At 35.3% G+C, this 43,095-nt stretch carries 47 protein-coding genes and 1 pseudogene; 9 read left to right on the top strand and 39 right to left on the bottom strand.

The window, feature by feature from the left end; genetic code table 11:
* Positions 1-79: 79 nt before the first annotated feature.
* The 4 genes and pseudogenes from SPD89_RS15120 to SPD89_RS15135 all read right to left on the bottom strand — a co-directional run bounded on the left by SPD89_RS15120 (position 80) and on the right by SPD89_RS15135 (position 2,923).
* On the bottom strand, positions 80-1,096 hold the full coding sequence (locus SPD89_RS15120; RefSeq protein WP_336262785.1) for a DUF3231 family protein: 1,017 nt from the start codon (positions 1,094-1,096) through the stop codon (positions 80-82).
* A 262-nt stretch (positions 1,097-1,358) separates the two neighbouring features.
* A pseudogene (locus tag SPD89_RS15125) lies at positions 1,359-1,865 on the bottom strand (SRPBCC family protein).
* Between the two features lie 183 nt (positions 1,866-2,048).
* On the bottom strand, positions 2,049-2,354 hold the full coding sequence (locus SPD89_RS15130; protein WP_336262786.1) for an acyl-CoA dehydrogenase family protein: 306 nt from the start codon (positions 2,352-2,354) through the stop codon (positions 2,049-2,051).
* A 149-nt stretch (positions 2,355-2,503) separates the two neighbouring features.
* Positions 2,504-2,923, bottom strand: coding sequence for a hypothetical protein (locus tag SPD89_RS15135; RefSeq protein ID WP_336262787.1), 420 nt, complete (start codon positions 2,921-2,923; stop codon positions 2,504-2,506).
* Between the two features lie 190 nt (positions 2,924-3,113).
* Between SPD89_RS15135 and SPD89_RS15140 the strand changes: the two genes are divergently transcribed.
* Complete coding sequence (locus tag SPD89_RS15140; RefSeq protein WP_336262788.1) at positions 3,114-3,977, top strand: LysR family transcriptional regulator; 864 nt, start codon at positions 3,114-3,116, stop codon at positions 3,975-3,977.
* Between the two features lie 547 nt (positions 3,978-4,524).
* On the opposite strand, the gene mbcS is transcribed toward SPD89_RS15140, so the two are convergent.
* From mbcS to SPD89_RS15255, 23 genes are all read right to left on the bottom strand, one after another.
* Complete coding sequence (gene mbcS / locus SPD89_RS15145) at positions 4,525-6,099, bottom strand: acyl-CoA synthetase MbcS (RefSeq protein WP_336262832.1); 1,575 nt, start codon at positions 6,097-6,099, stop codon at positions 4,525-4,527.
* An 80-nt stretch (positions 6,100-6,179) separates the two neighbouring features.
* Entirely contained in the window at positions 6,180-7,637 is a 1,458-nt protein-coding gene (locus SPD89_RS15150) for a CoA-acylating methylmalonate-semialdehyde dehydrogenase (protein ID WP_336262789.1), read from the bottom strand.
* 3 nt (positions 7,638-7,640) lie between these two features.
* A complete protein-coding gene (locus SPD89_RS15155; protein ID WP_336262790.1) occupies positions 7,641-8,531 on the bottom strand; it encodes an NAD(P)-dependent oxidoreductase in 891 nt (296 codons plus the stop codon).
* A gap of 17 nt (positions 8,532-8,548) precedes the next feature.
* A complete protein-coding gene (locus SPD89_RS15160) occupies positions 8,549-10,231 on the bottom strand; it encodes an acyl-CoA dehydrogenase family protein (protein WP_336262791.1) in 1,683 nt (560 codons plus the stop codon).
* 166 nt (positions 10,232-10,397) lie between these two features.
* Positions 10,398-12,170, bottom strand: coding sequence for a sigma 54-interacting transcriptional regulator (locus SPD89_RS15165; protein ID WP_336262792.1), 1,773 nt, complete (start codon positions 12,168-12,170; stop codon positions 10,398-10,400).
* 260 nt (positions 12,171-12,430) lie between these two features.
* On the bottom strand, positions 12,431-13,474 hold the full coding sequence (locus SPD89_RS15170; protein WP_336262793.1) for an enoyl-CoA hydratase/isomerase family protein: 1,044 nt from the start codon (positions 13,472-13,474) through the stop codon (positions 12,431-12,433).
* Positions 13,475-13,490: 16 nt separating this feature from the next.
* Positions 13,491-14,273, bottom strand: a complete 783-nt coding sequence (locus SPD89_RS15175) for an enoyl-CoA hydratase-related protein (protein ID WP_336262794.1) — start codon at positions 14,271-14,273, stop codon at positions 13,491-13,493.
* Between the two features lie 524 nt (positions 14,274-14,797).
* Positions 14,798-15,337, bottom strand: a complete 540-nt coding sequence (locus tag SPD89_RS15180) for a DUF2247 family protein (RefSeq protein WP_336262795.1) — start codon at positions 15,335-15,337, stop codon at positions 14,798-14,800.
* 16 nt (positions 15,338-15,353) lie between these two features.
* The gene (locus tag SPD89_RS15185; protein WP_336262796.1) at positions 15,354-16,094 is read right to left on the bottom strand and encodes a hypothetical protein; all 741 of its coding nucleotides are present in this window, start codon (positions 16,092-16,094) and stop codon (positions 15,354-15,356) included.
* A 66-nt stretch (positions 16,095-16,160) separates the two neighbouring features.
* Entirely contained in the window at positions 16,161-16,511 is a 351-nt protein-coding gene (locus tag SPD89_RS15190; RefSeq protein WP_336262797.1) for a hypothetical protein, read from the bottom strand.
* Between the two features lie 59 nt (positions 16,512-16,570).
* Positions 16,571-16,789 (bottom strand): hypothetical protein, encoded by a 219-nt coding sequence (locus SPD89_RS15195; RefSeq protein WP_336262798.1) that lies wholly within the window; start codon positions 16,787-16,789, stop codon positions 16,571-16,573.
* A 656-nt stretch (positions 16,790-17,445) separates the two neighbouring features.
* Positions 17,446-17,892, bottom strand: a complete 447-nt coding sequence (locus tag SPD89_RS15200) for a contact-dependent growth inhibition system immunity protein (protein ID WP_336262799.1) — start codon at positions 17,890-17,892, stop codon at positions 17,446-17,448.
* Positions 17,893-17,913: 21 nt separating this feature from the next.
* Positions 17,914-18,594, bottom strand: a complete 681-nt coding sequence (locus SPD89_RS15205; protein ID WP_336262800.1) for a polymorphic toxin type 28 domain-containing protein — start codon at positions 18,592-18,594, stop codon at positions 17,914-17,916.
* A gap of 401 nt (positions 18,595-18,995) precedes the next feature.
* Positions 18,996-19,154, bottom strand: coding sequence for a hypothetical protein (locus SPD89_RS15210; protein WP_336262801.1), 159 nt, complete (start codon positions 19,152-19,154; stop codon positions 18,996-18,998).
* Between the two features lie 282 nt (positions 19,155-19,436).
* Positions 19,437-20,063: a pentapeptide repeat-containing protein gene (locus SPD89_RS15215; protein WP_336262802.1), complete on the bottom strand. Its 627-nt coding sequence runs from the start codon at positions 20,061-20,063 to the stop codon at positions 19,437-19,439.
* Positions 20,064-20,162: 99 nt separating this feature from the next.
* The gene (locus SPD89_RS15220; protein ID WP_336262803.1) at positions 20,163-20,468 is read right to left on the bottom strand and encodes a hypothetical protein; all 306 of its coding nucleotides are present in this window, start codon (positions 20,466-20,468) and stop codon (positions 20,163-20,165) included.
* A 549-nt stretch (positions 20,469-21,017) separates the two neighbouring features.
* On the bottom strand, positions 21,018-21,173 hold the full coding sequence (locus SPD89_RS15225; protein ID WP_336262804.1) for a hypothetical protein: 156 nt from the start codon (positions 21,171-21,173) through the stop codon (positions 21,018-21,020).
* Positions 21,174-21,329: 156 nt separating this feature from the next.
* Entirely contained in the window at positions 21,330-21,662 is a 333-nt protein-coding gene (locus SPD89_RS15230; protein WP_336262805.1) for a hypothetical protein, read from the bottom strand.
* A 121-nt stretch (positions 21,663-21,783) separates the two neighbouring features.
* The gene (locus tag SPD89_RS15235) at positions 21,784-22,089 is read right to left on the bottom strand and encodes a polymorphic toxin type 30 domain-containing protein (RefSeq protein WP_336262806.1); all 306 of its coding nucleotides are present in this window, start codon (positions 22,087-22,089) and stop codon (positions 21,784-21,786) included.
* Between the two features lie 140 nt (positions 22,090-22,229).
* On the bottom strand, positions 22,230-22,622 hold the full coding sequence (locus SPD89_RS15240) for a hypothetical protein (RefSeq protein ID WP_336262807.1): 393 nt from the start codon (positions 22,620-22,622) through the stop codon (positions 22,230-22,232).
* A gap of 303 nt (positions 22,623-22,925) precedes the next feature.
* Entirely contained in the window at positions 22,926-23,423 is a 498-nt protein-coding gene (locus SPD89_RS15245) for an SMI1/KNR4 family protein (RefSeq protein ID WP_336262808.1), read from the bottom strand.
* A gap of 5 nt (positions 23,424-23,428) precedes the next feature.
* Positions 23,429-23,692, bottom strand: a complete 264-nt coding sequence (locus SPD89_RS23140; RefSeq protein WP_442961179.1) for a hypothetical protein — start codon at positions 23,690-23,692, stop codon at positions 23,429-23,431.
* Positions 23,689-23,967 (bottom strand): type II toxin-antitoxin system Phd/YefM family antitoxin, encoded by a 279-nt coding sequence (locus tag SPD89_RS15255; protein ID WP_336262810.1) that lies wholly within the window; start codon positions 23,965-23,967, stop codon positions 23,689-23,691. The genes SPD89_RS23140 and SPD89_RS15255 overlap by 4 nt, the downstream gene beginning before the upstream one ends.
* Before the next feature lie 583 nt (positions 23,968-24,550).
* Here SPD89_RS15255 and SPD89_RS15260 point away from each other — a divergent pair.
* The 7 genes from SPD89_RS15260 (at position 24,551) to SPD89_RS15290 (ending at position 28,289) form a co-directional block, all read left to right on the top strand.
* On the top strand, positions 24,551-25,171 hold the full coding sequence (locus SPD89_RS15260) for a transposase (protein ID WP_336262811.1): 621 nt from the start codon (positions 24,551-24,553) through the stop codon (positions 25,169-25,171).
* 483 nt (positions 25,172-25,654) lie between these two features.
* Positions 25,655-25,918, top strand: coding sequence for an IS66 family insertion sequence element accessory protein TnpB (tnpB, locus tag SPD89_RS15265; RefSeq protein WP_336262812.1), 264 nt, complete (start codon positions 25,655-25,657; stop codon positions 25,916-25,918).
* Positions 25,919-26,072: 154 nt separating this feature from the next.
* Positions 26,073-26,216: a hypothetical protein gene (locus SPD89_RS15270; protein WP_336262813.1), complete on the top strand. Its 144-nt coding sequence runs from the start codon at positions 26,073-26,075 to the stop codon at positions 26,214-26,216.
* Positions 26,217-26,321: 105 nt separating this feature from the next.
* The gene (locus SPD89_RS15275; protein ID WP_336262833.1) at positions 26,322-26,798 is read left to right on the top strand and encodes an IS66 family transposase; all 477 of its coding nucleotides are present in this window, start codon (positions 26,322-26,324) and stop codon (positions 26,796-26,798) included.
* Positions 26,771-27,079 (top strand): class I SAM-dependent methyltransferase, encoded by a 309-nt coding sequence (locus SPD89_RS15280; protein ID WP_336262814.1) that lies wholly within the window; start codon positions 26,771-26,773, stop codon positions 27,077-27,079. The genes SPD89_RS15275 and SPD89_RS15280 overlap by 28 nt, the downstream gene beginning before the upstream one ends.
* 213 nt (positions 27,080-27,292) lie before the next feature.
* On the top strand, positions 27,293-27,943 hold the full coding sequence (locus SPD89_RS15285) for an OmpA family protein (protein WP_336262815.1): 651 nt from the start codon (positions 27,293-27,295) through the stop codon (positions 27,941-27,943).
* Between the two features lie 130 nt (positions 27,944-28,073).
* Positions 28,074-28,289, top strand: a complete 216-nt coding sequence (locus SPD89_RS15290) for a hypothetical protein (RefSeq protein WP_336262816.1) — start codon at positions 28,074-28,076, stop codon at positions 28,287-28,289.
* Between the two features lie 862 nt (positions 28,290-29,151).
* On the opposite strand, the gene SPD89_RS15295 is transcribed toward SPD89_RS15290, so the two are convergent.
* On the bottom strand, positions 29,152-30,345 hold the full coding sequence (locus SPD89_RS15295) for a YhgE/Pip domain-containing protein (RefSeq protein ID WP_336262817.1): 1,194 nt from the start codon (positions 30,343-30,345) through the stop codon (positions 29,152-29,154).
* A 260-nt stretch (positions 30,346-30,605) separates the two neighbouring features.
* Positions 30,606-31,184: a TetR/AcrR family transcriptional regulator gene (locus tag SPD89_RS15300; RefSeq protein ID WP_336262818.1), complete on the bottom strand. Its 579-nt coding sequence runs from the start codon at positions 31,182-31,184 to the stop codon at positions 30,606-30,608.
* 208 nt (positions 31,185-31,392) lie between these two features.
* Between SPD89_RS15300 and SPD89_RS15305 the strand changes: the two genes are divergently transcribed.
* Entirely contained in the window at positions 31,393-31,635 is a 243-nt protein-coding gene (locus tag SPD89_RS15305) for a hypothetical protein (protein ID WP_336262819.1), read from the top strand.
* 11 nt (positions 31,636-31,646) lie between these two features.
* Here SPD89_RS15305 and SPD89_RS15310 read toward each other — a convergent pair whose 3' ends face one another.
* The 10 genes from SPD89_RS15310 to SPD89_RS15355 form a co-directional block, all read right to left on the bottom strand.
* Positions 31,647-32,549, bottom strand: coding sequence for an acyl-CoA thioester hydrolase/BAAT C-terminal domain-containing protein (locus tag SPD89_RS15310; protein WP_336262820.1), 903 nt, complete (start codon positions 32,547-32,549; stop codon positions 31,647-31,649).
* A 631-nt stretch (positions 32,550-33,180) separates the two neighbouring features.
* Positions 33,181-33,567, bottom strand: a complete 387-nt coding sequence (locus tag SPD89_RS15315) for a DNA cytosine methyltransferase (RefSeq protein WP_336262821.1) — start codon at positions 33,565-33,567, stop codon at positions 33,181-33,183.
* A gap of 281 nt (positions 33,568-33,848) precedes the next feature.
* Positions 33,849-35,231 (bottom strand): 23S rRNA (uracil(1939)-C(5))-methyltransferase RlmD, encoded by a 1,383-nt coding sequence (rlmD, locus tag SPD89_RS15320; protein WP_336262822.1) that lies wholly within the window; start codon positions 35,229-35,231, stop codon positions 33,849-33,851.
* A gap of 346 nt (positions 35,232-35,577) precedes the next feature.
* Entirely contained in the window at positions 35,578-36,996 is a 1,419-nt protein-coding gene (locus SPD89_RS15325; protein ID WP_336262823.1) for an APC family permease, read from the bottom strand.
* A gap of 450 nt (positions 36,997-37,446) precedes the next feature.
* Positions 37,447-37,884 (bottom strand): hypothetical protein, encoded by a 438-nt coding sequence (locus SPD89_RS15330; RefSeq protein ID WP_336262824.1) that lies wholly within the window; start codon positions 37,882-37,884, stop codon positions 37,447-37,449.
* 2 nt (positions 37,885-37,886) lie between these two features.
* Positions 37,887-38,711: a DUF3100 domain-containing protein gene (locus tag SPD89_RS15335; RefSeq protein WP_336262825.1), complete on the bottom strand. Its 825-nt coding sequence runs from the start codon at positions 38,709-38,711 to the stop codon at positions 37,887-37,889.
* Positions 38,712-38,778: 67 nt separating this feature from the next.
* Positions 38,779-39,660: an NAD(P)-dependent oxidoreductase gene (locus tag SPD89_RS15340; RefSeq protein ID WP_336262826.1), complete on the bottom strand. Its 882-nt coding sequence runs from the start codon at positions 39,658-39,660 to the stop codon at positions 38,779-38,781.
* Between the two features lie 70 nt (positions 39,661-39,730).
* Entirely contained in the window at positions 39,731-41,182 is a 1,452-nt protein-coding gene (locus tag SPD89_RS15345) for an aldehyde dehydrogenase family protein (protein WP_336262828.1), read from the bottom strand.
* A gap of 91 nt (positions 41,183-41,273) precedes the next feature.
* Positions 41,274-42,890 carry a helix-turn-helix domain-containing protein gene (locus tag SPD89_RS15350; RefSeq protein ID WP_336262829.1) on the bottom strand — a complete coding sequence of 539 codons (1,617 nt, stop codon included), beginning with the start codon at positions 42,888-42,890 and terminating at the stop codon, positions 41,274-41,276.
* On the bottom strand, positions 42,883-43,095 hold a 213-nt coding region (locus SPD89_RS15355; RefSeq protein WP_336262831.1), incomplete at its 5' end, for a hypothetical protein. The genes SPD89_RS15355 and SPD89_RS15350, both read right to left, overlap by 8 nt.

A 43,095-nucleotide genomic window follows, 5' to 3' on the forward strand; every position in this document is an offset into this window, starting at 1 on the left:
GTCCAAATGATTCTTTTGGTCATAACTTTTTTACGGCAAAAGATGGGCAACGTAATTCAGCATTGCCCAATCTTTGTCTTTATTTACTCTGTCCTTTTGATAATTGGGTTCTATCCTCCATTTGAGGTGGTTCTTCCAATAACCCATGTTCAATCATGAGGTTTCCTCCATCATGTGAATAGTCCAAAATATCTTTAGCAATTGGTATCATTTTTAGAGTCAAGTCATTCCTTAGATTGAAAGTCGTACCTATAGCACCGCTTCCAAAACCAAAGCTGGTCAGTAAGGACGTATTATACATCATAAGCTTATCTGAAAAAGGCGATATTGTTGAATCTGTAACCCTTCCTGCTGGTGTGGACGGAGGATTAATATCACTGTCTAATAATATTTCGCTGGATTTTGTAATGATTGTTTTAGACAACTCTTTACCTCGGAAGAAGTGTTTCCGAATATCTTTTTTCTTAGCTACTTGAGCAAAGCCTGTCATTAATTTCATTCCGTCTACATTCGATTCAATCGCTTGGTATACATAAGCCACTTCAACTGTATTTAATGATCTCCTGTGACCCGTCATTTTAAGTCCTGTTCGATAACTCTTTGACTCAGCAAATTTAACCTGGTTGGGCAAGGTGACAGCTGGGGATTTTGGAAGTACACCCTTGCTTAGCAAAAACTGTGTCGTTTTTTCACAGATATCCTCCGCAAATGCTGAGCACCTTTTGTATAAATCCATGATGTCTTTCCGGTAACTCATCGACATATGTAATGCATGTAAACCTGTAGCAACTTTCATCATCGTACGTAAATACATGACCTCAAAAATATCGTCAAACAATTGTGGTGCATTAAGGTTTACATCGTTTTCTGTAAACCCAATTGGAACTACTGCCCCTTCTTGTGTAAAAATATTCCTTAGTTCATTAACAAAATTACTTTCACCTTCGTAAAATGTTTGCAATATTTCGATAGCCTCTGCATCTTGATTATTTGATAAAAAAAATTCAATCACTCTTACCATCATGGTCTTTTTTTGATAAATAGTCCAAAGGGTTGCAAGCTCGGATGACGTTATCGGTATATGTCCTGTTGTCATTTGATCACTCCTCAAGCTTTATATTTATATTTACCTGTATGTTTTACCACCTTCTGATAAATATTCATTTTTTAGGATTACATAGTTGTAACCAGAAATTAAAAAATCCCAATTCCCCTATACTTTAAAGGGAAACTGAGCTTTTTATATTCCTTATTCCGTTTCTCTCTCATGTGAAGTGCTACTCACTATTAGTAAGGAAAGATTATTGATATGAGATGATGTAATGGCGGAAATAAAAAAAGGGCGATCGCCCCTCTATTTAGCTTTTACATTCCTCTGCTAACCTTTTAATAACATCTAAAGTTTCTTCCCAGTTTTTATCCGAATGCTCATACATCGTTGGAGTAGAAAAGTTGCTATGTTTTAATCTCAGTATTGTCTGTTCACCGTTGTTAATAAGGGTAAACTCTATGGTTGAGTAGTTTTCTGGACTGTCAGGTGTGCCTGAAAAGCCACTCCAGTAATCATATGAGAACACGCTCTGTGATTCATAATCAAGGACGTGACCTTTGTCTTCATATTATTTACCGTCCCATGTGAATGAGAAAGTAATTGGACTACCTACACTCCAATCCGTTTTAACTGTTACCCCTAACCATTGTTTGATGAATTCAGGATTAGTAAGTACGTTCCATACTGTCTCGGTTGTTGCCGAAATTTCCCTTTGCTTTTCAATGGATAAGTTGCTCACATTTTTTCCTCCCTCTATATAATTAAAATATCTCCCAAATGCTCTCGTTTTTTTATTAAATTGCTCAAACAACATTTAAGGAGTTCTTTATCAAATAATTCATAGCTAATATTGCATCATCATGGTGAAATAACATTTGTAAATTACCATCGATTATAGCATAAAATTGGAGATAGTAAGACCATTCATATATTTATTCTTAGTAGCGGTGCATAAAAAAATCCCTAGCTTTTTGATGACTAAGGGCTGCTATACCCATTAGAAAAGCAGTTCAAGTTGCCAAGATGACCAGTAAAAACCAGTAGGTTCAGTCAAACCTGCTCCGATTAGAATCTCACCCTTCATGAGTGGTGGAAGATACTTTTCTTTTTGTTCTTTAGTTCCATAGTTCGCAATTAGTCTGCCATGCCCCGCACCAAAAAGTTCTCTTGTATTTAATCCAAATCGTCCACACACTTCGTAAATATGTCCCATAGTTAAATCAGATACCCCGTGTCCACCATCTTCTTTCGGTACATCTAGTCCTATTAGGTTTTCCTGTCCAGCAAGTTGCGAATATGCCATGGCAAACGTTCAGATTCACTTTTAATTGCGTTTTCCAGATCATTTTTTTACAAGGAATTGTTGAATTCGCATAATCCAATCATTTTATTCTGAGTTTGGTTCGAAATCCATTAGACTCCTCCAACGTGTTAATATTGTTATTTCTCTGTTCATTGGTCTGGAGTGGAATTTAGCAACAATTGAAGCCTATCCATGCTTTGTATAAAATCTTCTATTTCCTGCCACAACAATGCTCGCTTTGTTAAACCCAATAATCTATTGCCCCTTTTTTGCCTAATAATCCAAGGAACTATTTGGTGATTCTCAATATTTAATTGCCCAATTAGCTTTTTCAAATGAATCCACATATCAACTATTTCGCTAAATTTCCTGTACTCTTCTTCAATCATCGTCAACTTACCTTTCATTTCTTGCCAATCATTAAGGATCGAAATTTGTATTGATTCGTTGTTTCCACTTGAATCAGAATCCATTGGTGTGTCACTTAACTGCATCTCTAAATTATCTAAGGCCATTTTCCACAAAAAAGATTGGCCACTTGTAAATAAATCACTTTCTTCCTCAGACAACCTCGCTCGCAAACGACGAAAATCTTTCAGATTGATTCACTCCTTTTCTTTGATATAGATACTTTCCTAAAAGTTTTTAAGAAGAAAAAAATATCTTCTATTTACTATTCATCATAATACCTTTAGACTTATATTAAAAATGATTAAATAAGATTGAATCGATCATTTTAAATGATAAGGAGAGAGTAGGATGGACATAAAGGATTTGGTTATCTTTAAAACTTTAGCTTATGAAGGAAACGTCACAAAGACTGCTGAACAATTAAATTATGTTCAATCGAATGTTACAGGGAGAGTAAAAAAATTAGAATCAGAACTGCAAACTGTACTGTTTTACAGACATCCGCGGGGCGTCTCGTTAACCTCAAAGGGAAAACTGCTTTTATCGTATACAGACAAAATTTTAAACTTAATGGAAGAAACCAAAAAAGCCATCCAAGATTCTGAAACCCCTCGTGGTCCACTATCTATAGGTGCAAATGAGACAACAGCATCCGTTAGATTACCTGCTGTTTTGGTTTCTTACAATGAACTCTATCCCGATGTAGAATTGTCCCTAAACATTGGTGAAACAGAAGACCTTATCAGTGACGTTCTTGATTACAAACTGGATGGAGCGTTTGTGGTAGGGCCTGTTAAACATCCTGACATTATTCAAACACCAATACTAAAGGAGGAACTCGTTGTTATAACAGACAGTCTGCAAGCTCCATTCACTTTCTTAACGGATTTAAAAAAACGGACATTGCTAACACGCCCCCATTGCATTCACAGAAAACGTCTGGAACAATGGCTTCATGATGAGGGCATTGTTCCCTTAAAAATTATGGAGTTCGGAACATTAGAAGCAATTATCGGGTGTGTAAAAGCCGGACTAGGGGTTTCTATAACTACAAAGTCACTTGTCAGCCACCATAAAATGGATAACCAGCTATATTATCATGAGATCCCAGAGAAATACTCAACCGTTAAAACAGTGTTTATACGAAGAAAAGATGCCTTTATAACTAGTGCCTATAGTAAATTTTTAGAAATGGTAATTCAAAGTTTCTGAGAACAATACTCAAAAAAGAAATTTTTGTTAACAATCATTAATAGGTAAATAAAGAACAAAACCTTGTAACGAGGTCCTTGATCTGTGGATAATGAAAAAGTCTCTTGCCATCACAATTAGCGGTCAACTTTCAGCCACACAGGTCATCAACCCTCGTCAATCCTGACCTTTCCTGATTTCCATTGCACATACAAACATAAACATAATTACTCTGATTTCATGAAAAACTACGTGCGTTATTTATTAAATGTGTTTTCATTTGTATTATAAAAACCAATAAAGACAGTGTGAATGAACCATTGACTTCGGAATTCACATTGTTTTTATCGATCATCTAATTTATCGTTGGAAAAAATTTCAATTCCCACTAAATTCCACTAATGTTCGTAAACATCATAAAAACCTCCTTAGGGCTCAACCTAAGGAGGTGAGTCCACTGAATAAACAGTGGGTAAGGGAATTCATCCTTTCCATTACTAAAGTATATGGACGTAGATACCCTTTTTTGAAAAGCAATGAAGTTATTAACAAAGATTTGAACAAAATATTAATTGCTAGGTTCTTTTTGACGTAATTCGATTCGCCTAATTTTCCCGGAAATTGTTTTAGGTAATTCCTCCACGAATTTGATTTTTCGCGGATATTTATACGGTGCTGTAATTCTCTTTACATGTTCTTGCAACTCCGTAACTAACTCTTCATTCTTTTGTTTTACATTATCTTTCAAAATTACATATGCCTTCACAATGTTTCCTCTTACTTCGTCTGGACTTGCTACAACCGCACATTCCTTTACGGAAGGATGTTTCACTAAAGCATCTTCGACTTCAAACGGACCTATTGTATATCCAGAACTAATAATAATATCATCGGATCTGCCTTCGAACCAGAAATATCCATCCTCATCTTTTTTCGCCTTATCTCCAGTTACATAGAAATCGCCTCTAAATTGCGCCTTCGTTCGCTCAGGTTCTTTATAATATTCTTTAAATAAAGAAGGCATGTCTTTATGAATGGCAATATCCCCTACTTCGCCGGCATCTGCTATCTTTCCCTCTTCATCAATAATTTCAATTAAACCAGGTAACATTGGTTTTCCCATAGAACCCGGGCGGATTTTCATTTCTTTTTTTACACCTACGATAAGACTATTTTCTGTTTGCCCATATCCATCTCTTACTGTAACATCAAAATGGTTTAAAAATATGTCAATTACTTCTCGATTTAATGGTTCTCCTGCTGACACAGCACTATGTAAATAACTTAAATCGTATTGATCAAGGTTATCCACTTTTGCCATTAAGCGGTATTCAGTTGGTGTACAACATAAAACATTGATCTTATATTTCTCTAGTTTTTCTAAATAACGATTTGGTTCGAATTTTCCATGATAAGCAAAACCTGTTGCACCTAAGCCTAAGGTTGCTAAAAACGGACTCCAGATCCATTTTTGCCAGCCTGGACCTGCAGTTGCCCAAACACGGTCATTTTCCTCAATGGACAACCATTGCTTTGCAGCTAAACGTAAATGTGTATAGGCCCAACCGTGCGTATGGACTACCCCTTTTGGATTTCCGGTCGTACCAGATGTATACGATAAAAAGGCCAGATCATTTTTATTCGTTGTAGTAAATTCTAATTCATCCGATTGTTCTGACATTAGTGCGGATAAAGAATGCCACCCTTCCGCTTCTCCTCCTACGATAAATTTCGTAAGTTGATCATACCCTTTGACTCCATCAAATTGTTCTCTATAAGGGAAATAAGAAACAACCGCCTTCATATCTCCATGTTCTAACCGATATTCTATATCATTCTTCCGTAATAATTCTGAACTTGGTGAAACAACTAATCCATTTTTTAAAGCCGCAATATATACAGCATACGCTTCAATTAAACGCGGAACCATGATTAAAATGGCATCCCCTTTTTTCAAACCACAATTTTTAAATGCGTTACCAATTCTGTTGGCATTTTTTATTAAACGTTGATACGTCATTTCTTTTATTTCTCCGGCTTCATTTTCCCAAATAATTGCTAGTTTGTTTGGATCTGAAGTAAATTGCTCCACTTCCTGAATCATATTATACTGTTCAGGCGCCAATAATTCATCGCGTTTCATATTCATTCATCCTCCTCGTACTTTTTAAGATTTATATAAAACAAACGAAGGAGAAATCCCCTTCGTTTATTTAATTGTCCCTATTTAAACCAGCGTTCTGTTACAACTTTCTTTCTCGTGTAAAATTGCACACCGTCTTTTCCGTTCGTTCCCAAATCCCCATAAAAAGATGCTTTATTCCCCGCAAAAGCGAAGAATGCCATAGGTGCTGGAACATTTACATTCACCCCTACCATGCCAGCATCAATTTCATTACGGAACTTCTGGGCATTTTTTCCGCTTTCTGTGTAAATTACTGCCCCGTTTGCAAATTTAGATTGATTGGTTACTTTAATTCCTTCCTCTAAATCTTTCACTCGAACAATACTAAGTACAGGGGCAAAAATTTCGTCTTGCCAAATCTTCATTTCTGTATCTACGTGATCAAAAATTGTCGCCCCAACATAATAACCTGATGGTACATCTTCCTTCAGTTCGCGTCCATCGACTAGTAATTTTGCTCCCTCTGAAACACCACTTTCTATATAGCCAAGAACACGTTCTTTATGAGATTTTCGAATTAACGGGCCAACAAAATTATTTTCGTCCATCCCGTCTCCAACGGTTAGTTTTTTCGTTTCTGCAACTAATTTCTCCATAAATTCATCCGCCACTGATTCCACAACAGCAACAACGGAACATGCCATACAACGCTCTCCACTACTACCAAATGCAGCTCCAATTACTCCTTCAACTGTTTTATCGATTTGACAGTCCGGCATCACGACTGCATGGTTTTTCGCTCCCGCTAATGCTTGCACTCTTTTTCCGTTTGCAGTACCCGTTTGATAGACATGTCTTGCCACTGGTTCTGAACCAACAAATGAAATTGCTTCTACATCTTTATGTTCCAATAAGCCATTAACAACATCTTTTCCACCGTGGACAAGATTCAGTACGCCTTTAGGGAACCCAGATTCATAAAATAAATCTACTAACTTTTGCGCTAATACTGGTGTCCGTTCAGAAGTTTTTAACACAAAGGTATTCCCACATGCAATGGCTAATGGGTACATCCATAATGGAACCATCATTGGGAAGTTAAATGGAGTAATACCTCCAACTACTCCCAAAGGATAACGCCATATAGAACCATCAATACCCGTGGCTATTTCAGGTAGTGCATCTCCCATCATTAAGTTTGGAGTCGAAGTGGCGAGTTCAACAACTTCGACTCCACGTTGCACCTCACCACGAGCATCATTTAATGATTTTCCATTTTCTAATGTAATAATCTTTGCCAATTCTTCCTTATTATCTTTTAACAACTGTAAATACGTAAATAAATATCTTGTTCGATTGGGAACAGATACTTTTGACCATTCTGTAAATGCTTCTTTCGCTGCCTGCACTGCTCGGTCAAGATCTTCTTTAGCCGAAATCGGCACTTGCGCAATTATTTCACCTGTTGCTGGATTGGGAATTTCCTCCATCGTGTCTGTACTTGCATCCACCCACCGGTCACCGATAAAATTTTTCATTACTTGAACTTTTGTCATTTTTTATACCTCACTTTTTTTATTTGAATGATCCTTTACTCGCTCATACAATACTGCCATATCTTTTTCTCCATACCCATCTTTTGAAGCCTCTTCGTATAATGCTAGTAAATTTTTGCTAATAGGTAAGGCCAACTGATGTTTATTAGCTAAATCTAAAGCAAAATTTAAATCTTTTAACAGTAAATTCAATGTGAACCCAGGCTCATAATTTCCCTTTGCAATAAATGTATTATAATTCCGGTCATAGATTCGACTTTGCCCGTAACTAACATTTAACATATCAAACAGACGATCTAAATCGATATTTTGTTTATTAGCAATGTGTAAAGATTCGGCTACCGCAGCTGTATAGAACCCGATAAATAAGTTATTTATCAGTTTCACAGTCGTTCCACTATCGATTTGTTCTCCAACATGGAAAATATTTTCTCCTAGTCTCTTTAAGAGCGGTGTAACTTTATTGGTTAGAGCTTTTGAACCTCCGATCATAAATGTCAACGTTCTTTTTTCAGCTCCAATCACACCACCGCTAACTGGTGCCGCTAAATAACCTATGTTTAATGTATCGGCAGTTTTTTTTAATTTTTGGTTTAATTCCGGTGAAACAGTACTTGTATCAATTAAAATAGTCTGCGTCTTTTCACAAAATAATCCGCCCTTACCAAAATAAATCTCTTCAACTGCCTTTTCAGACGGTAAACTTGTAAATAAAACATCACTTTCCTGCGCAACCTCTTTTGGCTTGGAAGCCCTTTTTCCGCCTATGTTTGCAAAGGTTTTCATAGATTTTTCATTAATATCAAATCCGGTTACGACATACCCATCCTGTAATAAATTTTTTACCATCGGCATGCCCATATTCCCCAAACCAATAAAGCCAATTCGTTCCATTTTTCTCCCTCCAATTCTTAAATTTGATACCCATCTTGGTCAATCATGTAGTTTGCAATTTTTCTTTTTAATGCTATCGTATCCATATGATACGGTACATCCGTATTACGAAGTTTTTTTACGAAAGCTTTTTTCTCTTGGTCTGAAGCAATCACTCTTGTTCCAAGGCTGGTGGCTAATTCCTCCATATATCGATAACTCTCGTTACAAATAACCTCATTCATGACTTCTTGAATTGCTTTCTTCTTAGCGTGCATTAATCGTATCAAGCAAGTCTTCATTACATACAATTCTCGTACCATATCTGCTATGATTCTTAATATCTCTTGTTCATCTTCGATAGCATTTATATCTACCACCTCACTATTAGCAAGCGCTTTCATAGACGTTTGCAATAGTTTATGAGCAGCATCCACATAACATTCGCTATTTTGTCCATCTGTTGATATTCCTTTAAATTGTACGATTCTATCATCTTTTCTATACCATTTTACAAAATTTCGACTAATGGTCAATCGATTGATTTCATTGGTCCCTTCGAAAATACGATTAATTCGTGCATCTCGATACATTCTTTCAATTGGATATTCTTCCATATAACCATATCCGCCATGAATTTGTAGTGATTCATCTACAACAAAATCTAGCATTTCCGAAGCATCTACTTTATTAATTGCACAATCTATTGCATAGTTTGGTAAAAGCGAATATATATTTTCATTACTGAGATTTTCTTCATCGATCAAGCAAGCTGTATAATAACTAGAGCTTTCCGAACGATAAATAGCTAGGGCCATATCCGCAATCTTTTCTTGTATCATCGTAAATTGAACAATCTCTCTTTGAAATTGTTTTCTCTCTTTTCCATATTTAATAGCTGTTTCAAACGCTTGTTTTCCTGAACCTATATTAGAAAAAGCCAATTTTAAACGTGCTAAATTTAATATATTAAGCGCAATATAATGTCCTTTGCCCCGTTCTCCTAAAATATTTTCTTTTGGTACGAAAACATTTTCCAAAATTAATGTCGCAGTAGATGCCCCTTTGATTCCTAATTTCTGTTCTTCAGAACCAATAGTGACTCCTGGCATATCCCTTTCCACGATAAACGCCGTCATTCCTTCTACTGTTCGAGCAAAAACAACATACACCTTTGCAATATGTGCATTGGAGATCCATTGTTTTTCTCCATTTAAAATATACATAGAATTGTCATCGGAAAGCTTAGCAGTAGTGCTAGTTGCTAACGCATCTGATCCAGCATTTGGTTCTGTTAACGCATAAGCTCCTATCCACTCCCCCGTAGTCAGTTTTGGGAGATAGGTTTCTTTTTGCTTCTGTGAACCAAAATAAACATATGGAGCCATTCCGACACCAGTATGAATATTAAAGGATACACCAAAGCTACTACCATACCCCATTTCTTCTAAAATAAGACCAGCAACTTTTTTACCTAAATCGAGTCCTCCAAATTCTTCCGGAACATCTACTCCTAATAAACCAAGTTCTCCTACTTCTTGTAAGAGACTTTTTACTATATCGTATTCATAGGCTTCCATGGAATCAAGTTGATGAATGACTTTATCTTGAACAATTTGTTCCACCGTTTTCTTAATTAATAATTCTTCCTCCGTAAAATGTTCCGGACCAAAATATTTGTTAGATACGGAACTTACTGGAAATAAACTTGCTCTACTCATAAGGTATCTCCTCTCAAAGGTCATTTACCTACATTATCTATGCATGTTACGTGCCAACTTTCATCAGCTTAAACAAAAAGCGGAGCACCACTTCTTTCTATTGTTCACTAAAGAAATACTTCGTTGAAAGTGTCTATAATCGTCTAGTTGTATAAACAATTTTTCGTCAATTAAGTTTCAATTTAGTTAGTTTATTATATAAAGTTGCTCGCGAAATATTTAACAGTTTAGCAGCCTCTGATTTGTTTCCATTCGTTTTTTCCAATGCCGTTAAAATAACTCGCTTCTCATCCTCTATGAGCGAATCTTTTATCTTCTTATTTCGGTTTTGGTATGGAGTTACTAAATCAGGGGGCATTACTTCATTTTCTGGAAATAGTATATTCTCATATGTTGCAAATAAAATATGTTGATCGTCAGACAAAATAAATAATCTTTCTAAAACATTCATTAATTCTCTAACATTCCCCGGCCAATCATATTGGTGAAATTTACTCAAAAATGTTTTGTCAATTGTTTTCTCTTTCATATTATACTGCTTGGATAATGATCGAAGCTTATGAGCAACCATTAGTGGAATATCCTCCTTTCGCTCCCTTAATGGTGGGATATCAATAGGAATGACATATAAACGATAATATAAATCCTCTCTAAAATCTCCTTCTGTTACCATTTGTTTCAAGTTTTTATTTGTTGCTGCAATAATGCGAATATCAATAGGGATCGTATCATCCCCACCAATTCGTTGTACCTTTCTTTCTTGTAATACTCGTAAAATTTTCGCTTGGATTGGTAAAGACATTTCACCAATCTCATCCAAAAATAAGGTTCCTCCATTAGCAAGTTCAAATTTACCAATTTTTCCACCTGGTTTTGCGCCAGTAAAAGCCCCATCTTCATATCCAAATAGCTCTGATTCGATCAAGTTTTCAGGTATTGCCGCACAGTTAACACTGACAAATTTCCCATCGCTTGTAATACCCATATCGTGTATAGCATTCGCAAATTGCTCTTTGCCAACACCACTTTCCCCACTAATTAATACGGTTGCTTTTGTTTGGCTTGCTCGGATTGCTAACTGTTTTGTACGCGAGATAATCGGGCTATCACCTAAAATATCTTCAAAGCGTACCTTATCCTCAATCCGTGTTTCAGTAGTCGTGTCAAGTTTCTGTTGCACATATTTTATTCCACGGTCTAATTGTTCCATCCGTTCAATGACTTGATAAATTTCGGATACTCCTTCATATAAAAGAATTCCTACTGCCCCGATAACCTCATTATCTTTCCAAATAGGTAAACGGTGTACAACTAGATGATGCCCTTGTAACCGATGTGCCTGGCTTCTTTCAGGAACTCCTGTTTTTAGTACGACTGGTAATCGTGTTCCTTCAATAACAGTATCTACTTTTCGGCCAATGGCATCTTCACGGGATACTCCTACATATCGACTATATGCCTCATTAAAAATCCGAATGATTCCATTTTTATCCACTACCGTAAGACCTTCATATGCTGTATCAAAACTTAATTCATACCATCTGATTGTTTCTTCTAAAGCGATATTTTCTTCTTGCTTTTGTTGATAATAAGCGTGTAGAACCTGATTGTCAATAACCCCTAACATTCGTTGCTCATCATCAATGACATAAACAGGTGTTTGATCTATTTTATCCATAGTTGCTTGATAGTTTATCGTGTGAAAGGAATGACTCATCCACATCGTTACAACATCAGTTTCAGAAAACTTACCATTTTTTAATGCCTGAAAATAATGTTTTAGTTGAAGGACACCAATAATTCTATTGTTTTTAGTAATCGGGACTTCATCCAAGTCTTCTTCTATTAGTAAATGAATTGCATTTCTTACCGTTAATTTTTCATTGATAGAAAGATTATTGTCCTTCATCCAACGTTTTACTTCTGGCTGTCTAAACATCCTCTTCACCTTTCGTTTAGCAAATAAGAAAGTATAAAACCTTCTTCCAGCATAAATCCAACTACACATTCCATTAGCCTAAAGGCAAGGCTTCCTGAACTCTAGTCTTCTTTATCGAACCCCGATACGGACCTGCGTTCATATTAATCGATGGAATAATCGCTTCTTCATTCTTAATAAAGCAAAGAGAAGCGGTTTCTTTTTCTGTTAAAATAATAAACACACTTTCATGCAAGAGGTATTAGAATAGTCATGGCTATTTATTTTTGAAAAAACGATTCCACTAATTGATCGGTTACATCGGATAATTTGTGATATTGATACTGTGGATTCTGATCTTTATCAATAATAACGGAACGAACACCTTCATAAAAATCATCGTGGGATAAAAATCGTTTCGCTATTATTTTATCAGTGGCTAAACAAGTTTTTAATGACTCGCCTTCTCCTCTAATTAGTTGTTGAAGAGTTACTTTAACAGAGGTTGGCGACTTACTTAAAATTGTCTCTTTTATCTGTACACTAAATGTATCTGAATCCCTAGATAATGAAGCAATAATTGCTTCAACCGTTTCATAACTAAAATGTTGATCAATTTTCTCCTTGAACCTTGCTAAATTACTTTTTTCCATTGCTAAGGAAGACTCAAAATCTTGGATAAAAGTAGTAATAGAATCGTTTATATTATTAGCTTTCCAATCACCTTGTAAAAATGCCTCCATGAATTCCGTTAAATTAGCTGTTTCAATATAATGGTCCGCAGCACGACTATATAAAATATCCTCTTTCGCAATTACTTCTGATGTTAACGCTAAATAACGCCCTATATATCCCGGTGTTTGATTTAAAAAGTAGGCTGCACCAACATCAGGGAAAAAACCAATATTCATCTCGGGCATTGCCCATTTTGTTTTTTCGGTAATAATTCGATGGCTCGCACCATAGGAAAGACCAACTCCACCACCCATAACAATCCCATCTAAAATGGCTACAATTGGCTTAGGATATTCAGCAACCATTAAATCTACATTGTATTCCACCTCGAAAAAAGTTAATGCTTCTAATTTTTTTGCTTCACTATCTTTTGCAGCATATAACATCTTAATATCGCCGCCAGCACAAAAGCCTTTTTCACCCGCTCCATCTAGTAAGATTACAACCACTCGATCATCGTTTCGCCAAGCTGTTAACGTTTCTTTTATCTTCATTAACATACTTGTATTTAATGAATTTAATGCTTTAGGACGATTTAATGTAATTTGTCCGATTCCATTTTCATGAATAACACTTACTACATCCTCCATTGCTTTCGCTCCTCTTTTATGAATGTTTAAAATTAGGGGAACGTTTTTCACTAAATGCTTCGACCCCTTCTTTCGCATCTTCGGTTAGAAACAATTCACCGAAAAATTCCTGTTCTCTTTTTAAGCCGGTTTTAAGTGGTTCTTTATATCCTTTTACGACTGCTTCGACGGCACGTGAAACGGTTTCCGTACTATTTTTTTCTACATAAGAAAGCGCAAGCTCTTTTGCTCTTTTTACAAGATCTTTCTCCACTACTTCTCTTACTAATCCGATTGATTTTGCTTCTTCTGCCGATACATGCTCACTAGTGAGAATCATATGTAACGCATGATCTAAGCTAGTTAAGCGGCTTAATCTTTGGGTTCCACCGAAAGCTGGAATTAGACCAAGATTTAATTCCGGCAATCCAAAAATTGCTTCTTTTGCGGCGAGTCTAATATGACAAGCCATTGCTAATTCTAACCCTCCACCTAAAGCAGGTCCATTTACAGCAGCGATAACAGGTTTTCGCATGTTTTCAATCTCGTCACATAACGCCTGACCAGCTTCTGCCATATCAAGCCCTTTTTGTTTATCACCCATCGCTGGGATAAATTCTTTAATATCAGCTCCAGCTACAAAAAAACGTCCATGTCCAGTAATAATGACTGCAAATACATCTTCATTCTGATCTAGTTCTGATACAATCGCTCTTAATTCTCTAATACAATTTGAAGATAAAGCATTGGCTGGCGGCGAGTCAATCTCCACCAAAGCAAGATTTTTTTCATAAGATACATGTACAAACTCATAACTCATTTACATAATCCTCCCTAAAAATAATTCTTTGCTCATATATATGCAATTTCTATGCCAACTTTACATGATAGCGTTACCAATCTATTTCACTACTTTTATATGTATAACTGTATAGACAATTATACACTATTTTGTTTAATATGATAGACATATGTTGCTTTGAAATAAAGTTTGATGAATCTTACTGTGACCATGAACCAGGAATCATATTCATAGAGGTTTCATGTCAAATAAAAAAATGTCTATGCATTTTACATTGCAAAAATATGTATCTAGTTTTTGCAATGTTACGTAGAGTAAATCATCAATATACAACCCATTTTATAAAAACATGGTGAACTGTCCCAGAATCTACTTTAAATTCTCAAATAAGTTCATGTTTTTCATAATGTTTGTTTTTTCATAATAGATAAAATTATAGTTGGTTGATACGTACCTCTACATGGATTTCTTCTCGTAGAAAGTAGTATGCCTGGCTCACGTATAAAGACCTTAAAAACGCATTTTCAATCGAGTTACGAAGCTTAAACGCTATTACTATTCTGTAATTCCTGTTGTTCCTGCTTCAAAAACTCATTAAATATATTTATTAATCTATTTATATTCACTTCTTTGGAATAATTAGCTGGATTTATATCGTCTTTTGGTTCTAAATAATTAATAAAACTATCCACATCTTCAGGATATTGAAAATCTGCATATACTTCCGCAATCCTGTCTAATAACATTCCATAATCATTATGATATTTAACTTTTAAATAAGCTAATATACAAAATCTCCATTTTCTATCTTCGCACTTCCAAGTTTTAGCATCTAAAATATTTTCTTGCCCAGTAGATTCTTGGAGTATGTCTATTAATAAACTCTCATAATCAATATAATCATCACCCCATGCTAACTCAACAATGTCTTTATTATTTACATCAGGATGAGCCACTAAAAATTCAACTGCATAATTAGATATGTCACTTTTTTTAAGTTTGTTCAATTTGAATCCTACATAGAGTGTCCTCCAATCATACTTAATATTATTTTGCTTGAAAACATCTAAAGAAATATGCATTTTGAACCACCTCGTTCTATGGTCTTTGATTTGGGGATCCTGTAATTTGCCCATCCGGTATAAATCTTCTATGTGTCACACCTTTGGATGGATCAACAATCCATTCAAATACCTCATTTTCATCTTTAACGGTCGTTATTCTTTCATTCACCCTCAAATTTTTATTATATACATCCTTATAATCGTAATATTTCATTCCACCTTCAATTTGATATAATTTCCTTTTAACACCATCGCCGCTAACTATTTCAAATTCTATAGCCTGCGGAGTATAATTATCAATTATATCATTAAAACCATGTTGACCATCAGGTTTTTTTAAAGCACTGCCTATACGTGTATTATCCAGTACCGGATGTGAAATGTCTTTTAAAGATTTATTGCTCACCTTACCACCTTTCCCATCCGCCACTCTAGCCTTCCCAATGTCCTTTAATGCCGAGCCTTCCTTCATTACTTTCAAGAAGAACGTGGATGGAATGAGATAAGTTAACGCACCGCCCGACACATACATGATCCCTTCCTCTTCCACCGTGTCGCTCATGGATTGAGCCATCAACTCTACAGCCATCATTGGGTCTTCTTTCAATTGTAGCGCAGCGTTTGTATAATCCTCAATGATGACATCACTTTTGTTTTTCAAAAATGCTGGTTCAATTGGATCAGGTATTTGATGGGACACCATAACTATGCCAATATCCCATGATATCAGGGCAACACCCGAAACTATGTGAAATGCTTCAACAAAAAACCACAATCTACCTGTTAAATAGGCGATTGTGGTATAAGCTTAATTGCTTATTTTCTAAAACTCATCTGTATTTTAGTTACCATAGGAAGATGGAAACAGGAACATCTTATAATCATCATCCGTAAACGGTTGGTCGATTTCATTAGTGGCTATTAACTTTTGGCAGTATTGATTTAGCAAATAAAATTTATATAAATCATGATACATAGCATTATAAGCTTCCCCGTTTTCAAGTTTCATTGTCTCGCCTAAAACTTCACCTTCTTTACCGATAAGCTTTACTTTACTTTCGGTATCGTTTATCCTTTCTAATATAATACTATGATTTTTCATATTACCATTAAGGTTGTAATACTTACTGCTTATACCTAATCTAAGAAGTGTTTCTTTTAAGACCTCTAAACTAAATTCCGGACCCCACATATCAAGGTCTTTATTTTTCTCTTTAAAAGGATAAATGTATTCCTTAGAAAAATAACTTTCTATTCTAACTGAAAAAAATAATAATATTTACACGCAATATCTTCATCCTCAAATATTTTTCCGACATTTTCTTTGCCATCTTGCTTTTCATATTGAACAAACATAAATGCCCATTTATCATTCCTTTTTGCCAGTCTATAAATATTTTCTCCCTGCCCTGCCGCTTCTTCAATAGAAGTTTCGGTGGCGATGGTTGGGATTTCTAAGTCTGTTAGCAATTTATTTACCTTCTTAATATTTATTACAGTTCCTCCTTCTTGGTTTCTTCATATACCTAAACCACGTTTCTCTTCTGTCAATAAATCTATTAGTTCCGTTTTCTCTGGTTTTTTTCCACTTCTTTTTTTCATTATCGTATAAATAATCATAGAATGTTTTAAAATCTAAATAAGTGATTTATTCAGTTTCAACTGCTGGATAACCCAGTTTTATCAACACATGTTTATCATCTTAGGGTTTCGGTAATTCTGCCATATCATATATCATATTCATCTAAATCAGAATGAAAAAATAAAAACTATTTCTTGTCCATATCCTTCTCTTTTCGCAAAACTTTTTAATACTTTTTCTAGATATTTGCCATTTATGAAATTAAAATACGTCAGCATTAATTTATCAATATCTACTTTATTTTCAATTACAATATTCTTTATTCAATTTCGTCATCCAGCAGGTTTTCTACCTATCCTACTCCCTATTATATGACAATTTGTCTCGCCATGGTCAGTATTAATAATTTTATTGATTCACTTGAAATAAATTCATCTAATCAATAATTTAATGCCTTTTCTAAAACATCTTTATAAATTACAGTACCAATTTTTTATATCATAGCAATCGATACAGTTTTAAATGAAGATAGTGTTTATTTATATCAACGAATTTTATTCTTTATGATATTGATATAGTTTCTATAGGCATCCTTCTGCTCTTCGAACATCCAAACATCTGCTAAATCTATCAAGTCATTCTTTTCAATATTTTCAATCATTCTATTCAATTTTTCCGTATGTACTAAGAGCGTTTCTGATTTTATAGATGATAATTTTTCCATTAGTTCTATCGAATCAATATCAGCATAAAAGGGTGTATTATTTTCATCAATTCTTTCGATAATTTCGAATGTTGCTAAGTTGGTATGAATATCTTGCCTAATACAACGAATCAAATCAAAGTTTGATAAATCATATAGGCATTTCTCTATTATCTCCATGTGCCATACAGGTAACGGCATATCTGAATACTGTTCTGCACCTTTCTTTAAAACTTCATATTCCTCATCGGTCATAAATTCTTTTAACTTCTTTCCTCTATCAATCATAATTACTTTTTCTCCAATCATTTATTTGGGTGGATTCACTCCCCCGTAAGGAGCAAACATATCGTCTACTTTCTTCATAGTAACGTTTACTTCAGTCAACTTGGACGTGTAAAGTTGTCGAAGTTCAGCATCTAAATTAGGGTTTTTCAGTACCCCCTCCCAACTTTTTTTCAAATCTGATAAACTACGATATGCATCAGAAACTTCTTGGGCATGATCATAATAACCACCACCTGGTTTTGGAACAGGATTACCATCCAAGTCTCTCTGCGCTCCTTTTAAATCCATTTCAGTTAAATGTAAATATGTTCTGTCCTGTTGATTCAATGAAGCCCTTTGACTAGTAGAAATTTTAGACTTTGCAGTATCTGATAAATCATCAACACTTGTGATTAGCCTATTACCCTTAGTCTCCTTATTATCCCCTCCTACTCTACCCTTCCCTACTCCTTTTACCGTTGAACCCTCTTTTATAAACTTCACGAACAGCGAAGATGGAATTAGATAAGTTAACGCACTGCCCGACACATACATGACACCTTCCTCTTCCACCGTGTCACTCATGGATTGAGCCATCAACTCTACAGCCAACATGGGGTCTTCTTTTAATTGTAGCGCAGCATTTGTATAATCCTCAATGATGGCATCACTTTTGTTTTTCAAAAATGCTGGTTCAATTGGATCTGGTATTTGATGGGACACTATAACTATTCCAATATCCCATGATATCAGGGCAACACCCGAAACTATGTGAAATGCTTCAACAAAAAAACCTCTCCCTATATCATAGAAATCCTTAAAGGGGGCGATGAATTCCTCTCCAGTCCAGCCCTTTCAGACAGTTTGACAAAGATAAAAAATACCACAATCCCCTATAAAGTTGACGATTGTGGTAGAAATTAATTCAGTGTTTTAAAATACTTGGTTATATGTTACTTAAAAGCATCTTTATTAATGAACTGAATAAAAATAAGTTTATTATAACTTTTTGTACATCTCATACAAATCTAATAATTGTTTCCCTAGTTCATTGTTAAAATCCCAAGAGTCAATAATCATGATGGGATACGAAGGGATATGTCCTTTGGATTCAATCATTAGTTCTATATCTTTATATATTTTTTTAGTTGAGGAACTGTTCCATCTTTACCTTTACCTAATTTGTGAGCTTTAATTTCACAATCTAACTTCATTTTTACTTTTTCAGCTTTCTTTATGTAGTTTAAGTTTTTATTAAATCGTCTAGATTCGTTATATACCACTGCTCAATACCCCCAATATATTGATCACCCATCTGATACTGCGGTGCTGCTTTTCCTTTAATTATAATTGTGGTAATAAAAAAGTGCCGTCTCCCTTTTTAATTAGAAGAAATATCTGCATAAATTTAGCTTGAAGTATGGTATTCTATGCCCCCAAGTGATTCTATTATTTACTATATTGATAGGACTGTATAATCGTATGATCATCCTGCTATTCCCATTTCAAAAACTCATAATAAATTTAAGTTCGCTCCTTTGAAATAATTAGCTGTATTGAAATCTTCAGCTTTTCGTATATCCTGTGCTATATTCCTTGAAAGTATTTACTGCCTCTTCTCCATCTACAATTACTGGTTCATCCAAAGTCCCTTTGTTTATTTTTCTTATCATATCATCCACATCAAAATTGCTGTTTGTGAATTGAAGACCCTGAACGATACATTTCCAAAATTCAACTCCGTTAAAATCACAATTCTCAAAATGTATGTAGTTTATTTTACTATTTGAAAATACATCATTTATTTTGCAACTTTTAAAATATAGATTTTCAAATAAAGTTTGATTGGAGCTAACCTTTGTAAAGAAACAATCTTCAAAGCTAGAATCTTTTATGTAACTAAAATCGAATTCCGCTTTTCCAAAGTTTACATTCTTGAATGTCATATTATTTAATTTACAATCATATATTTTTGCTCCCCCAAAATTCACACCGTCTAAAACAGTATCATTAAAAATCGAGTCTGTAATATAAACATCCACAAAATTTAGCTTTGATAAATTATTATTTGAAAAATCAATCCTATCTAACATTAACTTTTTTCCATCTGTTTCATTATTTTGTAGAGCTTTTATATATTTATTATGATTTTCTATCAATAAATCAAGCTCTTCTTGTTTCATCTTATTCATTACCATCACTCCAGCTAAAAAATCATTTGCATCTATGCCTGACCGACCTACATGAAAACCCGAAAGGCTAAAATAAACAATCAAGATCTGAAATTAAGTTTACAAAACTATATTGTTTTCGATAATGTACTTTTCTCCAACTTTCTCCTTTACTAAGGATATAGCCTTCTCAACTTTCTTTATAAAAGCTTCTTTTTCCACTTCATTACTAAACCCTCTGTATTCAAAGTTAATAGCATTATCTTCATACAGCCCATCGTATATATTTTGTAACTCAACAAACATACAATCTATTCCTACATCATGTTTAAGTTCCTCAACTAAATCATTATCTACCAATTCCCCATTTTCATTGTACTCCCACATTGGATAGCTGATATTCAAAAAAATTTTAATTTTATTCATTTGATACCTCCTCGGCGATGCTGTTGGATTGGCTCCAACAATGAAACCGTTGTTGCCAACAGTAATAGCAACTCTTTGTGTTTTGCTATTGAATTTTACTTAGTAAATTGGTCTACCTTTTCCTCGACCTTGATACCCGACAACTTTACCCTCATTTAAAGTTTTCATTAACAATTCAGGAATTTCATTAGATTTTATACCTTTCGCAGTAAAATCATCTGCATGCATCATAACATGATTAAAACTAGCTTTAGGGTTTCCTTTTTCAAGCTATACTAATTTACCGTTTGGAGTCTTGGTTACAGCTAGTATTTCATCGGGATTACTCCACTATTTGATAATTCATCCAGTAAATTAGACGGTTTTAAATGATTATCAGCTACATTCCTGCTAGCCTTCCCAACACCTTTCAATGCTGAACCCTCTTTTATAAACTTCACAAACAACGAAGTAGGAATGAGATAAGTTAACGCACTCCCCACGATACATACATGACACCTTCCTCTTCCACCGTATCACTCATGGATTGATCCATCAACTCCACGGCCATCATTGGGGCGCAGCGTTTGTATAATCCTCAATGATGGCATCACTTTTGTTTTTCAAAAATGCTGGTTCAATTGGATCTGGTATTTGATGGGACACCATAACTATTCTAATATCCCATGAAATCAGGACAACACCCGAAATCATATAAAAAAACACCATAGTCTTCCTGTTTAATAAGCGATTGTGGTGTTAAATTGCTTATTTGATTTTAATGATTTAAACATATGACTCTTCTAGTTTACATAGTTTTTAACAGCTTTAATTACCAATTTAAAGTAATGTTTATCAATGATTAAGTTCTTTCATTTAAATTTACCTAAAAGCTCTATATCTAAGTTCATTTATAGCTTCCTTAGCTATTGTCTGAATTTCCTTATTAGGACTGTTTCTATAAGTCCTTAGTGTTGCTAGATACTTTTCATTGCCTGAAAACCCTAAAAATGATAGAACATATGAAAGATTTTCATTTGAAAGTCCAGAACAATAGGGTAGTAAGATATCCAATGAAATATCTGCAGCAACTTCATTAAAAACAACAGCATTATGAATAGTGTGGAAAATAGTTTCTTTAAATTCACTATCTTTTTCCAAAACAACTTGAGATAAGAGTAGATTTACTCCTTCTATTATTTCATCTTTATCCAACTATCCATATTCATATAAATCTCCTATTTCTTCAATAATACTTTCCTTTTTATCCTGATTATTTAATGATTGTGTCTTTTTTATTTTTTCAATAGTATTCATATTTTTTCTCCTAATCACTTTATTTGGGATCTTTGATAGGGATATGGGTTCTGTTAGCAAAATCTTCGTTATAATATGGGCTATTTATGTTACTTATTCCCGGTAGTTGATACTCACCAGTAACAGGGTCTAAATATTTTTTACCTTGTTGTACCCTTACAATCCAATTATCAGCTGCATTACTACCAATAGGAGCTGACGGATCCGGGCCATGGACTCTAACTCTTATAGTTACTCCTTCTTCTGTCCACTTATATTCAAAACCTTCCGTTACTTTACCGACCACAGCTCGATTAACTTTTGAGCGTATTGGTATTAGAAGCATCTTCCCTAGTCTAGTATTCCATTCACGACTCCGATCATCGGACTGGCAAGACTTTTTCGTTTATGCAACCCCCTAAAGTTTTGGTTGCAATACTACTTTTATTATGTAATAAACAACTTGCAAAATACAAGATCTGATAATTATAAGTGTGTAGATGCTCTAAGAAAATCTATACTGATTCTAGCAACTTTCATTTCAACATTTCTCCCGATCAATTCAGTATACTCAGAGAAATAATCATCTTCGTCAGTTAATACTATCCCCGCATCGATGGTATCCTCATGTAACACCCCCCGAATATAATATTCATAACTTGAAGCAATTCGTTCTAACTCCTTCTTTTCTTCGCGTATTTCATAAATCTTTAAATCTTCTAAAACAGTAAACCCTATAAATACAGGATAACTTTTCCCGATTTCGATTTCATATGGACAAATAGAAGCAAATCCTGTAAATTCGACTCCATTGATTTCAATGGTCACTTCTTCCTCTATCAAGGGGTCTAGACGTTTAACAAGGGCTATATAGTTCATTTTCAAAACCTCCTCTTTTATGATATTTATTGTTTTGGTACATTTCCATGCAATAGGTGGTAAAGCCTCGTGCAAATAGTGGTAAAAAGAATTGCAAAGGTGGTACATTTTTGATGCAATAATCATCGTTTTCTTCCATCGCTTCTATTTCCTTTTTACTTTTAATGCTGCTTGCCTATGATAAGTCCCAATCTTTTATGTAAAACGTCCCTGTTGTCGGATCAGGGTTTAGGATGATTTTAACAATAAACCTTGAAAGGCTTTTAGCCATTCAAGGAAGTTTTTTCTCTATACAATGATTAGCTATTCAACATCATCATATGCATCACCTAAGGAAATAAAATTACTTCTTAGCCAATACCAATATTGCCCTTTATTTATTACAAGTCTTTCAAATAAATCAGTAAACGAAGTAGCTATAATCTGGGACTCCCCAACAAGCCCATGGCGTTCATAAAAACTATCGTAGCATCTACCTATCCTATCTTGATTGAGGTCGATCGTTAAATATTCATCCGTTCCATCATTACAAATAATATACCAATTAGATGAAATATCTTCTTCACATAATTCTCCTACAATTATTGGATTTGCCAATACAAACTTATCAGGAGATACAAGATAAATTGGATATTCCTCATTTTCAAATAGAACTAATCCTCCACAATGACTATAAAATTCTTTTAAATCATTAGGTAAAATATGCTTTTCTTCATTAATAATGGGTAATCCAGTAGACTCAAAGATACGACAATGTGGTAGAGTGCCTACTTCTGTTAGCAACCGCTTTATCTTTTCCATTAACTTCACTCCCGATAATTATATTTATTAAAGGAATTATAATATTCATGTCTGGCTGATTTGGGAGCATTTGCAGCATCAAACATTCTTTCTGTAAGTTCTTGTATCTCCCTTGGAGAGACTGATTGCCAATCAACTTTGATTGCAGTTTCTATTCTTTCAAGGTACCCAAGTGCAATATTATCATCTCCAGAATCATCTGCAATATAATATATGATGTCGCGAAGTTGTTCCTCTGCCTTATCCGTTCGTAATATTTTATACCTCATCCATTATTCCTTCCGAGTAACGACCCACGAATATCATCAAATGAATCCTGCATCGGTGCGACTCGCCCATTTTTCACATCATCCTCAGATTCTGCAAGTGTTCTCAGTAGTTCCAGCTCTGATTTAATCTGATAGTAATCCTGTAATCCAAGAACCGCGGTATCGCCCCGTCCATTTACGGTAATAATAACTGCATCTCTTGACTCTTTGCACTGCTTTGAGATTTCATTGTAATGATTTCTTAAATCTGCTGACGGTCTAATTACAGATCCCATAGTATCACCTCTTACAGATGTTATTTTCCATAGTCATATTATATCACGACATGACTATCCGCTGAATATTTTATTCATACATGCCTGCATTTCCCCTAAAAAAGTGCCTATTCCCTGCACTTTAAGCTTTTTCGTAGTGAGGGACAGACTCCATTTAGAAATAAAATTTAGGTTCAGTAACAATTAACGGGTAACATAATCCGACAAATTTGACTTTAAAAAAGGAAAATCCAAACCATCTGTCGTATTGGTAAAGTATCTAAACAAATACCAACGAAAGGATGATTTGGATGCTTAGCCATTATACCATGACAAATGATGGCATAAAGTACCTTTTGTCATTTTTCATCAAGTAGAAATTCCATTTGGCTTTCCAAACGCAGGGTTATATCGCCATCTTCAGTTAACCAATCAAGGGGTTCATTGTCCAGATTGTAGTTTCTGGACTGCCAAAGTACATGAATATCATCCCAAGCAGGTTATTGCTGGGTCTCACAATGACACACCCATCACCGATCATTTCAATCATCGCCGTTTTGTATGTGATGTTTGCCATCGTACGTTTATGGAACCATTGTCTTGGTTGAAACCGTATCAACGCATTACCGAAATTGGTCATGAGGCACTCTTGTATACAACATCCGACCGTACATTTAAGGCTGTTGGGGAAGCCTTTGATCGAAGTGGACAAAATGTGCGGATCCACGTGCTTAAATACTATTCGGAGCAGTCGGATCTAGCTGAACGTTCAACTCCCCCATTGATTGGAATGGATGAAATCAGTTTGGCTAAAGGGAAAGGAAACTACCGACTCGTCATGTATGATCTCACCATTCCGTGGCGTCCGCAATTGTTTCTGATGCATGAAAGCAGGCGCGAAGATGAAGTCATTAAGCTACTTCAGGAATTACCCCAACCAGAACGCATGCTGGCGGTTGCAATAGCTATGTGGAGAGGTTATAAAACCGCAGTCCAAGCGGTACTTCCCGAGGCCATTGTAGTTATTGATGCGTTCCATGTTATTCAGGCATCTACAAAAGCTGTAGGCGATGTTCGAAAAGATGTACAAAAATCGCTGAGCAAGGAACAACGGGATGCCTTAAAACGGGATAAGGAAGAAAAGACTGCTTTACTCAAATGGAGAAAATATCAAGATCGTTATGAGCGACGCTTAAAGCAAAATGAATCTCAAACAGCTTGTTAAAAAGTCTTTTCGACAAAGATTACATCAATCAGTTATTATGAAGTTTTTATGTCGAATAATGGCTTCAATCCCGCGATTTGTTACTGAACCACTTTTTTTATAGTAGGCATGAACGTATCGATGGAAATTGCTGATCTTTTTCGAGTAAAACCGGAAGGGAATAATCAGTCCGATAATAATCACCAACCATGAATAGTAACGTCCTTTTGCTGTAGCCCGTATTCAAACCACGCATTTTTTCTTCAAGCACCTCCCGGTATGATAGACATATTAATCGAAGGAGGTGCTTATTCTATATGTCAGAAAAATTAACAATTTTCCCCGTATCACTTGACCCCATGTCAGCATCATCTGTCAAACTTTAGCTACGCAAGAACAACCACAACCAAGTTTTATCATTCGTAGGAGTGATCTAGAAGTATCCTTCTTTCCTGGTGTGGACGAGCACATCGTTCAGATCATTATGAATGAGTTGAAACAACAGTGAAACGTGATTTTACACATGTGAAAAACATTTATATTGTTTGCGGAAAAACAGATATGCGAAAAGGAATCGATGGATTGGCTACACTTGTTCAAGATTCTTTTGAGTTTGATCCATACAGTGATTCCATTTTCTTATTCTCCGGCTTGAGTAAAGACCGATATAAATGTTTGTATTTTGACGGCGACGGTTTCGCCCTACTTTACAAACGTTTAAATGGAGGAAAACATCAATGGCCAAGAAATGAACAGAAAGTTCGTTAACTGACCCAACAAGAATTACGTTGGTTATTAGAAGGTTTATCCATTCAACAACCAAAAGCGATTACAGCATCAAAAAAAGGGTCTTTTAAATCCGTCTATACTAGTGGTATAATAAAATTCTACCAAATAAATAAACGGAAAAGTGGTGAGTGACTTGGGCAAAGATAATGATAAGTTAATTGAAATCCTTCAACGACAGTTAGAGCATTCGAATAAACAAAATGATGAATTACAAAAACGTATTGAAGTGTTAACTGAACAAGTCCGCCACTTAACGAACGCTTTAAATGGTTCGTAAACAGAAAAATCAAAGTATCAATCGCCAGACGGACAAGTTTCCTTATTCGAGGATGATCCACTGTTTAACGATTCTGAGCACACAGAGGAACAAAGCACAGCGGTGATGACGTATACCGTTGTTCGTAGAGTGAAAAACAAGAAAAGAAATGATTCATTTCTTGATCATATTGAAATTGAAGAAGTTCATCATCACCCCGACAACTTGGCATGTGACTGTTGTCAGTCAACCATGAAGGAAATCGGCATACAATGGTTCGGGAAGAGGCGAAGTTTATCCCCGCTCAAATGGAAACGTGTTCAACATTTTGAACATGCGTATGAGTGTACAACCTGTAAAAAAGATATAAAGCAAAAGGCACAGGTCAAACGCGGAAAAACTCCACAAGCAGTACTTCAACGAAGTATCGCAGGGTCAACTGTTTTGGCCAAGTTGATTTATGATAGGTTTATACAATATTTACCCCTTTACCGACAGATTAAAGAATGGGAACGTTATGGTCTGATAACAAATGATAAAAATTTATCCAATTGGGTGATTCGTACATCAGAAGATTGGTTATTGCCCATTATCAATACATAACTGGTGACGCCAGGGATATGCCGTTTGCTGACAACTCGTTTGATGTCGTTGTATCCAGTCTCGTTTTTCATAATATAAATAATCAAGAAGAAAGGAAGCAGGCATTAGGTGAGGTAGTTCGTGTGCTGAAACCAGGGGGTAAATTTGCGATTCTTGATTTTCAAAATGTAAGGGGATATGTGCAGGTGTTTGCGGAGTTTCAATCAACTGATGAACCGTTCTTCGATCCATCATATAATATATTTCCTCCTGTACATATTGTTATAGGTCAAAAATCTTAAAGGTTAAATTGTTTGCGTCTTGTAGTTTTTTGCATAACATGGGGTGTAAAAAATAATATAATTTACACAACGTCAATCTATGATATTTTTTCTAATGTAATAGTAGAATGATTTTTATGACGGAGAGGTCACAAAGGTTGGCTCAAGTCAATTATATGAATTTTAAATCGTGGTTTTACTAAAATAATATAAAAGATGAAGGGGTTAATATAGATGAAAAATCTTAAGCTTTTGTTATTATCTATTATTGTCTTGTCTTTGTTATTTTTAGTTGCATGTGGGAAGTCAAAGGATTCTGTTAAGGACGATGATAGATCAGATGTAGAGTCACCAGTGGAGGATGCTCCTCACGAAGAACAGCATAATGTAGAAGCTCCTCATGTCGAGCCACCGAAGGTTGAAGCTCCTCATGTCGAGCCACCGGAGGTTGAACCTCCTCATGTTGAACCACCGGAGGTTGAACCACCAAAAGTAAAGGTTCCAGAGGTTAATATTAAAACGGACGATAAAAAAATAACAATGGAAGTTCCAGACAATGTACTTTTTGACTTTGATAAAAGTGACTTAAGACCTGAAGCAAAAAATGTTTTAGACAAAATAGCTGAAGCATTGCAGGAATATGATGGAGCAGATGTTCAAATCAATGGACATACCGATAACGTTGGACAAAAACAATACAACATGAATCTTTCCGAAGAAAGAGCCGAATCTGTTCATGCATATCTTGATGACAACGGAACATTAGATCATTTGAACGTCAAAATTAAAGGGTATGGAGACACGAAACCAATTGTACCTAATGATACGAAAGCCAATCAACAAAAAAATAGACGTGTAGAAATTGTTATTGAACCTAAAACTTGAGTGAAACAATTTAGTTACCAAGAAATTTTGGAAGTGGTGGTGATTACAAATTTCTAATCGTAATTTAAAATCAAATCCAAAGTATTCAAGTAAAAGCACTAAGACACAACAAGCTATTTTTTACGGAGGAATGGCACTTGCTGGTGTGGGATTAGTCTTTATCATTCCATTCCTTGCGATGTTTGTTTATTTTCTTATAGTTGAGGATGAGTTTAAAATATATGTTATTAGTGTTGCAGGCTTAACCTTTATACCCATTATGCTGATAAAAGTAATATCGTTAGCGATTCAAGAGATAAAATTACGACAAGTAGCTAATCAACATCCGGAAAGGAAAACCGTTTAGTCAATTTTTTGTTAGCCAACAACAAAATATATTAGCAAAGAAAAAGAATATCACTGATGAAAATGGCGATTTGTTACATTTCAAGACCGGTGAGGGTTTTCTTTTTGCTGTCGGTGTATGGAAGCACCTACGCACCGGGTAAACCATTCATCACTTTCACTTTGGAAATGTACATGCATTTCGATATCTGGTGCGTATACGGTGTGTTATACCGTACTGTTGTATAATGTGTAGCACAGTGTGTGTTTCGTATGGAATGATATAAGAAGAATATCGGCACGGAATATCACACCAAGTAGATATATTTATAGTATGCGTATTTGATACGTACGCCGTGCGTAATACTGTGCAAACCATAGGAACCAATGGGATGACTACACGGAGTTTTGCATCATATGCGTATGCTATATGACACGTTATAGATACAACGAATATGCGTATCGTATGAATGATGATGTACACCTATGCGAATAGGTGTGTGAATTACTTTGTGATTTCATGTCTATTTAGTAATAAAACATTGATACAACATCAAAAAACACATGTGATTTCTGTTATGAAACCGCATGTGCTTTTGCTTATGAACCTCTGAAGTAAAGCCGTTAAAAAAAGCCCTGTCTTGATGAACGTTCATTTAAATATCGCAAGATTTTACAAGGTCTATAAGTGAAGTAACGGAAGGACAAACGTCCTCTGGGCAGAGCTCGTACTAAAGAACCGACCAACTTCATGAAACATGTGCCACAAAACGCTGTTCTTCAAAAAATCACGATTTAACAGCCGCAAAATCTATAGAGCATAAATATTTTCTTCGTGTATTTTTCATTTAAGTAGATTTTGGGATAGCCTCTTTAAAAATAACTTAAGCTCCTTTTTCAATCATTTGTTTACTAACTGTTTTCGACGGAATAGCAATTCTTCCTAATGCTACAACTAACGTAACGGCAATCATAATCAATAGAATTCTTACATCTGCCGCAAGGTCTCCTCCTCCATAAACAATACTGAAATAACCATCTACTCCATAAGTCGCTGGTAGATATTCACTAATCCGTGCATAAAATGAAGATAGCATATCTCTAGGAACCATAACACCTGAACTGACTAACTGAATTGCTACCACAATAATGTTGAATACCATCCCTGGAATTCCAAATAAAATAACAAACATTTGCGTTAAACAGACAAAACTGAAGAAAAGTAACGATTGGAACATCCAAGCTGAAAATATACTGATTTGGATATCAATCCCAAATAGACGCATAAGAACAACTGTAAGTAGCGAAATCATTAATGAAGCAACAATATTAATACCTAAACGTATAAGAAAAATCGCCCATTTATTACATTTATCTTTCAGTACATCCGCCACTATTTGAAACTGCATACTCATAATCATCGCACCGATAAATGAGGCTAAAATAACTAGCAGAGGAAGCATGTTACTAGAAAATCCCTCTACATTATTTGTTTTTGTTAGAGACATTTTTACAGGATGTATTTCTGTATGTTTCTGCACTTGATCAACTATTTTTTCTGCTATAGGTTCTACTTGTTCTGAATCTGGAGCCTGAGACGCAACCTCCTTTGGGATCACTTTTTTTATTTGATCTTGAATACCAATATATGCTTGATCACTTGCTTCGTCTGTCACAGTCTTTGCTGTCTTTTCCATAATCTGTTTGGATAGTGTGGGATTGGCTTGATTAATATAGTAATTTAAATTTGCAGACTGCTTTTCTTGCAAATCCTCTGTAAACGATTTGGGTATATGAATAACCATATCCCATTCTCTAAGATCTAATTTCTCCTTCGCTTCTGTTAAATTATCAACTTCTGTCACTTTAAAAGGTATTTGTTCCGCTACTGTTTTTGCTACATCTTTACCTAATTCTGTATCTTCATTTGTAACAGCTATCTTTAACTGATCTACTCGATCATTAATTCCGTCATAGCCTGTTAGCCATACAGAAAAGAAAACCAATTGTAGTATCAAAGCCGCCGCGATCCCTAAATAAGTCTCTCTAGTTCGAAAAAATCTCTTTAAAACATTCATAGTATTCCTCCTGAAGTAAGTATTTGCCTGCATTTTATTTTAAAAAAATAAAGCCTTTAGAAAGCCCTTGTGGATTTATCCTTTATTGAAGTAACAATATCCTTGTTTCTTTAAGCCCGCTTTTATCGTTCACTTTTGCAGGTAATATTCCGCGCATCTAATTTTTATACCACTCCTTTCTTTTCGACAATTCACATCATAACTTATTACTAATTTGACTAATAACTGTCTTAATATTTAAAACATACCACTTTACATTATTATTTAGTGATTGTTTTTATTGAATTAACAAGTAGAGTTACTTGTTTATTTAAAAAATCATCCAATAACATCTGAGAATCATCATTAAGCCTAAGATTCAATAAGAAAAAACCAGCATTAATTAATAAAAAATGAGTTACTACCGCTTCTACGTCTTGATTATAAAGCTTTCCAAGACTTATCATTTCTTTAAAATAATCCATCAATGTTTCTTTAACTTTATAAAGGTGTTGGGAGATCATTTCATCAATTTCCGGAAAAGTACCTGCTTCTTTATAACTAATTAGTAAAATATCCTTATGTTCATTTAATTGTTCTTGATATTTTTTTGCGATGAATTTTAAATCCTTTTCCAAATCCCAAACAAAGTTTTCTTTAACTATTCCTATTAATTCACCAACAAATGAATACTTATTTATTGCAGCCTCCATAATTCCATCCTTGCTTCCAAAATGGCGAAATAAGGTGATTTCATTTACATTAGCTCGTTCAGCAATAGCCCGCGTTGTCGCACCCCGATAACCCTTTTCTGTAACTAATTGAATAAGTGCATCCATAATTTTATCCTTTGTATCCATCTTATATCTCCCTTGTATGCAAGTAACTACATACCTTTATTGTTTATTATATTATCATATTATGGATCAATGTCAAGTGCAAAAAATAAATAATGAAATTAAAATGTTTTTCAAGATTATCCAAAGAACCGTCTATCCTTTAAAGAAGTATGCCTTAAGTATTCTATCACTTCTAAAAATTCGCAAGTAAATTGCACTTAAAAAGAAGTTGAGAAGAAACAACAAGAATATATTTGAGCAATTGCAAAGTTTAGGATTTCTTGTTTCTTACCGAACCGTTTGTAATTATATCGCAGAGTGGAAAGATAAAACATTAGATGAATCCGATGGTATAAAAGAAGAATACGAAAGTTTAACACACCCTCCAGCCGAGGCACAAATAGACTTTAGAATTACGGAGGCGGTACAGGAAGGAAAAGTAAAAGACATTGGATCTAAGTCATTTGAGTAGCATTACTCATGTTAATTTTTGGCATTCCAACCATTAAGTACGCCTTCAATATCTGCATTAAGTTTCTCTCTCATTTTTTTACATTCATCTGGGTATTGACGCTCCACCTTAAAAAGCAATTTTTGTCCTTTTATATAAATTGGAAGTAAGACATGGGAAGCATACTTGTATACATAGCTTTTATAATCATGATCGAATTTATTATTCTCTAACCTCTCTACTATCCTTTGACTCGCATCACTACTCGGAAAAATTGTATCTCTTTCTGCCGAGAAGAGAAAGACATCACCCCCAATATTCTCCACTGCAATATCAGCATAATTATTAGATTTGTTTATGGCCTCTCTAAAAACTTTCTCACATGTCATTTCTCTTTGAAGCAAGCTAACTTTCAGCATTTTTGTGGCAGAAAACGAATAGTTTAAGAAAGGTAGTGGCTTATTCCTCCATGAGAAACCTGCTTCCCCAGACGCTCTTGTTTTAAATAATCCATCCGATGAAATTTCCCCCTCCCACACACAATGTGATGGGGAAAAAGCTAATACTACTTCTATATCAGCAATTTTAGAAGCTGACAATAATGCGTATTCAGCCCCTTTGGAAAGTCCTGTAATTCCTATCCTATGATAGCCTGCGTCTCTTAAGTGGCTCACAGCAGCTTCAACATATTCAATTGGTATTAAATTCTGGTTCAACTGTAGCATTCCACCACCATAAAAATACACAATTAAAACAGCTATATTCTTTTCATTAAAATATCTAGCCATAGGACGCAGAACTTTTTTATCTTTCAAACCACCAACAGCAATTAGAACAGCCTTAGATTCTTGATTAGTAGAAACGGGAAATAACTCACCTTTAAAACCTTCCAAATCTAAATCGATAGTATCCACCGTACTAAACTTGGGATTCATCTTTCTCCTCCTAACCTGATTAATTAGATCTCTCATTGCATTAAATAAACTTAACTGTATCCTCGACATTCAAACAAAAACCTTCATGTCCTTTAGCGAGTTAGGATTTCCTTTTCTTCAAAACCCAGTACGTTGAGATAAAACTTTTTATCTTCTTCTCCCCTTTTGAACTAGTAATCTGTGTATGATGCAATCCAAGAATCATGTAAAACCTACTCCTATGTATTCATGGCTTAGCTGTAACACTTTGAAAAGTACTTCTCTACAATCCGACCCGATCGTTGAACACCATTTCTTAACATGATTATAACATAGATATTTTCGCACCTTCAAAATAATTAGATACTGTAAGCTAATACACTAAAACTAGTTCATCCTTGAAATATTCATATGTAATTGTATTACTCTTGCATAGTGAAGTTTTCTGATCTTTTCGGTGAACATGGCAGTGACATCTTCTATCTAAAGATATTTCAGCGGTTTCACCACGGTTTTACTAGGTGGTATTTCAACAGATGTGGAGTGGCAAGGCGGCGGAAGTTTTCAGAAATACCACCAAAACAAGTCAGAAGTAGGCATTGGAATTTCAGTATTTGTGAACGATTCAAGCATGGCCTTAAAATCCAGCCGGTTATTTGATGAAAAAGCTCCCATGACGTTTTCCCAAAGAGCGATAACTGGATATGTTCCATTCGTTGCAATACCTCATTTCTTCGATAATTCGGATTGCGTGATAGAATGAGCTGGATTGAATTCCTGCAAGACCTTCTCGTTTTCCGATATTTGATAAGTTTTGACAAGGTGAACCAAAGGTAATGATATGAACAGGCGGTATTTTGCCACCATCTATTTTTGTGATATCTCCTAGATGGAGCGTGTTAGGGAAATGGCGTTTTGTTATAGATACAGGTGCTTTCTCTATCTCACTTGCCCATGTCGGTATCATTCCATAACGTGAAGCTGCGAGAGGAAATACACCTATACCATCAAAGAGACTTCCTAGTGTTAGTGTTGTCATATATAATCGCCACCCTATTCACAAATCTTCTTACGAATAAATTAATATATAATGAATCTTCACAAAGTTATTTTTGCACAAAAAAATAGACGTTCAGTTTATTTGAACGTCTAAAAGTATGGCATCAAATTAAGATTAGAATATTTAATTTCACATGTCTCCTCACACCAGATCAATTCCTACTGAAACATTAATGTGGTTTTTAATCACTTTTTTTCTGCCACTTTCACCATTTGCCTCAAAGTAAGAAAGCTTGTAAAACGCCTTGAAACTAAGAATTTCTACATAATTTTCCGTTGTATCAACGCTATAGCCTCCACATGTGAAGTTTGGCAAAACATGTCCACAGGCTGCACTTCCTGCGTCTTGAATCCGCTGTCCTCCAAAATGCGTAAGTCACGTGCAAGTGTCGATGGGTTGCAGGAGACATAAACAATCCGCTTTGGCGCCATGTTTATCATCTCCTTCAATAAAATTTCTTCACACCCTTTTCGTGGGGGGTCTACAACAATAACGTCCGGTCGTAAACCTTGTGCTGTCCACCAGGGCATGACTTTTTCCGCTTCACCGACCATAAATTCCGTATTTGTTATACCATTTAATTTCGCATTTATTTTTGCATCATTAATTGCTTCTGGTACAATTTCTACGCCATATACCTGTTTGGCTTGTTGAGCTAAAAATAAGGATATCGTGCCAATTCCGCAATAAGCGTCGATTACAACATCATTCGCACCGACATTAGCAAACTCAAGCACCTTATTATACAATACTTTCGTTTGGATAGGATTTACTTGATAAAAAGATCGTGGTGAAATTTTAAATTTCAAATCACCAATGGAATCATAAATATAACCCTCACCAAAAATCGTTCGTGATTTTTTCCCCATAATAACATTTGTCTTTTCTTTATTTATATTTAGAATAATCGATTTTATTGAAGGATATGTTACTGTCAGTTGTTTTATTAGTTCATCTTGTTGTAAAAGTTTTTCCGTACGAGTTACAAGAATAATCATCGTATCATTTGTACCAAAAGCCGTGCGCACAATAATATGACGTAACATCCCTCGATGTGTCTCTTCGTTATATGCTTCAATTCCTAGATCTGTTGCAATTCTTCTTACCGCTTCAACCATACGATCACCAAGTTCATTTTGAATGACACATGTATCCATATCATCGATAATCCGGTGACTTCGGTGCTGATAAAAACCCGTGATGAGCTCCTCATCTTTTTCTCCTACAGGAATTTGAATTTTATTACGGTATCGCCATGGATCTTCCATTCCTAATACAGGGTGAACCGGTACATGATCAAGATGGGCTACTTTTTTCATGACATTCTGTACCTGATTTCGCTTCATCTCCAGTTGCATATCATAACTCATATGTTGCAATTGACACCCACCACATTTATAAAACACATTACATGGAGGGGTCACCCGTTCTGGACTCGCTTTTTTAATGTCTAGCAATTTTCCATACCCGAAATTCTTATTTATTTTGATTACCTTTACTTCAGCCTCTTCACCCGGTAGGGCATACGGAACAAAGATAGGATAGCCATCTACTTTGGCGACTCCATTTCCTTCATGGGTCAGATCTTCAAATGTAAGTGAGATCTTTTCATTCTTTTTTACAGGTGTTTTTTGTTTCGCCATGATAATTAATCTTCCTTTAAAAATTATAATCTTTTCCTAGACCATTAAAGCATAATCGTATCATTATACCAAGTATCTTCTTTTAAAATTTTATTGTTCCACTTTTTTTTGGAAAAGTAGATACGCTGAATAAATATGATATTCGCTGAATTAATTGTAAAATCGCTAAAACTTTTCACTAAAACGCTGAATAATTATCAATTTCGCTGAATCAATAGTCGAAATAGCTGAATAGGACTTTTTCCAAAATAAAAAATACTCCTTTTGTCAGGCACTTTCCGATAAAAGGAGTATACACGTTAAATTATTTTCATAATCACAAACAAAGCCTAATAAAAGGACATCTCTATTTATGATACTTTATTACGCTGGATATTTCTCTATTTAAATGCTCATCCGTATATTTCGTGCTCTCTTTTGTCATCGTCATTTTGTAAAAAACGATTCCAAGTATTACCCAAACAATAATGATAATCCACTCATATGGCCAAATTAAGGCGGACGGCATTCCGGGCATATATAGTACTCCGATACCCAATCCCATAATTATCGCTAACCATCCAATTACAGGACCTCCTTTTAAATAAAAAGGACGTACCATTTTCGGCTCTTTTTTCCGTAAAACTAAAAAGGAAATGGCAACCATTAACCAAGCTACTACGAGACCTAAACCGCCTGCATCTACAAGCCATACTAATGCTGGTCGACCAAATAATGGAGCAAGGCTTGATAATACTCCAATGAGTAATATCGCTTTATATGGTGTTCTATATTTTGGATGTAAATCTCCTAGTGCTTTTGGAAGCATTCCAGCTCGTGCGAGAGCATAAATTGCTCTACTTCCTCCAATATAAAATCCGATCCAGCTTGTTACAATACCACCGATTCCACCGAGTACTAATACATTACCCATTATTTGACTGTCCCCAAATGCTTTAGCCATTGCATCCGCTGTAACTAGATTTGAAGCATCTATTTCAGAAGGTGTTAGAACTCTTGATACGCCAAAAATTATTGCCACATACCATGTAACTGCCAAGATAACTGAAAAAACTAATAATTGCCCAATTCTTTTTTGCGGTAAGTTAATTTCCTCTGCAGCTTGAGGGATTACATCAAATCCAACAAACATAAAGGGAGTCATAATAATAACGGTAAATAGGCCAGCGGTTCCGTTTTCAAAAAACGGTTGCATATTTGCGGTCGAACCGGAAATTCCACTACCAGTGACTAACAGAATACCAGCAATAGCAATTAATAATGTGAAAATGAACATAATCGCAGTTGAAAATTTAATGCCACGATAATTAATCCATGTAATTAGAATGGATCCTACTATTCCAACACCTGCCCAAGTTGCCGTAACATCCCATCCTGTAATCGTATACATATACCCTATACTGTAATTAGGAATTAAGTATTCAAAAACGGTTGGCAAGGCAACTGCTTCAAAAGCAACAACAGAAACATATCCTAAAATAAGTGCCCAAGTCGTTATATAAGACGCCACTCTGCCCATCGCTTTAAAACTATAAATTAATTCCCCTCCGGCAAGTGGCAATGATGAAGCGAGTTCTCCATAAGTCAGTCCAATTAACACGACCAAGGTTCCTCCAATTAGAAAGGCAAGTATGGCTCCTAATGAACCAGCTTCTCTAATCCATAAACCAGCTGTTACAACCCACCCCCATCCAATCATCGCACCAAATGCGAGTGTAAGTACATCTCTATTACCTAATATTTTCGCTAACTTTACATCGTCCATGTTCCTCCCCCTCATTCATAATACTTGTCAATTTATATTTATGAGATAAGGAGGACACATATTCATTTTTACAAGATGTAAGGTGGTGTAGGAGCTGCTGTCCGAACTCGCTTTTTTATATCCAGCAATTTTCCATAACCAAATCGATTATTTACTTTAATTACTCATTACTTCCGCTTCTTCGCCAGGAAGCCCGTACGGTACGAAAATTGGGTGGCCATGATGATGAAAGATAGATCCCTTGCAAAAGGAGTCAAAACGTCACGTGGTATTAACAGTTTTCACGAAAGAGACAAAGCGATTCTTGTTAGTTATTCGTAAACTATTTTTAGTGGGATAATAACCTCTGTGCAATTTCATGTTAAATTAAAAGGTAAAAGCCCTTTCTTCGAGTTGTAAGAAAGGACTTTAGTATTTTTCATGTTTTAATTTTTCTAATAATAAATATCGTTAGAATCTTCCTTGCAGTTTAAATATAATCTCTGCAAACATTGAAGCAAAGAAAAATGTTCCTGTGTAGACAACTAAGGAAATAACAATAATTCGCCAACCTAACTTTTTAAAGCTATCTAAATCTTTTCCTAAAGATAATCCTGCGTAAGATAAAATGGGTGTTGCCAACGCCATGAAGTTAATTACCTCAGTTTTTTCAACGATCCAGCCATTACCTGGAAAAGCGGGTGTTGTTATAATCAGGGCAATCAGTGAAATCCAGATGACAGCCGGGATCTTAGGTAAAAGGGCATTAATTGAAAGACCTACTACTGTGATAATGACAATAATAATTATTCCTGGTAAAGATTCGATCGGAGATACTCCATATCCTACCCAATTTCCAAAAAGTGTTATGAATCCTATTAATGCGAGAACTTTTGCCTTTTCAACCATTTTTATGCTGCCCCTTTCTTCCGTGAACGTCCAATTTTAGGCTCGAGCCATTCATACAGACGTGCAGTTACAGGAAGTGAGAAAAATACACAAATATATGTTCCTAATATTGTAGTGATCAAGTTTGCTGCTGCAGCAAATAAAGCAATATCTTCTGCGTCATTCGGAAATGTTACCGCTAACGCACCTGATGCGGCCGCCATCATACTTCCAGAACCAACTCCGGCTCCCATTGCCAAGGATATTGGATGAAAAATTCCAATACTACCTAAAAAACCTGCAAGTAGAGCTAAATAAATTGCCCCGAATACTGTTCCACAAACATAGACACCTAATGCACCTCTACCTTCAGGCGAGTCAGCTCCATATTTTTCGGAAATAATTGCAAGGTTAGGCTCTCGGTCTATTGAAAATGTTGACCCAATTGCTTCACGTTTCATACCAATCAATAAAGCAATCGGCAATCCAATTACAAACGTTCCAATGATATGACCTACTTCCTGAAAAGCCAATGACAATCCCGCCTCAAAAATTTGTGGAAGAGATGGTCCTAACATCGTTCCGAGCTTAGCTACGAATAACATAAATGATATACCTAATATCGTAGCAGCGTTTTTCATTTGCCCCTCAGTTAGTAATTTGAACTTTGGAAAGCTGACAATTCCTCCCAATACTAGAGCGTATAGCATTGGGAATAACGCTATTGTTCCAACGCCTAAGTCAAACTGTATAACCCCTATTGCTTCTCCTATTAATACAAAAACGAAAGCAATAATATGAAGTTTCCAGTTACTCAACAGACTTTTTTCTTTCTTTGATTGTTTCATTATGTTCTTCCCCACCTCTTCGTTTAACATTTAAAATACGTTTAAACAATATACACTCCATATTCACCTACTTGGATTGTAATTGCTCAACTACTTCATAGACAGCGGTAGAATCTTGGTGACCTTTTCCATTATAACTTGCAATTTGAAATAGTTGATGCGCAGATTGACTGGAAACTGTTGGAATTTGTTGAGTTTCTGCAAGGTTTCGATATAAATTCATATCTTTCATCATATTGGCTAAAGAAAATTTCACATCATCAAATGTATCTTTTAACATATTTGAACCAAATACATCCATTACACGTGTTTGACCAGATCCCTTTTGTAAGATAGAGGCAATTTTCTCCTTTGGTACACCAGCCTTTTCTCCAGTAATTAATGCTTCACTTAACAACGAAATGATTCCACCAACCACCACATTATTACATAGTTTTACAATTTGACCAGTCCCACTCTCTCCAACATATTCAATAGTACTTCCTACCGTTTCTAAGACTGGTAAAACTTTTGGAAAAGCTTGTTCACTACCACCAACCATAATCGTTAAAGTACCATTGTTGGCACCTTCTGGACCACCACTTAGTGGACAGTCAAAATATTCTATGCCTAACTCTTTCGCACTTTTATGCAGTTGTCTTGTCATTTCTACATCGTTTGTACTCATATCCAATATGTGTGTACCTTTTTTCATAACAGAAAATGCGCCTTGCTCTTTGTCAGTCAAAAGTATCTTAATTAATGAAGGAGATGGCAATGATAATACTATAGTGTCAACAGATTTTGCTAATGTTCTTACATTTTCTGCACGAATTGCTCCTTTTTCCACTAATTTCTGAACAGGGTCATCACTAATATCATAGACATGTACATTGTAATCACTTTTTAATAGGGTTGAAACGATGCCAAAACCCATTAATCCACAACCAACTACTCCAATATTTTTCATGGCTACTCTTCCTTTCTAAGCTGATATTGAGGATGACGCCTCCAAGACAGACACGTCTATCCTCTTTTAACTATGGTTTAATATAAACTGTTTTATAATCTGTCCAGAAATCTAATGCTGTTGAACCTTGTTCTCGCGGACCAATGCTGGACGCTTTTTTACCACCAAACGGATATTGATTTTCGAAGTAGTTTGAAGGTATATTTACATGGGTAACACCTGATTCAATTTCACGAACAAAATGAAAAGCTTTATTTAGATCGTTTGTGTAGATTGTTGAAGAAAGCCCAAATTCGTTATCGTTAGCAAGCTCGATTGCTTCTTCATATGTGTCTACCTCTGAAATCCCAATTATCGGTCCAAAAATTTCTTCACGGTAAATTGTCATGTCACTCGTTACACCGCTGAACACTGTCGGGAGTACAAAATACCCTTTATCCATTCCGTTTTCTTCTAAACGTTTACCTCCATACTCCAAAGTTGCTCCTTCTTGGATAGCAGAATTTACATAATGTAAGTACGTGTTTAATTGACCTTCATCAATTACAGGTCCATTATCAACGTTTTCGCCAAAACCTTCACCGATTACAAGCCTCTTCGCTCGTTCTACTAATTTCTCAGTCAGTTCATTCGCAATCGATTTTAATACGATGACACGGCTCGTTCCTGTACAGCGCTGACCATTATCTAAAAATCCACTAATAACTAAATTTTCAACTGTTTCATCGATGTTGGCATCTTCGAGAATGATAGAAGGGTTTTTACCGCCCATTTCAGCTTGCATTTTTGCTCCACGACTTGTAACGGCTTTTCCAAGCGCAAGTCCCACATCTGTTGAACCTGTAAAAGACACGGCTTTAATTCTCGGATGATTTCCAATCGCATTTCCAATTACTCCGCCAGGTCCTGTCACCATATTAATGACGCCAGCAGGTACTCCAGCTTCTTTAAATAACTCAATAATTTTAACACTAATTAACGACGTATTACTAGCTGGTTTAAAGACAACTGTATTTCCCGCAATAATTGCTGGAGCAATTTTCCAAATGCCTATCCCAAGCGGGAAGTTATACGGTGCGATTACACCAACTACACCAAGCGGTTCCCGAACTGTATATCCGAAAACATCATTATCATGAGACGGGATTGTTTCCCCTGTTAACCTTGTAGCTTCTCCACTAAATTGTTTCATTGCTTCAATCGTTTTACGTACTTCCCCATTAGCTTCTCGGAAGGATTTTCCGACTTCTTTCGTAATAATCGTTGCTAATTCCTCTTGCTTTTCTTCTAAAAGCCCGATTAATTTAAATATTAGATCTCCTCTTGTTGGTGCCGCTGTATGTGACCAATCATAGAAGGCGCTTTCTGCTGCTTGAATAGCAAGTTCTACATCGCTTTCATTAGACTGTTGAAAATATCCTAGTTTATCATTAATATTTGCAGGATTTATACTTGCATATGTTTCATTTGTTTTAGATGGAACCCATTCTCCATTAATATAGTTATAATATGTCTCTGTCATGTATAGTTCCTCCTTGAAATGAGTTGATTATATTTATAGTAGAATGAAAATTTTTGAAAATAAATATGACAAGCAACGAAGATTGTTCATCTCATTTGTTACTTGCCACATATAAACGAAAGGCGATAACTAAATCAATCCAATCCTTTTCATTATCGAAATCTATTTCTAGTACTTCTTCAATTTTCCGCAATCGATAATAAAGCGTATTCGGATGAATGTGTAACTTTTCAGCCGTTTGTTTATGATTTTTATTCAATTCAATAAAAGTTTTCAAAGTCTCTATAAAACTCTCATCAAGTAAATTCAAATTATACAATTTATCATGCATAAACATTTCGAGCACTTCTTCATCAACTTCAAATAATAATCTCTCTATGCCAAGCATTGCATATTCAACGCTCTGCACTTGATGTCGTTTAGCATAACCAACAGAGCGAATTGCCTCACTATATGAAATAGAAAGATTTTCAATATTTGTTTCTCTACCTATTCCAAAGATAATTTCAAGCTTATTCCAATGACGTTTTATTTGTTCAATAAGATCATGTAAACTATTTTTCATAAATGTAGGAACGATAATAACTAACTGAAATGCGCGAGTGAAAATTAAACTATTCATGCCCATTAACTTAGTAATTCGTTCGATCGATTGCACAAACCGTTCTTTTTCAATTAATTTTTCGAGTTGCCATAAGGCTTCTTCTTTGCCTTCCATGATGATACATTGAATCCTTGTATTTTCATCCCATTTTACATATTGTAGAGCATGTTTTAAATCTTTTCCTGAACTCCCTTCGATTAACTGATTAAATACTTCTTCTCTAAAATGAAGTTCTTTTTCAAAAATTGCATTATTTTTAATTAATTCCAGTGCAATGGAAAGACTTGCCTGTTCAATAGCTATTTGATCCATATTAGAATAGTCATGGAAAGGTTTTACGAGTTTCAATAACCCTAGAACTTCGTTGCTTCTCACAATCGGAAAAACATCTTCTTTTTCTTGATCACTTAAGTCAAGATCAAACATTACTTTAGAATGAATAATACGTTCCAACAAAGAAATTACATTTTCAATCCCACGTCCCTCAATTATCAGTTGATAGAATTGATTATGAATTGAAAATGACTGCCTTAGTAGATTGTTTTTTTCTTTTAAATCTTGATAAACGTTTGAATTATCTATCGCGATAGCACTTTGATCTGCTACTACTTCAATCACTTGCATATCATCTTTGGTAAACACGTCATTATGGCTAAAACTATCAACGACTACAATTCCATAACAATGATCTTTACTCATAATTGGAACAACAAATGCACTTTTTATTTTACGTTCGTGCACACCTTTATAATAATGCCGATAGTTTTCTTCAGACATATTATTCATATAAGCGTCAATTTCTTCTTCCGAGGTAAATAGTTTTGATTTTCTTTCTTCAAATACTTTTCCCGAAATTGATTCTCCAGGTGCAAAAGCAATTTTACGAAAGTCATCCTCGTCTACCCCTTGTCCTTCAGCAAAACGAAGCGTATTCGTTTTTTCATCATAGAGATAAATAATGAAAACACCGGAAACACCAATTAACTCAATTGCCGCTTTAATGACATTTTTTAAAATCTCCTCTATCTTTAATGATTTTGTAAGCATTTTATTTATTTCAAATAACTTTTTCGCTTTCCGGATATCCATATACGTTTCATCCATTGTTTTTCACCACTTCCACTAGTAAAGTAAAAAAGTCCATATAGTGCTTGTTCAAAAAGGAGGATAAATAGGACCAAGAAGTTCGAGGCGGCGCAGCTCCCGTCAGCGGAATGTATGCTTTTAAATACATGAGCAAAGATATGGCACTCAGAAAAAGTGCTCTTCTTTTCCAAGGAAACGCTTCTAGCACGCAGAAAAAGTGCTT

The organism is Pseudogracilibacillus sp. SO30301A (genome assembly GCF_037072025.1).
Taxonomy (GTDB): domain Bacteria; phylum Bacillota; class Bacilli; order Bacillales; family Amphibacillaceae; genus Pseudogracilibacillus.

Coding starts and splice junctions, on each gene's coding strand:
- SPD89_RS15120 (WP_336262785.1), bottom strand. CDS start 1,096: ATGACAACAGGACATATACCGATAACGTCATCCGAGCTTGCAACCCTT.
- SPD89_RS15130 (WP_336262786.1), bottom strand. CDS start 2,354: ATGGCATATTCGCAACTTGCTGGACAGGAAAACCTAATAGGACTAGAT.
- SPD89_RS15140 (WP_336262788.1), top strand. CDS start 3,114: ATGGACATAAAGGATTTGGTTATCTTTAAAACTTTAGCTTATGAAGGA.
- mbcS (WP_336262832.1), bottom strand. CDS start 6,099: ATGAAACGCGATGAATTATTGGCGCCTGAACAGTATAATATGATTCAG.
- SPD89_RS15150 (WP_336262789.1), bottom strand. CDS start 7,637: ATGACAAAAGTTCAAGTAATGAAAAATTTTATCGGTGACCGGTGGGTG.
- SPD89_RS15155 (WP_336262790.1), bottom strand. CDS start 8,531: ATGGAACGAATTGGCTTTATTGGTTTGGGGAATATGGGCATGCCGATG.
- SPD89_RS15160 (WP_336262791.1), bottom strand. CDS start 10,231: ATGAGTAGAGCAAGTTTATTTCCAGTAAGTTCCGTATCTAACAAATAT.
- SPD89_RS15165 (WP_336262792.1), bottom strand. CDS start 12,170: ATGTTTAGACAGCCAGAAGTAAAACGTTGGATGAAGGACAATAATCTT.
- SPD89_RS15170 (WP_336262793.1), bottom strand. CDS start 13,474: ATGGAGGATGTAGTAAGTGTTATTCATGAAAATGGAATCGGACAAATT.
- SPD89_RS15175 (WP_336262794.1), bottom strand. CDS start 14,273: ATGAGTTATGAGTTTGTACATGTATCTTATGAAAAAAATCTTGCTTTG.
- SPD89_RS15180 (WP_336262795.1), bottom strand. CDS start 15,337: ATGCATATTTCTTTAGATGTTTTCAAGCAAAATAATATTAAGTATGAT.
- SPD89_RS15190 (WP_336262797.1), bottom strand. CDS start 16,511: ATGTGGGGTCCGGAATTTAGTTTAGAGGTCTTAAAAGAAACACTTCTT.
- SPD89_RS15200 (WP_336262799.1), bottom strand. CDS start 17,892: ATGATTGATAGAGGAAAGAAGTTAAAAGAATTTATGACCGATGAGGAA.
- SPD89_RS15215 (WP_336262802.1), bottom strand. CDS start 20,063: ATGAATAAGATGAAACAAGAAGAGCTTGATTTATTGATAGAAAATCAT.
- SPD89_RS15220 (WP_336262803.1), bottom strand. CDS start 20,468: ATGAATAAAATTAAAATTTTTTTGAATATCAGCTATCCAATGTGGGAG.
- SPD89_RS15235 (WP_336262806.1), bottom strand. CDS start 22,089: ATGCTTCTAATACCAATACGCTCAAAAGTTAATCGAGCTGTGGTCGGT.
- SPD89_RS15240 (WP_336262807.1), bottom strand. CDS start 22,622: ATGAACTATATAGCCCTTGTTAAACGTCTAGACCCCTTGATAGAGGAA.
- SPD89_RS15245 (WP_336262808.1), bottom strand. CDS start 23,423: ATGGAAAAGATAAAGCGGTTGCTAACAGAAGTAGGCACTCTACCACAT.
- SPD89_RS23140 (WP_442961179.1), bottom strand. CDS start 23,692: ATGAGGTATAAAATATTACGAACGGATAAGGCAGAGGAACAACTTCGC.
- SPD89_RS15255 (WP_336262810.1), bottom strand. CDS start 23,967: ATGGGATCTGTAATTAGACCGTCAGCAGATTTAAGAAATCATTACAAT.
- SPD89_RS15275 (WP_336262833.1), top strand. CDS start 26,322: ATGACGTATACCGTTGTTCGTAGAGTGAAAAACAAGAAAAGAAATGAT.
- SPD89_RS15285 (WP_336262815.1), top strand. CDS start 27,293: ATGAAAAATCTTAAGCTTTTGTTATTATCTATTATTGTCTTGTCTTTG.
- SPD89_RS15290 (WP_336262816.1), top strand. CDS start 28,074: ATGGCACTTGCTGGTGTGGGATTAGTCTTTATCATTCCATTCCTTGCG.
- SPD89_RS15295 (WP_336262817.1), bottom strand. CDS start 30,345: ATGAATGTTTTAAAGAGATTTTTTCGAACTAGAGAGACTTATTTAGGG.
- SPD89_RS15300 (WP_336262818.1), bottom strand. CDS start 31,184: ATGGATACAAAGGATAAAATTATGGATGCACTTATTCAATTAGTTACA.
- SPD89_RS15310 (WP_336262820.1), bottom strand. CDS start 32,549: ATGAATCCCAAGTTTAGTACGGTGGATACTATCGATTTAGATTTGGAA.
- SPD89_RS15315 (WP_336262821.1), bottom strand. CDS start 33,567: ATGACAACACTAACACTAGGAAGTCTCTTTGATGGTATAGGTGTATTT.
- rlmD (WP_336262822.1), bottom strand. CDS start 35,231: ATGGCGAAACAAAAAACACCTGTAAAAAAGAATGAAAAGATCTCACTT.
- SPD89_RS15325 (WP_336262823.1), bottom strand. CDS start 36,996: ATGGACGATGTAAAGTTAGCGAAAATATTAGGTAATAGAGATGTACTT.
- SPD89_RS15330 (WP_336262824.1), bottom strand. CDS start 37,884: ATGGTTGAAAAGGCAAAAGTTCTCGCATTAATAGGATTCATAACACTT.
- SPD89_RS15335 (WP_336262825.1), bottom strand. CDS start 38,711: ATGAAACAATCAAAGAAAGAAAAAAGTCTGTTGAGTAACTGGAAACTT.
- SPD89_RS15340 (WP_336262826.1), bottom strand. CDS start 39,660: ATGAAAAATATTGGAGTAGTTGGTTGTGGATTAATGGGTTTTGGCATC.
- SPD89_RS15345 (WP_336262828.1), bottom strand. CDS start 41,182: ATGACAGAGACATATTATAACTATATTAATGGAGAATGGGTTCCATCT.
- SPD89_RS15350 (WP_336262829.1), bottom strand. CDS start 42,890: ATGGATGAAACGTATATGGATATCCGGAAAGCGAAAAAGTTATTTGAA.